The following is a 56122-nucleotide window of genomic DNA, read 5'->3' on the forward strand; positions in this document are numbered from 1 at the left end:
GCGAAGGCTCGACGCCGCTCGGCCGAGGACATGGCGGTTATGGTGGAAGACGTCATCAAGGTCCTCGATGACCTCAACAACGGTCTGCAGCACGGGCGCTACCCCGACCGCGACCACGGGAACAAGGTCGCCTCGCTGCTGCGGGCGATCGCCGACGATCTGGAGTCATGATGTCCTCACTGTTCACGACATGGCTCGCCGACCTGCGGGCCCCGGAGCACGCGGACGCGGCGGCGACGGGCGCGGAGGCGACGGTTGCGGCTGAGGCTGTTCCCGCCGAGGTTGCCGAGACGAGTGCGGCCGCTGAGGCTGTTCCCGCCGAGGTTGCCTCCGGCGCGGCGGATGAGGCTGCGGCCCCAGCGCAGAAGCCTGCCCGGACGAGCCCCGAGAAGGTCGTCCTCGACGCCCAGCTGGCCGCTGCGATCGACATCGCCCGATCCGCCATCGCCGAGGTGGCCGGCAGCTCGGTCATCGGCGAGCACCTCGGCGCGGTCGCCGAAGGCACCCGACTCGTCACCCATTACTTCGTGTGCACCGACCCCAGCTACCGTGGCTGGCGCTGGGTGGCTGTGCTCGCCCGCGCCCCGCGCTCGAAGAAGGTCACCGTGTGCGAGACGGCGCTGCTGCCGGGACCCGACGCCCTCGTCGCTCCCGAATGGGTGCCGTGGGATCAGCGCCTCGAACCCGGCGACCTCACCCCGCGCGACACCCTGCCCAAGGTCGACGAGGATCCGAACCTCCAGCCGGGCTACCAGCAGACCGAGGACAACTCGGCGGACAACATCGACCAGATCGCGAACTTCGAGTTCGGCATCGGCCGCGAACGCGTGCTCTCCGCCGAGGGGATCACGGCTGCGGCGACCCGGTGGGCCGAATCCGAGGCCGGAGCTGACGGCGAATTCGCCGCCCGCGCCTCGGCGCACTGCGTGACCTGCGGTTACTTCATGCCGATCGCCGGATCCCTGCGCGAGAGCTTCGGGGTGTGCGCGAATGCGTGGTCGCCCTTCGACGGGCGCGTCGTCCAACTCGACTCCGGGTGCGGGGCGCATTCGGAGACCGACGTCAGACGTCAGGACACCAGCCCCGCCGAGGCGGTCGTCGACGACTACGCGCGCGGCGAACTCGAGCTCCAGGAGGGCTGAAGCACCAGATGGCGCACACGTTCCGGTCGCTGGCGGAGCCGAACTACAGACATTGGTTCGCCGGCGCGCTCATCTCGAACACCGGAACGTGGATGCAGAGGACAGCGCAGGACTGGCTCGTCCTCACCTACCTGACGAACAACAACGCCTCGGCGCTCGGCATCACGATGGCCCTGCAGATGGGTCCCCAGCTCATCATGTTCCCGTTCGCCGGAGCCCTGGCCGACCGGTTCTCCAAGCGCAGGCTGCTCATGGTCACCCAGGCCCTCCTCGGCGCGGTCGGCCTGCTGCTCTTCGTCCTCGTCATCACCGACACCATCGAGCTGTGGCAGGTCTACGTCCTGGCCCTCGTCCTCGGCATCCTCGCCACCCTCGACACCCCCGCCCGGCAGGCGTTCGTCTCCGAACTCGTGGGGGAGAAGCTCCTGCCGAACGCGGTGAGCCTCAACTCCGCGTCGTTCAACGGCGCCCGGATGATCGGCCCCGCCGTCGCCGGTGTCCTCACCGCCCTCGTCGGCGCCGGGCCCGTCTTCCTCATCAGCGGGCTGGGGTTCGCCGCCACCCTCACCGTGCTCATCCGCCTCGACACGGCACGACTGCATCCCTCGAGTCGCCGAGGTGGCGGCGGGGTGCTCGGCGGATTCCGCTACCTGCGCAGACGACCGGACGTCACGGTCGTCCTCCTCGTGCTCTTCATCGTCGCGACCTTCGGGTTCAACTTCAACATCTACACGGCGACGATGGCGCGGATCGAGTTCGGCAAGGACGCGAGCGGGTTCGGACTGCTCAACTCCGTCATGGCGATCGGGTCCGTGGCCGGTGCGCTCGCCTCGGCGAAACGGGAGAAGCCGCGGCTGCGGTTCATCTTCGGGGCTGCCGGCGGCTTCGGTCTGGCTGTCGGACTCGCCTCGCTGATCACGAACTACTATGTCTTCGCCGCCGCTCTCATCCTCGTCGGATTCAGCTCGCTGACGATGATGACCTCGGCGAACGCCTATGTGCAGACGACGACCCCGCCGAACTATCGCGGTCGGGTGATGGCGATCTACGCGGCCGTCGTCATGGGCGGCACTCCGATCGGGGCGCCCCTGGCCGGATGGGTCGCGGACTCCTTCGGACCCCGCATGGCGATGGGGGTGGGCGCTGCCTCGGGTGTGCTGGCGTTCGGCGTCGGACTCGTGTGGATGATCGTCGCGAAGAACCTGCGCCTGAGCTACGATCCGAAGTCGCGGATCCGGCTGCACGTGAGCTACCTCGGGCATCCGTAGCGCGGTCGGCGGTGCGGCTGCTCATCTGACTCTGCGTCCTCACAGACAGGTCCGGTTCTGCGTCCTCACAACCGGGTCCCCTAGGATCGGATCTGCGCTGAGCGCACCTGGTCGGCTGCGAGCGGAGCTGAAGAGAGCCCTGATGAGAGCACTCTTGAACAGACCATCGTCGAAGAGACCCCCGTCGAAGAGATCGGATATGTCGTGAACGTGGACACTGTGACCTCCCTGCTCGTCGGCATCGCCGTGCTCGTGGGGTGCCTCGGCATCATCGTTCCCGTGCTGCCCGGCTCCATCCTCATCGCCGTCGCGGTGCTCATCTGGGCGTTCGTCATCGGCACCCCGGCGGCATGGATCGTCTTCGCGATCGTCGCGGTCCTCGTGGCCGGCGGCATGAGCGCGTCCTTCGTCCTCACCGGGCGCAAGCTCAAGGAGATGGAGGTGCCGAACCGGTCGGTGGCTGTCGCCGGTGTGCTCGCAATCGTCGGCTTCTTCGTCATCCCGGTTCTCGGGCTGCCGCTCGGCTTCGTCCTCGGGCTCTATCTCGCCGAGTACGCGCGGCTCAAGGACCCGACGACCGCGTGGTCCTCGAGCTGGGGATCGATCAAGGCGATCGGACTCGGCACGGTCATCGAGCTCTTCCTCGCCCTGCTCGCCGCAGTCGCCTTCTGCATCGGACTGCTCATCCACTTCCTCTGAGCCGCACGTCGCAGTGCGAACGGCGCGCGCTACTCCGCACCTCGATAGTCGCCGCGTCACTTGGCACCTCGAGAGTCACGGCACACCTGTAACCGTTTCTCGCACCCCAAGCGGCATTTCAGAGGTCTGGCTCCGCTCACCGCACCTTTAGCTCGACACACCACCCGTGCAAAGGTGGTTCATGGCGCTAAGGGTGAGGGTTGCGGTAGAACGCCGGCGCGCGCCGGCTACGCGAGGGCGTCGATGACGAAGTCGAGGCAGTTCAGCAGCGCCTTGACGTCTGCCGGGTCGACCGAGACGAATGTCGCGATGCGCAGCTGATTGCGCCCGAGCTTCCGATACGGTTCGACGTCGACGATGCCGTTGGCCCGCAGTACCGAAGCCACGCGCGCGGCATCGACCGAGTCGTCGAAGTCGACGGTGGCGACGACCGAGGACCGGTCGGCGGGATCGGCGACATAGGGGTGGGCCACCTCGGCGGCATCGGCCCAGTCGTAGACGTAACCGGAGGTCTCACTGGTGCGCTCGGTGGCCCAGTCGAGGCCGCCGTTGCCGTTGATCCACTCGATCTGCTCGGCGAGCAGGAGCAGCGTGGCCACCGCAGGGGTGTTGTACGTCTGGTCCTTGCGCGAGTTCTCGATCGCGGTAACGAGGTCGAGCGACGCCGGGATCCAGCGCCCGGACTCCTTGATCTCCTCCGCCCGGGCAACGGCCTTGGGGGAGAGGATCGCGACCCACAGTCCGCCGTCGGAGCCCATGTTCTTCTGCGGGGCGAAGTAGTAGACGTCGGTCTCGGCGATGTCGACGGGCAGACCGCCGGCGCCGGAGGTCGCATCGATGACGACGAGTGCATCCTCGTCGATGCCCTCGGGGCGGGCGATCGTCGTCGCCACCCCGGTCGAGGTCTCGTTGTGCGGCCACGCGTAGACGTCAGCGCTGACCTCGCTGTCGCCGAGGCCTGCCGCCTCGAGCGCTGCCGGGGACGGGATCGCCGAGGTGCCCGGCTCGGCTGTCAGGATGAGCGATCGTTCGAGGTGGGGTGCGGTGTCGGTGGCCTTGGCGAACTTCTGTCCGAACTCGCCGAAGGTCGCATGCGCAGCGCGCTGCCTCACGAGTCCGAAGGCCGCGACGTCCCAGAACGCCGTCGATCCGCCGTTGCCGAGGACGACCTCGTAGCCCTCGGGCAGGTCGAAGAGCTCGGTCAGTCCGGAGCGGATCCGGGCGACGAGGCTTTTGACCGGCGCCTGTCGGTGGCTCGTGCCGAGCACGGTCGTCGCCGCGGAGTTCAGGGCCTCGATCTGGGCCGCGCGGATGCGGGCGGGACCCGATCCGAATCGTCCGTCGGCGGGCAGGAGTTCGTCTGGGATCGTCAGGTTCGCAGCAGTCACGCTCGCCATTCTAGGGGCACGCGAGTCCCCGCCCGCGGGCCGTCTCACCATGCGCGAACGGACGTCCTCGGCCCCTGCTGTCGACGGTCCGCGCAACCCCGACGGACCGCGGCCCGTAGAGTGGAGCCATGAGTGAGCCTGTCGACCGACTGGCCCAGACCCGGGCCTCCTACATCTCGTCCTCGTTCGATCGTCCCGAGGTCTCCCCGCTCGAGCTGTTCCGCACGTGGTACGACGAAGCCGCCGGCCAGGTCCGCGAACCCAACGCGATGACCGTCTCGACGCTCGACGAGTGGGGCCCGGTCGCCCGCATCGTTCTCCTCAAGGGCGTCGACCCCGCAGGCTTCGTCTTCTTCACCGACTACGACTCGGCCAAGGGGCGTCAGCTGCGCGCGGATCCGCGGGTCGCGGCGAACTTCCCCTGGCAGGACATGCACCGGCAGATCCGCATCCGGGGCCTCGCCGAGGAGGTCGCCCCCGCCGAGTCCGACGCCTACTTCTCCGTCCGCCCCCGCGGGTCGCAGATCGCTGCGAGCGTCTCGAAGCAGTCCCAGCCGGTCGGCGGGCGGGAGCAGATGGAGTCCGAGTACGCCGCCGCCGAGGCGGAGCTCGCCGGCCGCGACGTGCCCCGTCCCGAACACTGGGGCGGCTTCCGCATCCGGCCGTTCGAGATCGAATTCTGGCAGGGTCAGCAGAACCGCTTCCACGACCGCTGGGTCTTCCGCCGTGCCGATGGCAGTCATGACCCCGGCGACCTCGCCCGGTCGCAGGACTGGGACCTTGTCCGCCTCTACCCGTAAGCACCAGGACTCTGCGCCCTTAGCCATCCCCTCCCAGCGCCTCACTCCCTGACCACCCGTTCCCCGAAGTCCGCCCACACCACTAGAGTCCGTGTATACAGTCCCTTATATACAGACCCTGTTTCAGACAGACACTGAACCGCAGTCCTCGAACACCGACACAGACACCAGAAGAACCCCCGCGTCCCCCGGCCGCTCGCAGCGAGGTGAGCCGGCCCCAGGGAACGCCGACCCGCGCTAAGGAGCGTCGATGACCCAGACATCAGCAGCCACCACGACCGGAACCGAGGCCCTGTTCGACAACCTCATCGGCGGACAGCGCCGCGGATCCGAGGACCGCAGCCTCAACCGCAATCCGTCGGACCCGTCCGACGTCATCGGCAGCTTCGCCCGCGCCGATGCGCAGACCGTCGAGGACGCCATCGCCGCCGCCAATGCCGCGGCACCGGCCTGGGCGGACTTCCCCGCTCAGCAGCGGTTCGCGATCCTCGACACGGCCGGCACCCTCATCGCCGAGCGCGCCGACGAACTCGCCGACCTCCTCGCCCGGGAAGAGGGCAAGCAGCTCGGCGAATCCCGCGGTGAGGTGCTGCGCGCCTCCCAGATCTTCAAGTTCTTCGCCGGGGAGACCATCCGCAACACCGGGGAGATCATCGACTCCGTCCGCCCCGGCCTCACCGCCGAGATGACCCACGAACCCATCGGTGTCGTCGGAGTCATCACCCCGTGGAACTTCCCCATCGCCATCCCGGCCTGGAAGATCGCCCCGGCGCTCGCCTACGGCAACACCGTCGTCTTCAAGCCCGCCGAACTCGTACCCGGCTCGGCCTCGGCCCTCGTCGACATCCTCGTCGAGGCGGGACTGCCCGACGGCGTCATCAACCTCGTCATGGGACCCGGACGGATCGTCGGGGAGGTCCTCACCACCTCGGCGGACGTCGATGCGGTGACCTTCACCGGCTCCGTCGCCGTGGGACGCGGCGTCATCGCCGCAGCGAGCGAGCACGGCATCCGCGTCCAGTGCGAGATGGGAGGGAAGAACCCGCTCGTCGTCCTCGGCGATGCCGACCTCGAGGCCGCCGCCGACGCTGCGGTCAACGGGGCCTTCTTCTCCACCGGCCAACGGTGCACGGCCTCGTCCCGACTCATCGTCACCGACGACGTCCACGACGAGTTCGTCGGACTGCTCAAGGAGCGCATGGCGGGCCTGACGGTCGGCGACGCCCGCGCCGAGGGCACCGACATCGGCCCCGTCGTCTCCGAGGACCAGCTGCAGCAGGACCTGCGCTACATCGGCATCGCCCGCGACGAAGGGGGAGAGGTCACCGGCGGCGACCTCGTCGACGCGGCCACCGACGGGTACTTCCTCGCCCCCGCCCTCGTCACCGGGACCTCGGCTGGGGACACGATCAACGTCGAAGAGGTCTTCGGTCCCGTCGCCTCGGTGATCCGGGTCGCGGACTACGACGAAGCCCTCGCCGTGGCCAACGACACGGCCTTCGGGCTCTCGGCGGGCATCTTCACCTCGTCGCTGAAATATTCGACGCACTTCAAGCGTTATGCGCAAGCTGGAATGGTCATGGTCAACGCCCCCACCGCCGGTGTCGACTACCACGTCTCCTTCGGGGGTCGGAAGGGATCGAGCTACGGTCCCCGGGAGCAGGCACGGGCGGCGCGCGAGTTCTACACGGTGCACAAGACGGCGTACGTCAACGCGGGCTGAGAAGCGGCCCAGGCAACCGCCGCGATAGAATCGAGACGGATCGCAGCGGCTGCGAGGCATCGCAGTCGTTGCGGGGTCGCAAGACCTCTGAAGTGTGAGAACGCCTGACATGGTCACATGACCTGAAGACGAAGAGTGGAGTGGCTGGTCTTAAGTGAACGACCTCGTCGATACAACCGAAATGTACCTCAAATCGATCATCGAGCTCGAAGAGCAGTCGATCGTGCCGCTGCGCGCCCGGATCGCGGAGCGACTGGACCACTCCGGTCCGACCGTGTCGCAGACCGTGGCCCGCATGGAGCGCGACGGACTGCTCCACGTGAGCAATGACCGGCACCTCGAGCTCACCCCCGAAGGACGCCGCATCGCCACCGAGGTGATGCGCAAGCACCGTCTGGCCGAACGCCTGCTCGCCGACGTCGTCGGCCTCGAGTGGGAGCTCGTCCACGACGAGGCCTGCCGGTGGGAGCACGTGATGAGCGAGCAGGTCGAGCGCAAGCTCGTCGCGCTCCTGCCCGACACGAGCTCCGGCCCGTACGGCAACCCGATCCCCGGACTCGACGTCATCGGCGCGGAGGCGAACACCGGCGCCGAGGTGGTCGACCTCGCCACCGCCGTCGCCCGTGACGGTGCGACGCAGCTGAGGATCGCGTGGCTGGCCGAACCCCTGCAGGTCGACATCCATCTGCTCCAGCAGTTCCAGGTGGCCGGGGTCATGCCCGGCACCGACGTCGAGATCACCCGCAACGGGGAGTACATCACCGTGCAGGTTCCCGGCGCCGAGGATGTCCTCGACCTTCCCGTCGAGACCGCCTCGCACGTCTTCGCCCACAAGAAGTGAGGCGAGCGATGTGACGGCGATCACAGAATGATCGCGGACAGGTCTCGGCCTGTAACGAAAGCTTGACCGCAGCCGGCCCGGAGAGTGGACATTCACCCTCCGGGCCGGCTTCTGTAACGGTCAATGTTACGGAGAAATGAATCTCATTCACCGCTCTCACCTGCAGGCTTATGGAAAACCTCGGGGTTTCCCCACCGTGGTTGTGACAGAAACGTGACAATTGATCACTGATTGGTTACAGTTGTTGAGGTCGTCCGCGCAAGCGGCGGCTTCGCACCGGGAACCGCACGCCACGCCTGATGCGATACACACCCAAGGACCGAAGTGGCGGTCGGAGAGATCCGATAGGTGACGAGAGGAAAACGTGGCAACTAAGCACCATGGCCGCCGCGCCGCAGAGACCAAGGTCAAGACTCCGCTGACCGAGCTGACTGAACTCCTGAACGCCAACTCCGCCGTCTTCGGACGTCGCGCGGCCGTCGTCGCCGCCAGCGGTGGACTGCTCACCGCAGCCGTTCTCCCCGCTGCCGGTCAGGCCGGAGACGACAACGTCGCTGTCTCCGCCGACTCGAAGACCCAGGTCGCCGAATTCCAGAACCAGGCCGCCACCGTCGTCCCCGACGGCAGCGCCAAGGACAAGAAGGACGACTCGTCCTTCAGCGTCGACGTCCAGACCGTCACCGCCAAGCCTGCTCCTAAGCCCGAGCCGAAGCCGAAGAGCTCCGCTGCGGCCTCGAGCGATTCCGACTCCTCGAAGGCCTCGTCCAAGTCGAAGAGCGACAAGGGTGCGTCGAAGGACTCCGGTTCCGGCGACGTCAAGATCCCCGACGGTTCGAAGGCCCAGCAGGTCCTCGCCATCGCCAAGCAGTACGTCGGCACCCCCTACGTCTCGGGCGGCACCTCGCCCAGCGGCTGGGACTGCTCCGGCTTCAACTCGTACGTCTACGCCAAGGTCGGCGTCAACCTGCCCCGCACCTCGGGTGCCCAGGGCAGCGCCGGGGCGACCGTCTCGAAGTCCGAAGCCAAGCCGGGCGACCTCATCTGGAAGCCGGGACACATCGGCATCTACGCCGGCAACGGCATGATGTACGACGCCGGCAACCCGCGCGTCGACACCAGCTACCGCAGCATCGACTGGATGATCGCCGGCGGCGCGAAATTCGTCCGCGTCCTCTGATCACGCTCTGACGGGAACTCCCCGTTGCACTCGACGGTCCTCGAGTGCGGCGGGGAGTTTTCGCATCTGTGCACCCGCCTCGGTGCCGTGGTCGCGCGGGATGACGGCGCTCTGGCCTCGCGGGACGGTCGGGTGCAGGTGAACGCGCGGGAAAGATTCCGTGACCGGAGGGGTATGAATTCGGTCACAGGGGCGATCGGCGTTACTCTTGAGAAGATTGAGTTCCGTAAGCGATGGGAAATCCGATGGGACATAGTCGAATATTCCGGACGACCGCTCCAGGTTCTGGTGCGGAGTACATATCTGTGTCTGTGTCCGATTCCAAGGCGTTGTGCTGGTGCACGACGCCTTTTGCGTTCCCTGGCCCGGCTGCGTCTGCGGCGCTGCGCTCAGGGAGCGGACCGGCGTCCGCCATCGGCTCCCCATCGCCCATGAGAAGAGGGGGCGGGATATGAAGACTCTCGTGCTCAATGCCGGATACGAGCCGCTGTCGGTCGTGCCGTTCACCAGAGCCGTCGTTCTGGTGCTCACAGGCAAGGCGACGGTGCTGGCCGCCGATGACGCTCCGGTGAGATCGCAGCACGTGAGTCTCGACCAGCCCTCGGTCATCCTCCTCACCCGCTACGTCAGACCCCCGCGCGATCGCAGGGTCTCACTGTCGCGTCGCGGAGTCCTGCGCCGGGACAACCATCGCTGCGCGTACTGCACGCGACCGGCGAGCACCGTCGACCACGTCGTCCCCCGGTCCCGCGGAGGCGGCAACACGTGGGAGAACCTCGTCGCGTGCTGCCGAGACTGCAACAACCGCAAAGGCGACCGCACGCTGTCCGAGATCGGCTGGAAGCTCGGCTTCTGCCCGAAGGAGCCGCGCGTGGGACAGTTCTGGATGCGCGGGATCGATAAGCCCGTCGAACAGTGGCGGCCCTTCCTCGAGATGAACCACGCGGCCTGAGTCCGCGTTGCCTCAGGGGTGGTGCGCCGAGCGCCGGCGCACCCTACCGGCAGGCGTCTGACCGGTGAGGATGCCGTCCGCAGTGTGACCAGAAACGGATAACGATGTGACATCGTCAGCCGTGCTGACATCTTTGTGATCTAGGGTGGACTCAGAGAAATTCGCTGCGACTTGAGGAGCGTGCGATGTCAGAGCAGGACCGCAGTCACGATGCCACGTCGTCGCCTGCCGGTGAGCCCGAAGCGGTGGTCGTCGGCATCGACGGCTCGCCCCCGTCGAGGAACGCGCTCAACTGGGCGATCCAGGAGGCCCGTTCCCTGGGCAAGCCGATCCGGCTCGTCGGCGCCTACACCATTCCCAGCGTCGCTGCCGCGGCCATCGACGTCTCCTACGTCCCCATCGACGACTCCGCGATCCGCGCGTCGGTGACGAACACCCTCAAGGAGGCCGCCGCCGAGGTCAAGGCCGCCGGCGTGCCCGTCGAAGCCGTCATCGAAGTCGGGGATGCCGCCGGGGTCCTCATCGACGAATCGAAGTCCGCGTGCCTGACCGTCGTCGGCTCCCGTGGTCGGGGCGGGTTCGCCGGTCGCCTCCTCGGCACGGTCTCGAGTGCGCTGCCGGCCCACTCCGCGTGCCCGACCGTCGTCGTCCCCGCATCATGGCAGGCCGACACCGAGAAGCCGGCCCATCCGACATCGTCGCGTCCGATCCGTCAGGACGGCTTCGAGGTCGAGGAGTCCGATCCCGACGCCGAGGCGGTCGAGGGTCTGCGCTTCGACGGCAAGGTCGTCGTCGGGGTCGACTCCCTCGGCGCCGAGTCGCCCGCCCTGTGGAAGGCAGCTCGCCTGGCCGTGCGCCGCGGTTCGCCCCTGCACATCGTCGCCGTCATCACGACGACCGTGATCGGTCCCGAATGGCTGCCGAGCACCGCCGACCTCGAGCGCCTCATCAACGAAGGCGCCGACAAACTCGTCGTCGCCAAGCAGCGCGTGAAGGCGGAGTTCCCCGACCTCGACGTCACGTGGACCCTCTTCGACGGTCAGCCCGCCGAGGTGCTCGTTCGGGCCTCCGACACCGCCGAGGTGCTCGTCATCGGTTCACGCGGACGCGGCGGGTTCGCCGGCCTCCTGCTCGGGTCGACCTCGCAGTCGGTGCTGCCGTACTCGCAGTGCCCGACGATGGTCGTCCGGGTCTCTCGCGATGCCAACAAGCGCCGTGAGGACGGAGAGATCCCCGAACCGGGTCTCTGATCGGTGGAATCGACGACGAACGAGTCCGCGGCTGCGGCTGCCCGGACAGCGGCCGTACCTGCGGCCCCGGCGGCTGAGCGTCGCCGGTTGCGCGCCGCGGACTGGGCGGGACTGACGATCCTCGTCATCCTCCTCGGCGTGGGCCTGACCTGGTCGAAATGGCTGCCGTACTGGGACAAAGCCCAGACGATGTCCGAGACCTCGGTCTGGGAGGGTGCCCCGCTCTTCGACGTCGCCGGTCAGGCGATGTCCGTGTCCGGGGCGTGGGACTTCACGCTCGCGTATTTCCTGGCCGTGTGGAAGGCGCTCGTCGTCGCCCTCCTCGTCGCCGCGGCCATCGACGCGCTCGTGCCCCGGGACTGGCTGCTGCGGGTGATGAACCGGCGGCATGCCGCAACCCAGTCGCTCGTCGGGGCGACTCTGTCCCTGCCGTCGATGATGTGCACGTGCTGTGCGGCTCCCGTGGCAGCGGGCCTGCGCCGGACCGGGGTGACGCGCAGCGCTGCGCTGGCGTACTGGGTGGGCAATCCGCTGCTCAACCCTGCGGTCCTCGTCTTCCTCGCCCTCGTCCTGCCGTGGCAGTACCTGGGCGTGCGCCTCGTCGTCGGGCTGCTCATCGCTGTCGGGGCGAGTGCCCTCATCGGAACCTGGATTGCGGGACGCGGCAGGGACGTCAACGTCCCGCAGCCGGACGAGCCTGCGGAACTCTCGTCGATGCCTCGGCGATACCTGCGGTCGCTGTCGCGGTTCACCCTCATCCTCGTCCCTGAGCATCTCGTGCTCGTCTTCGTCATCGGCCTCATCGCTCCGTGGCTGACCGGACTCTACGGTGTGGAGGCGCAGCTCGGGGCGGTCGCGATCATCGTCGCCGCCGTCGTCGGCACGCTGCTCGTCATCCCGACCGGGGGAGAGATCCCGATCATCCTCACGCTGCTGGCCGCCGGTGCCGGCGCGGGAACGACGGGTGCGCTGCTCATCGCGCTGCCTGCGCTGAGCCTTCCCTCGATGGTCATGGTCGGCAGGACGATGGGCTGGAAGGCGACGTTGGCCATGGGAATCGCTGTGATGATCGGGTCGGTGCTCGCCGGACTGCTCGTGCTCGCGCTGACGTGAGGTGGTGTGGCGGGAAGAGCTGCGGCGAGAACAGCGCCGATGCGGTGCTGGAGGCTGCTCCGTCGAAGCGATTGCTGCCGCGTTCGCTGCGATGATGAAATGCGTGGCGCCCCCGGCGCGATTCGAACGCGCGACACCCGCTTTAGGAGAGCGGTGCTCTATCCCCTGAGCTACGGGGGCGATGTGGCTGTCGTCAACCACGATCACCCAGTGTAGCGTAGAAGAAACCTCGATGTTCCACGGTGTGCCAGCACCTGTTATGCGTAGTTTCTCGTTAGGGTCGAACTGTGCCAGATACCGTTGTTGACGATCAGTACCCAGAGCTCGGGGGCGCGTTCGCCGAGTGGAAAGAGCAGGCCGCCCACCTCGGCGGTCGCGACACCATGCTCCATTTCCGGGACTCTCGCGACGGCAGCATCGACCTCTCCGGAGCACATCCGTCGGGCCTCGCCCAGCTGCTCGCCGGTCGCCCCACCCGACTCTCGAGCCTGATCCGCGACCACGAGATCCTCGCCGACGCCCGCCGTCGAGCCCGGTCGATCCGGTCGAAGGCAGAACAGCTCGACAACGAACGCGGCATCCGCGCCGCGCATCTGGCCATCGGCTTCGCGTCGTGGACGGAGAAGGACTCCAAGTTCAAGTTCAACGCCCCCGTCGTGCTGCGCCACATCACGCTGGTGCCGCGCGGTTCGCGCGTCGAGGACTACGAGATCGTCCTCGGCAACGAGATCACCATCAACCCGGCCCTCGTCCGCCACCTCGCCGAGGTGTACGACCTCGACGTGCCCGTCGACGAATGGGTCGACGCCACCGGGGGACCCCACGGCTTCGACCCGGGCCCGGCCCTCGACCGCCTCCGCGACCTCGCCCAGGCCGTGCCGGGCCTGCGCATCAACCACCGGTTCATCGTCTCGACGTTCGCGAACATCGCAAGCGCCTTCACCGGCGACTACCTGCCCACGCAGCATCCCATCCTCCGGGCGCTGGCCGGCGACGACGAGGTCCGCGGACAGTTCGGCGGCGGTTCGACCGTGCCCTGCCGCACCCCACGCTCAACGGGTGACACGGCGAAGAAGGCCTCGGAAAGGGGTGCCGGGCCGGCGGAGTCAGCCGAGTCGGTTGAGTCGACGTCGCCGGCGAAGACATCCGGTGACTCGTCGACGTCCGACGAGCGGAGCGCCGAGTCGACCGGTGTGACACCGACGGCGAAATCCGGTGAGACTGCATCGGCAGCGACACCGGCATCGACCGGGGTCTCTTCGAGGTCGACTGATTCTTCGACCGCCGGCGACGGTTCGACGGCAGGCGGGGACTCGACGGTAGGCAGCGACTCGACCGCTGGCGACGACCCGAAGGCGGGTGACGACGCGACCACCGCTGGCGGCGACTCGAAGACAGGTGACGACTCGACCACGGCTGGCGACGCGAAGTCGGGCAGTGCTCAGGCACCTGCTGGGACAGAAGTCGGGAAGAGCGATGCCGCTGCGGACGCAGGGAGCTCGGAAGATGACCCCAAAGCGCCGGCCCGTGAGAAGGACTCCGGCGGTGGCGCATCCGAAGCCAACACCGGCACCAAGAACGACGTCGGCGCGAAGACCGACACCAAGAACGACACCGACGCCAAGACGGACGCCGACTCCACAGCCGATGCCAAGCCGAAGGCTGACACCGAAGCCGGCATCGCTGACGCGAAAGCCGACATCACGGCCGATGCCGGCACCAAAATCACGGCCGACGCCGGCACCGAAGACGATGTCGACGCGAAGACTGACACCGGTGGGAAGCCGTCCTCCGGTCCCGCGTCGAGGACTGCCGCTGCACCGGCAACCGATGACGAGGACGAACTCGGCGAACCGACGGTGCCGATCACCTCGGCGAGCTCTGGCTCAGCCACGACTTCGCACCGAACGGCACAGGAACCCTCGGCTGTGCGCACCGAGGACCCCTCGGCCACCGACGCTCGGCAGGCTGCGGCCGATGAGGACTTCGTGCCCGCCGCCCTCAAGGAACCCGTCACCCCGCTGCCCGACCGGAAGCCGCAGGAGGAGTTCCTCGTCATCGACGTCGACGGCGACCAGCAGGCCGTCGTCGATGCGGCGGTCTCGGGTCGCTCCGTCGTCGTCGACACCCCTCCGGGAACCGGCGCCACCCAGGTCGCCGTCGCCGTCGCGACGACGCTGGCGCACACGGGCAAGAGCGTGCTCTTCCTCGCCCAGACCGCCGATGCCCTCGACGACTTCTCGGCCCGCCTCGGCGAGGTCGGGCTGGGCGACTTCGCCGTCGACACCCGCGAAGGCGCCGAGCACATCAAACGTCAGCTCATCGACCTCATCGGCTCCGCGGAACGAGCCGAACGCCCCGACCTCGGCGGCCTGCTCTCCGAACTCAACGAGCAGCGGGCTACCCTGACCGACCACGTCACCTCTCTGCACCGGCGGCGCCAGCCGTGGGACGTCTCCGTCTACGAGACTATGCAGCACCTCGCCGAACTCACCTCCGGCGACGACTCGCCGCAGACCGGTGTGCGCTTCGGTGAGGACATCCTCGAAGCCAGCGACGACCGCCGGCACGCACTGCGCGGGAAACTCGGTGAGCTCGCCGGACTCGGCGCCTTCACCCTCGACGTCGAGGACACCGTCTGGTTCGGCGCCGACCTCAAATCCGTCGACGAGGCCGAAGCCGCCCGCACCGTGGCCGAACGCCTCGGCCGCACGCTGCCCGACCTCGTCACCGCCGTCGAACCCGTGCTCGCCAAGGCCAAGCTCAACCCCCGCCGCAACCTCGACGACTGGTCGCGGGCGATCAAGGTCCTCCTCCGGGTGCGCACGACCCTCGACAGCTTCGCCCCCGACGTCTACGACCACCGCCTCGACGACCTCATCGCCGCGACCGGGACCGCGGACTACCGGGCCGAACTCGGCGTCGAGATGGGCATGCTCCAGCGCAAGCGGCTGAAGAAGTCCGCGCAGGAGTTCCTCCGCCCCGGCGCCGACGTCGCCGACCTCCACTCGGCGCTCATCGACGTCCGCGCTCAACGGGTCATCCTCCGCGACCTCGCCGGTCACGACGGCCGTCCGCAGATCCCGCGCGGTGTGCTCGAAGCCGACGAGATCCTCCAGGGGGTCGAAGCCGACGTCGCGAAACTCGCCCCTGTGCTCGAGACGACCCCCGACGGCGGCGACCTCGGCGCGATGCTCATCGAAGAGCTCACCGCGCGCGCCGAGGCGATGGGCGGGGACTCGGAGAACCTCGCGGACCTGCCCGAACGCTCACGCCTGCAGCGGGAGCTCACCGATGAGGGCCTCTCCGAACTCATGACCGACCTGCGCCGGCGCAAGGTCGAGAACCACCTCGTCGGACCCGAATTCGATCTCGCCTATTGGGCGTCGGTCCTCCAGTCGATGGCCGGCGAGGATCCGAAGATCGGCCGCCACGACGGTGCTGCCCTCCACGAGGTCGCCGAAGGATTCCGGGAGAACGACCGGGCCTTCGTCGCCGCCGGCGCCGGGCGCCTGCGCTACAACCATTCGCAGGCGTGGAAGCGCGGCATCGACGCCGACCCGATCGCTGCCGGGGTCATCAAGCAGGAGCTGCTCTCCCCGCACACCTCCGTCCAGCGGATGTCGACGAAGGCGCCCGAACTGCTCACCACGCTCGCGCCGGTGTGGATGGCCAGCCCGTACACGGTGCCCGAGCTCTTCGCGGCACTCCCGCTCTTCGACGCCGTCGTCATCGCCGACGGCGGGCGGCTCTCGATCGCCGACGTCGTCCCCGGCATCACGCGTGCCCGCCAGGTCGTCTCGCTCGGCGACTCGCGGCTGCTGGGACCGCGCCCGTTCTCGATCGCCGTCGACCGGTGGGGACCCGACGAAGCCGAGCATCCGGACTCGGTGCAGGACCGCCTCGGCGAATTCCTGCCGCGGATGCGGCTGGCGAACTCCTACCGCCTCTCACCGGTGGGTCTCATCGACCTCGCGAACAGGCACTTCTACGATTCGACGATCTCGACCCTGCCGACCGCGCACACCGGCGAGGGAACCGGGCTCGAGTTCTCCTACGTCGCCGATGGGCGCGGGCCCACCGACATCGGCACGGGCCGGGTCGAAAGCCCGGACGCCGAGGTCAAACGCGTCGTCGAACTCGTGCTCAAACATGCGCGGACCCGGTCCAGGGAGTCCCTGGCCGTGGTCGCCCTCACCCCGCACCATGCGCAGCGGATCGCCACAGCGATCTCGCGGGCGATGAAGGATCTGCCGTACGTGGCAGCCTTCTTCAACGACCCCGCGAAGGAGCCGTTCGTCGTCACCGACGCCGAACGCGTCCAGGGGATGTCACGGGATGCCGTGATCTTCTCGCTCGGCTACGGGCGCACCGTCCACGGCCGGGTCATCAACGACTTCGGTCCGCTCTCCGGCCCCGACGGCGACCGCATCCTCGCCGCCGTCGTCACCCGCGCACGCAAACGACTCACCGTGGTCTCGAGCATCGAGGCCGAGGACTTCGACGCGGCGAAGCTCAGCGGAGGAGCACAGCTGCTGCCGCGCCTGTTCGAGGAGATCGCCGGCGGCGGCGTCCGCCAGCCCGGCCCCCACGGGGAGATCTACGACCCGCTGTTCAACGACATCGCCGACCGTCTCCTCCAGCTCGGCGTCGTCGCCCACGAGCACTACAACGGCATCGACCTGGCCGTGGCGAACTCCGCCGAGGACGAGCACGGGATGATCATCGCCGTCTCCGGAGACGGCCCCGACTACGCCTCGATCCGCAGTCTGCGCCAGCGCGACCGGGTTGTTCCCGAGCAGCTCGAACGCCGCGGATGGAAGTTCATGCGCGTGTGGTCGACCGATGCGTTCGTCGACCCGCAGGCCGAGACCGAGAAGATCTTCGACGCCTGGAAGTCCACGGTGGAGACGATGAGCCCGCAGGCGATCCTCAACGCCGCCCGCGCTGCCTCCGTCGTCGTCGGACGCACCGGCAGCCGCCCGAAGCTCGTCCCCGGCCTGCCGATGCACAAGTACTCCGACCAGGGTCTTGACGAGATGATCGACTGGATCCAGTCCGATGCCGTCGTCCGCGGCGACGGAGAGATCAAGGAGCTCCTGCGCACGGCGCTCGCCCAGAAGAGCAACACACCCCGCGGGGAGACCCAGCTGCAGGCAGCCGTCGACCGCTATCGTCAGCGCCATGCGCAGGCGAAGAAGGTCACCGGCGCCGAGGTGTTCATCCCCTCCGCCGATGCGCGCGGTCCCGTCGAGGGCGAGGTCATCCCCACCTTCGACACCGACCAGATCCGTGCCGAATCGCTGCGCGACGCGGGGCTCATCGAGGCCGACGACGTCGATTCCGAGTCGGGTTCGGGATCGGCGGACGGCCGGGACTCCTCGGCGAGCACCGATGACCGACCCTGAGCCCGGGGCAGAGTCCGAGCCCGGGCGTGATCCCGAGCGCGAGCCTGAGCCCGAGTCCGAGCCTGGGCGTGATCCCGGGTCCGAGAGTGAGCCCGAATCCGATTCGCCTGACGGCGAGACCGGCACCTCGGGCTCGTCCGACGAGGGCGACGATGAGCGTGAGAAGAAGGCGCGCCTCGAGCGTGCGCTGCGCGCGTATCGAGCGACGCTGCGCAACGAAGCCGAATCGGGCACGACAGGATTCAGTGCCGAACACTACCGGTCGCAGAAACCCCCGCACTGGTGACGCGGTACGGCTGATGCCGGCTCGGCCGGCCGACATACCGGGGTGACGAGGACCCCGGACAGCGACGAGGGCCCGCTTCCCAGTGTGGGAAGCGGGCCCTCGTGCATGTGCAGCCTCAGGGGCTGCACCGATCACGGTCGGATCAGTGGCGCGGCGGTTCGTTCGGGTCGGTGTATCCACCCTGACCCGGGGTGCCGCCTGCAGGACCGGCGTTGGCGGCGGCCTGGTTGCGGAGGAGATCGCGGATGTCGCCGAGGAGGTCCTCAGCGGTCGGGGGCACCTCGGACTCGGGCACGCCGCGCTTGCGCATCTCGTTGAGCTTGTTCATCGGAACGATGATGATGAAGTAGACGATGGCGGCGACGATGAGGAAGTTGATCGCGGCGGTGATGACCGCACCGATGTCGATCGTCGTCTCAGGCACGCCGGGCTTGAGCGTGAAGCTCAATGCGGGGCCTTCTGCGCCGCCGACGGCAGCGATGAGGGGGTTGATGATCTTGTCGGAGAACGCCGTGACGATGGCGGTGAACGCGCTGCCGATGATGACAGCGGTCGCCAGTTCGACGACATTCCCCTGGAGAATGAAGTCCCTGAAACCCTTAAGCATTAGCGGCACCCTTTCGGTGGTGTGAGCAATAATGCGACTCTAATCTTGCAATGAAGGTTACATAGTACAGACCAACTCCACATCCCAACACTGTTGACATGCGAATAGCCAATGACTAATCGGGGTCACCAGGGCCCGCCAGGATGCCGCCGCTGCCGGTTTCGGCAATTCGAGAACGGGCTCATTGCGGCAGGATTGCAAAGCTGATCGGCAACCCCGCGAATTCCGCAATCCGACCCGCATCGTCGGGGGAGAGGATTACCGAGACAAGCTGTCCTGATTCTGCTGTGACGCCGTTCTCCTTCTCGATGATCCGGGCGATCGTGACCTCGTCGACGACGACCTCGGAACCGCCCTCGGGAAGGGAGCTGAACAGACGGATCCGCTGACCGGGGGCGAGGAGTCCGGCGGACTCGTCGTCGGCGAGCCGCACCGGCATGATGAGGTCGGTGGTGCCGTCGGGCAGCGCCTGCTGGTCGAGGACAGCCGCCCGGGTCAGAGGCGATCCCTTCGACACACCCGCGGAGGTGCGCTTGTCCAGAGCGTCGTCGACGGCGGTGAACGATTTGCTCGGCACGAAGTCACGGGGATAGTCGACGAGCGCGAGGTCGGCGGCGGTGAGCTGAGTGCCGGGGGCGAGGTCAGCGGCGGCGACGACCACCGGAGTGTCGCCCTGGCTCGGGGTGAGCTGCCACGCGAGCAGGGCGCAGGCGAGGGCGATGCACACTGCGGCGAGGAGCCTGCGCGGTCGCACCCGCAGGGACAGCGGACCGCCTGCCGCTCGAGCCGTGAGCCGATCGAGGAGCTTCATGCTCTGAGCGTGCGCAACCCAGACGGTCGATGGCAAGGGATGAGAAATCCCCTGTGGACAGTCATCTGTCGTCCACAGGGGATCTGAGCATGAGTGGCCGGGCCGTCCCCAGCCGTGCGCACATGAGTCGCAGGAGAGCCGGACGGCTCAGTTCGTCGCGGACGTGCCCGCCTTCGCCGGGGCTGCCGACGACTCTGACTTCGACGCAGAGTCGGAGGAGGTGGAGCTCGAGTCCTTCGACGAGGAGCTTGCCGGGGCGACCGAGCTCGAGGTGCTCTTGCGGGAGTCGGTGGCATAGAAGCCCGAGCCCTTGAAGCTGATGCCCACGGTGCCGAAGACCTTCTTCAGCTGGCCCTGGCATTCCGGGCAGATCGTCAGCGAGTCGTCGCTGAAGTCCTGGTGGACATCGAATTTGTGGCCGCAGCTCTTGCATGCGTACGAATAGACGGGCATAGAGAACCTTTCCTCAACGTGAAGAGTATAGTGCACCGGCCCGTTCCGCCGTCTCTCGCTCTCACCGACCCAGTGCGCTTCTCCACAGTCCAACGCGCACGAGTGGGGGTTTATTTCGCGGGTGATCGTGGCCAGATGGTGAGTCTGAGCTGCTGTCGACGACGCCGTTCAGAGCACGCGCAGACCGTCCTCGGTGATCGCCTCCGGGACTCGGAGATCCCACGGTTCGACGACGAGGCCGGGCAGATCGGCCTCCTCGGCGAAGCACACACCGACCACGCGCGGACCCGCAGAATCGGGGGGCTGTGCGTGCGAGCGCGACGGCCCGGGCGGCGCATCCCCGATAGATGCGTCCAGGGGCGGCACGTCGCCCAGCGGCACCTCTCCCAGCGGCCCGAACGTCCTGTCGTAGAACCCTCCGCCGTTGCCCAACCGTGCCCCGCCGGCACCGAAGCCGAGGGCAGGGACGAGGAGGAGGTCGGGCGCCGCCTCGGCGAAGAGGCTCGACGCACTGTGCTCGGCCCGCGGTTCGCGGATGCCCCACCGGCCCTGCGGGGTGAGTTCGGCCATCGGCGTTCTCACCTCGCCGAATTCGAGAGCCTCACCGATGCGGGTGACGACGGGGAGGAAGACCCTGGCCCCCCGCTCCCGGAGGCCATCGACGACGGCGTCGACATCGGGCTCACCGGGAAGGGCGGCGTAGGCGATGACGATGTGACCGGAGAGGTCGGGGCTCGGCCACCACCGGTCGAGCGCCGACAGTACGGCGTCGGCGACGGATGAGACGGGGACGGCCCGGTGAGGGGTCGTGGGAGACGAACGACGGGCGGCGACCGATGGGCAATGGGCAGACGATGGAGGCGCGGGGAGCGGCGATCGCAGGTCGGCGACCGATGAGACGGAGGCGGCCGCCTCGGCGGGAGAGGCACCGGAATCGTCACTGTGCGCGCCCCACTGACGCGCACGAGCTGACCGGCGGGCCCGGATCAGGGCCCGCAGCTCTGCCTTCGAGGAGACGGGATCCACGCCCTTCAGCCTAACCGGTGGGGCGGGCATGGCTAAGATGAAGGGCATGACTGATCAATCTCGCAGCACCGTGCGCAAGGCCGTGATCCCTGTGGCCGGCCTGGGAACCCGATTCCTCCCCGCGACGAAGGCGACGCCGAAGGAGATGCTCCCTGTCGTCGACAAGCCGGCCATCCAGTACGTCGTCGAGGAGGCGGTGTCTGCGGGTCTGCAGGACGTCCTCATGATCACCGGGCGCAACAAGCGCCCCCTCGAGGACCACTTCGACCGCGTCGACGGACTCGAAGCGGCGCTGGCGAAGAAGGGCGACGACAAGAAGCTCGCCGCCGTTCGGCACTCCTCGGAGCTCGGAGACATCCACTACGTCCGGCAGGGCGACCCCAAGGGTCTCGGCCATGCTGTGCTCAAGGGCCGCCAGCACGTCGGCGACGAGCCGTTCGCGGTCCTCCTCGGCGATGACCTCATCGACGAACGCAGCCCGATCCTGCCGACGATGATCGACGTCACGGAGCGGACCGGCGGCAGCGTCGTGGCGCTCATGGAGGTTCCCCCGGAGTCGATCCACCTCTACGGCTGCGCGGCCGTCGAGGAGACCGACGAGGACGGCGTCGTCAGGATCACCGGCCTCGTCGAGAAGCCGGCACAGGAGGAGGCGCCGTCGAACCTCGCGATCATCGGCCGCTACGTCCTCGCTCCGGAGATCTTCGACGTCCTCGAGACGACCGCGCCCGGCCGCGGCAACGAGATCCAGCTCACCGACGCCCTGCAGACGCTCGCCGAGGATGAGTCCAGCCACGGCGTCTACGGCGTCGTCTTCTCCGGCGACCGCTACGACACGGGCGACAAGCTCGACTACCTCAAGGCCGTCGTGCAGATCGCGTGCTCGCGCGACGACCTCGGCGAGGATCTCAAGGGATGGCTCAAAGAGTACGTGGCCGAACTCGACTGAGTGCCCGTGGCTTCGCTGTCTGCCCTCGCGCGGGGACGCTGATGCCGCGCGAGGACGCTGAGCGGGGACGACCGTGATGGGCGGCCCGTTCTGGCCGATCGAGCTGCGCGATGCCACCGCGGGCGTCGTCCTTCGACCCCTGCGCCGCAGCGACGAATCCGAGTGGCGTGAGGTCCGGCGGTTCAACCGGGACTGGCTGCGTCCGTGGGATGCGACCCTGCCGATCCCCGGTCAGGTCACGCCGAACTTCCGCGCGATGGTGCGGATGTACGACAAGCAGGCCAAACGGGCGCAGAGCGTGCCGTTCGCGATCGAGGTCGACGGCCGCTTCCGCGGCCAGCTGACCGTCTCCGGCATCACGTGGGGGTCGATCCTCAGCGGCCAGATCGGCTACTGGGTCGACTCCCGCGTCGCCGGTCGCGGCATCACACCGCTGGCCGTGGCGATGGCCACCGACCACTGCCTGTTCGCGCTCGGCCTCCACCGCATCGAGATCAACATCCGACCGGAGAACACTGCGAGCCTCCGCGTCGTCGAGAAGCTCGGCTTCCGCGACGAGGGACTGCGGAGGAACTACATGCACATCGACGGACAGTGGAGCGACCACCGCACCTTCGCCCTCACCGTCGAGGACATCCCCCACGGCATCCTCTCCGCGTACCGGCACAGTCGAGGTGAGGGGCCGGGCTCGCGCTCCTTGTGAACTTCGTGTCGGAATGACCGACACACCACCGCCGTTCACGCTGTTGTCCAATCGTGACCTCTAGGCTCTGCAGTGTGGACACCAGTATCATCGTCGTCATCGCCATCGCCGTGGTCTTCGTCGTCGTCGTGCCCGCAATGATCCGCCGGTCGGCCACCGAGCTCTCCCGCGTCGACCTCGACCGCCTGCCCGATGATGCCCAGGTCGTGCGCGCCGAATCCCAGAATCCCTGCCGTGACCTCGGCGAGCGGGTCGCCGTCTTCCGCGCCGAGGCGGTCAAGCCCTCCGTGCCGAGTGCCGACCATGCCGCCGCCGGGATCGCCCCGAACCTGCGGCTCTCCGCCGGCACCCCCGAACTCTCCGTCATCGACGGTGACGCCCAGACCGCCGAGGCAGTGCCTGAGTCCCAGCCGGAACCCGAATCCCAGCCCGCTGTCCTTCCGGTCGCCGTGGGCGAGACCCGCTCGGCGTTCCTCGCAGGCGGACACGACCGGGCGTCCGGGGCCGACAATGTGCGCCCCCTTCACCCGGCCGTCCATGCCGTGTTCGCGCAGACCGGCGGAACCGGTTCCGGCCGACAGAACGAGGGGCGCGCCGCCGAGTCGGTGAGCCGCCTCGGCGCCGGTCAGCAGCGGGCGGTCCGGGCGCAGGCTGCAGCGACTGCCAACCGGGCGCGCCGGATGCCGCCCGGAGGCGGCCAGGACCGCCTCGGCGGGTCAGACCCCACGACAGAGCCCACTTCCCGACCCGATGAGGATCCCACGATGACCGAGAGCACCGCCCCGCTGCGTGAGTCCCTGCGTTCGATCGGGACGATGGTCCGCGGGTTCGCGCTGACGTTCCTCGCATCGGTGCTCGGGGTGATCGTCACATCGGTGCTCGCGTTCTTCTCCGTCGTCCATCCCGCGCTCATCGGCGTCTTCGCCGGGCTCGCGGTCGTCTCCCTCTTCATCGTCCGCACCCTCAACATGCGCAAGCGCGAGATCAGGAAGCGGCTGCGCCGGATGACTGGGGCCGTGACCGAGGTGGAGGACGATGCGGACGCCGAGGCGGCAACGACTTCGCGTGCGGCTGTGACAGCTGGTTCGACCGCGACGGGCGCTGCGAAGACGGCCGGGTCGACGAGGTCGTCGACCGTCGGGTCCACAGCGGCACGGGCGCAGGCGATGGCGGCGGCCAAGGCTGCGGCGACGCCGCGCTCGACGGCATCCGAGACGAAGGCATCATCTGCGGACGAGAAGGCGACGACGGCGAAGACCGCTCGTGAACGCGCGCTCCAGCAGCGCAGTGCGACGGCCAAGTACGCCCGCGAGGAAGCGGTCACCGGTGAGATCCCGGTTGTGCGCATCCGCAACGAAGCTGCAGAGGGCCACACGACTCGCCAGATCCTGCTCACCGGTCCGATCCCGGTCATCGCGGAGCCTGCGGCAGTGACCAATGCCGCAGAGAAGGCGGACACGACTCCGGCCGAGACCTCCTCACCTGTGGCTGCCGCAGACGAGGCCTCAGAGGTTGTCGCTGCGTCGACGACCTCGGTCGCAGCGGACCTCGCCGACACCGTCGTGCAGAGCGCTCAGCGGAGCGCGGCCGCGAAGAGTGCCGCCGAGGCGGCGGTCAACGACCCGTTCCAGCAGCGGCTCAAGGCCCGCGACGGATGGTCCCCGACGCCTCTGCCGGTGCCGAGCTACGTCGGCGCCCAGGAGGCCGAGCACGCTGTGCCGACGCCCAAGGCCGCCGATGCGAGTTCGTATGAGACGCAGGCGCGCAGCCGAGAGGACATTGCCGCACAGTTCGCCGAGGAGCTCGGATACCGTGCCGAGTTGAGCGACTCGGCACGTGAGGACAGCCCGCTCGAGCACGGCCGCAAAGCGATTCGTGCCGACAGGGCACCGGCACTCGATGCCGTCAACGACGTCCTCGCCCGCCGCCGGGCGTGAGCTGACCGGCGCAGGCATTCACCTGCCCTGACGTCGGCCATCGTGGGACGGCCTCCCGACAGATGAACGCTCAGTCGGTGAAGACGTTCCAGCAGAGGCTGTTGCGACGCGCCTGATCGTCGAGGACGAGCTCACGGACCGCCTCGGGCAGACGCTCACGCTGCCGGTCACGCTCCGCCGCTGCCGCATCCGGATCATTCTGGTGCGCGGCGGCGACAGCCTTGATCGCGTAGGCAGCGGCGCCGAGATCGTGCTCGGCGACATGTCCCACGCATGCCGCTTGTCCGGCCGCGTACGCAGCGAAGCGGGCGGCCCCGGTCAGGGGTCGCGCCGCCCCCATCGCATGACCTCCGGCGGCGCGGGCGGTCATCATCGGCATCTGCCCCTCAGCCCACGCCCGAGCCGCCACGATCGCCTCGCTTGGGCGCGTCCGGGGCGACGGCGGCGAAGAACGGCAGGACATGCTCGGCGCAGTCGGCGGCCCACAGGGCGAGAAGCTGGTGGTGGTCGTCGGTGAGGGTGCCGCCTCGGCGGATCGTGATCAGCCGGGGATCCCGGTCGGGGGAGAGGATCATCGGTCGACCTCCTCGGCGTGGGCAATCCAGGGGCGGTGCGGAAGGGACTTCTTCGTCACTGTGCTCACACTCCCTGAGTGTAGGCCGGTCCGGGCATGGGTCAAAGGGCCCGAAGTGGTCAACGGAACGGCCGGCGGCTGTGCTCGGCGCCGCGGACCCCCAGGAACGCGAAAGGCGGCCGACACCTCAGGTGTCGACCGCCTCGGCGATCTCAGTCCGTGCGGGCCGGCTCAACCGGCGGCCGCACGGGACCAGGAGAGGGGATCAGGAGCGCGGCGTGGCCACGTACTTGATCTCGAGGTACTCGTCGATGCCGACGCGTCCGCCCTCACGGCCGAGACCCGACATCTTCACGCCGCCGAACGGGGCGGCCGGGTTCGAGACGAGACCGGTGTTGAGGCCGATCATGCCGACCTCGAGCTTCTCGGCGAGGCTGAGCGCACGGTTGATGTTCTCGCTGAACAGGTAGCCGGCAAGCCCATACTCGGTCTCATTGGCCAGCGCGATCGCCTGCTCGTCGGTGTCGAAGGTGACGATCGGGGCGACGGGGCCGAAGATCTCGGTCGTGCGGATCTCCGAACCGGCCGGGACGTTGGTGATGACGGTCGGGTCGAAGAAGAACCCGTCGCCTTCGATCTTCGAACCGCCCGTGAGCACCGTCGCACCTCCGGCGACGGCGTCGTCGACGAGGGCCGCGACCTTGTCCAGCGACTCCTGGTCGACGAGCGGTCCCACCTCGGTGCCCTCATGGAGGCCGTTGCCGACCTTCATCGAACCGATGCGCTCGGCGAGCTTCTGCGAGAACTCATCGGCGATCGAGGAGTGGACGAAGAGGCGGTTGGCCGCGGTGCAGGCCTCGCCGCCGTTGCGCATCTTCGCGAGCACCGCACCGTCGACGGCCTTGTCGAGATCGGCGTCCTCGCAGACGACGAACGGCGCGTTGCCGCCGAGCTCCATCGAGGACTTCATGACATTGTCGGCAGCCTGCTTGAGCAGGTTGATGCCCACCTCGGTCGACCCGGTGAAGGTGACCTTGCGGGCGATGCCCGACTCCATCCACGGGGTGACGACCCGACGGGCCGACTCCGAGGTGACGACGTTGAGGACGCCGGCCGGCAGCCCTGCCTCGGTGAGGACGTCGACGAGCATGAGCGAGGTCAGCGGGGTGAGCTTCGCGGGCTTGAAGACCATCGTGCAGCCGGCGGCGATGGCCGGTCCGATCTTGCGGGTGCCCATGGCCAGCGGGAAGTTCCACGGGGTGATGAGCACGCAGGGGCCCACGGGTTCGCGGGAGACCATGAGGCGGTTCTTGCCGTCGGTGGAGAGCATGTAGTCGCCGCTGATGCGCACGGCCTCCTCGGAGAACCAGCGGAAGAACTCGGCGCCGTAGGCGACCTCTCCCTTGGACTCGGCGAAGGGCTTGCCCATCTCAGCGGTCATGACGGCGGCGATGTCGTCGGAGCGCTCGATGAGGAGTTCGAAGGCGCGGCGCAGGATCTCGGCCCGGTCACGGGGTGCGGTGGCGGCCCAGTCGGCCTGCGCGTCACCGGCGGCCTTGATGGCGGCCTCGGCGTCGGCGGCGGAACCGTCGGCGACGGTGGTGATGACGTCACCGGTTGCGGGGTTGATGACGTCGATGGTCTTTCCGCCCTCGGCATCACGCCACTGTCCGTTGATGAACAGTCCGGTGTTGAGCTTGTCGATGATCGGCGTGATGTCCACGACTGATCCTCCCTTGGTTGTTGTGTCGAGGCGGCAGAGCGCAAGATCGCCCGGCGCCTCGTTCAGTGTAAAGGTCCGCAGGGGCGGAATCGATGCGGATTTCGCAGTGTGAGAGCGTCAGTCGCGCGGTTTCCGTGCCTGCGCGGACATCGCAGCGTGGACGAGCGTGCTCATCGAGATGAGGAGCCGATTGTGCAGGGTGATGCCGCGGATGACGGCGAGAGCGATCTCGTCGCGGGTGAGGGAGTCGCTGATGGGCAGCGTGTTCTCCCGGGCGATCTGTGCCAGAGCCGTGGCATGGGTCATCACGATGTCCCGCCCCACGTCGTAGCCGGCGTCGATGAGATCGCGCAGGCAGACGGCGACCGCGGCGCGAGCGGTGGGGGAGACGTCGGGCCAGCCGAGGTCGGAGAGGACGTCACCGACTTCGGCGTCCAGGTCTGTGATCACGTCGGGGTCGTTTCGCCGAGGCGGTGCGGCGGCATCGCCGGTCCCTTCCGTCGGCGGCGTCGCGGTGGGCTGAGGCTCAGGCGCGCTGTCGAGACAGCTGTCGAGACCGAGGGCGAGGCGCTGGCAGACGCCCATCAGTTCGAGATTGTCCAGGGTTTCGTCGTCGATCGCGTGCGTGAGTACGGCGATAGACGACATCGGCAGGGCGAGTTCGCGACGGAGCCACGTGATGAGCGCGAGACGGTGCACATGGGCATCCCCGTAGACCGCCGTCGTGGCGTTGCGCTTCTCACCGGTGCCCAGCACGCCGAGGCGGATGTAGTACTTGATGCTCGCCGTGGACACATCGGTGCGGCGGGCGAGTTCGCTGAGCTTCATCGTCTCCCTTCGAGATCCGCAGTGCCGATCGGAGAACTGCCTTGGATAGTGCTCAGGCGGTCGACTATCCACGTTGCCAGTGCTTGGATAGCATGACTATCTTAATCCCATGATGACACTCATCATCGCCGTCCACGCCATCGCCGCCGCCGGTGTCGTGCTCCTGGCCCCCGTGCAGCTGATCCGCCGACCCAAGGACAACCGGCACAAGACCATCGGCCGCTCGTGGGTCGTGCTCATGTACCTCGTCTGCGTGAGCGGGATGTTCATCTACTCGCTCACCGGGGCATTCACGGTCTTCCATGCCCTGGCGATCTACACCTTCGCGACGACGACGCTGGGGGTCATCGCCATCCGCCGCGGCCGACTGCGCACCCACGTCTTCCTCATGGTCGGATCGTGGATCGGCGCCCTCATCGCCGGGACCTTCGCCGTCGTCATTCCCGGTCGCGAGATCCCTCGGCTCGCCGTCGGCGACCCCGTGCTCTTCTGGACGATCCTCGCATCCGTGATCATCGCGGCCACCGTCTGGGTGGTCTGCGTACTGCGGTTCGTCCCCGTGCGCAGATCCCGCCCCGGCATCGTTCGGTCCGCTGCGCAGTCGGCGACGGCCGCTTGAGGGTGCGGGCCCTTGCGGTGCACTCGCCAGGGGTGTACTCGCAGGGTATCCCTCCCGGGGCGTGAGAGGTCTACGCTCGAATGCATGGACAACAGGGCCGAGGTGAGGGAGTTCCTCATGTCACGCCGGGCGAAGATCACGCCCGCGGCCGCCGGGCTGCCGGCGGACGGCCGACGTCGTGTGCCCGGGCTGCGCCGGAGCGAAGTCGCGACCCTGGCGGGCATGAGCGTCGAGTACTACGCGAAGCTCGAACGGGGAGCCATCGGCGGAGCCTCCGCAGCGGTCCTCGACTCGCTCGCCGATGCGCTGCAGCTCACCGACACCGAACGCGGCCACCTCGTCGACCTCGCCCGTGCCGCTGACGGGGTGCCGACCTCGGGACGGCGTCGTCGTCCGCGCTCGGCGGCCCGGACACCGCACGAGACGCTTCACTGGATGCTCGAGGCGATGACCGAGTCCGTCGCCTTCGTCCGCGACGCCGCGCAGAACATCGTCGCCGTCAACGACCTCGGCCGGGCGTTCTACTCCCCGGTCATCGGCGACGGCGGACGGATACCCAACCTCGCCCGGTTCCAGTTCCTCGACTCCGCCTCCCGGGACTTCTACCCCGACTGGGACCTCTTCGCCCAGATGTGCGTCGCCGTGATCCGGGCCGAAGCCGGCAGGGATCCGCATGACCGCGGGATCCAGGAGCTCGTCGGGGAGCTCTCGACCCGCAGCGAGACCTTCCGGGAGCTCTGGGCGGCCCACGATGTGCGCACCCACGGGGCGGGGATGAAGAGGTTCGTCCACCCGGACATCGGAGAGATCGAGCTCGCCTACGAAGAGCTGAGGATCACCGCCGAGGCGGGACTCGTCCTCCTCGTCTACACTCCCGAACCCGGATCCCGGTCGGAGGAGAAGCTGCGCCTGCTCTCCTCGCTCACCGCAGAGGCGAGACCGGGCGGGGTCCGCGAGACGGGCGAACCTGAGACCGGAGCGCACGAGACCACGGAACACGAGACCACAGTGAGCACCGCCGACGAGCTCTAGGCACCTCCGTATCCCACCCACCGGATTCGGTGTCCACCACCGCACCCGTTCCACCCCCACCGAAGGAGCACAACCATGCGCGGAGTCATCATGCACGCCCCCGGAGACGTTCGCATCGAAGAGCGGGACCACCCGCAGATCATCGACCCGACCGATGCCGTCATCCGCATCGTCGCAGCTTGCGTGTGCGGGTCCGACCTGTGGCCCTACCGCGGCGCCGACACTCCTGATGCGAAGCTCATGGGGCACGAATACGTCGGCGTCGTCGAGGAGATCGGCGAGGAGGTCTCGACGTTGAGCGTCGGGGACTTCGTCGTCGGATCCTTCGTCATCTCCGACAACACGTGCCCCATCTGCACCGCCGGATACCAGTCGCGCTGCGTCAACGGGATCTTCGTCGACGGCGCGATCGGCACCCAAGCCGAATACGCCCGCATCCCGCACGCCGACGGCACCCTCGTCGCCACCCCCGGCCAGCCCGATGACGACCTCATCCCCTCGCTGCTCGCCGCCTCCGACGTCCTCGGCACCGGATGGTTCGCCGCCGACGCCGCCGAGGTGGGTCCCGGCTCGAGCGTCGCCGTCATCGGCGACGGCGCGGTCGGACTCATGGGCGTCCTCGCCGCCCGGCAGATGGGAGCGGAGACGATCATCGCAATGAGCCGGCACGAGGATCGGCAGCGCCTCGCCCGCGAATTCGGCGCCACACACATCGTCGCCGACCGCGGCGACGCCGGGGTGGCCGCGATCAAGGAGCTCACCGACGGATTCGGCGTCGACTCCGCGATCGAAGCCGTCGGCACACAGGAGTCGATGATGCAGGCGATCCGCGCGACGCGGCCCGGCGGTCACATCGGCTACGTCGGCGTCTCCCACGACGTCGCCCTGCCCGGAGACGAACTCTTCTTCGGCCTCGTCCACCTCCACGGCGGCCCGGCACCCGTGCGCCGCTACCTGCCTGAGCTCATCGACCTCATCTGGACGCGGACGATCGACCCCGGCCGGGTCTTCGACATGCGGCTGCCGCTCGATGAGGCCGCCGAGGCCTACGCGGCGATGGACGAACGCCGCGCGATCAAGGTCCTCCTCACCCCGTGAGGCCACTGAGCGGCCCTGACCGGACACCACTGCGCACAACCTCGAGGAGAGACGATGAGTGAGACAGTGACCAGTTCGAACGGTGACTCCGAACCCGGCGGCGGAGACATCGCCGACATCGACGCGCTCATCACGGCGCTCGACGCGGGGGAGACGATCGTCTCAGGCTCCCCGCTGCACCGGGCCATGCACTCAGCGAGCCAGGAGGCGCTGCGGAGCACGGCCGAACTCAACACCGGCTACCGCAGTCCCGAGGAGGTGCGGATGCTGCTGTCGACCCTCACGGCTCGACCGGTTCCCGCCTCGGTGACGGTGTTCCCGCCGTTCTCCGCGGACTTCGGGCGGAACATCCGCCTCGGCGAGCGGGTCTTCATCAACTCCGGTGCACGGTTCCAGGACCAGGGCGGCATCACGATCGGCGACGACGCGCTCATCGGTCACAACGCGGTGCTCGCGACCCTCAACCACGACCTCGATCCGAGCCGGCGGGCGGATATGCGCCCGGCGCCGATCGTCATCGGTCGGGGCGTGTGGATCGGAGCGAACGTCACGGTGCTGCCCGGGGTGACCATCGGCGATGACGCGGTCGTGGCGGCGGCCGCGGTCGTCACCCGTGATGTGCCGGCTGGTGCCGTCGTCGTCGGCGCACCGGCCCGGGTCGTCCGGTCCGTCTACGAGCGCGACGACAGCGACTGAGGCCGCGGCGACTGCTCGTCAGGCGAGGGACGCGTCGAACTCGTGGTTCTTCTCGAGGAACCGCATGACGTACGAACAGGTCGTGCGGAACCGCAGACCCGCCTCGGTGGTGGTCTCCAGGGCGAAGCGCACGAGGTGGGCGGCGATCCCGCGACCACCGAAGGCCGGGGAGACCTCGGTGTGGGTGAACGTCCGCGTGGTCGGGACGTCGCCCGGGCCGTCGGCGGTGTCGATGTAGTCGATGAGGCCGATGACCTGGCCGTCGTGGGAGACCGTGAAGCGGGACTGCGCGGAGTCCTCGGCGAAGGTGAAGGTCTCGCCGTCGATGTCGATGTCCATGGCTGATCCTGTTCTCTCAAGGGGGCTGTTCCCGCTTCCGAGACTACCCACTAATCTTGGTGGGGAGTGTTGAAGATCCCGGCGGGCCGTGACCCGCCGCCGCCCCAAGGAGTCGTCCCGCATGACCTCGCAGCCCCCGGCCACCCTCGTCGACGCCCACGAACTCATCCTCAACGAGTCGGGCTACGTCGTCAGCGTGCTCACCGACGCCGACATCGACGACTATGTCGCCCTCGTCGCCTCCGCCTACCGCGGTGAGGCCTCGAAGCAGGGGTGGACCACGGAGGCGGACCTGCTCAGCGGGCAGCGGCTCGATGAGGCGATGGCTCGGGAGATGCTCGCCGAGGCGGATTCGACGATGATCCTCGTCCGCTCGGTCGACGGCCCCGCCGTGGCCAGCGTGTACCTGCGCGAACCCGTCGACTCCGTCGCCTACCTCGGCGTCCTCGCGGTCTCGCCGCTCGGGCAGGGGCAGGGTGTGGGGTCGGCGCTGATGAACCTCGCCGAGGCGTGGGTGGCCGAACGCTGGGGTGCCCGGGCCCTGCAGATGAGCGTGATCAACAAGCGCTCGGAGCTCATCGCCTACTACGAACGCCGCGGCTATGAGCGCACCGGCGAGACCGAGCCCTTCCCGTACGGCGACGAACGCTTCGGTGTGCCGATGGTCGACGACCTCGAGTTCGTCACCCTCGTCAAGCCGCTCGACTGACGCGGGGCAGGCGGGCACGCGGCGACGGTCGCCTCCCCGGGCACCAGCCGCGCCCCGACGGATCAGAACAGCATTGCGGGGACGACGAGCCCGCCGACGAGGACGATCGGGCCGATGACGACCATCGACATCCCGAACTTCACGAGGATGCGCGTGAGGCGGGGCTTCTCCTCGGCGGGAGCAGTCGCGACGACGGTGGCCCCGAGGGTCGAGAACGGTGAGACGTCGACGACGGCCGAGCAGATCCCGAGCGCGGCGATGAGCGCCCACCCGGGGACCCCGCCGGCGTCGATGAGCGGCAGGGCGAGTGGGACGAGGGCTGCGAGGATGCCCGTCGTCGACGCGAACGCCGAGACCAGACCGCCGACGGCGCAGAGGACGAGGGCCGCGACGAGCGGGGAGCCGATCGCCTTCGCCCCTTCGCCGAGGAGGTCGACCGCGCCCATCTCCTGCAGCACGCTGACGAACGTGATGATCCCGCCGACGAGGAGGACCGTCGACCAGTCGATCTTCGGGATCGCGGCCTTGCCCGTCGCCGGGTCGACGATCGCGAGGATCGCCCCAAAGAGGAAGCAGAGGAGACCGATGTCGGGGTCCTGGCCGAACGCGGCGAGGACGACGACCGAGCCGATGAGGGCGACCATGAGCACGACCGTGAGGATCTGCACCCCGGTGAACGGCGTCGATCCTGAAGACGTCGACTCGGATGCTGCTCCGGCGGTGGAGGAGTCGAAGAGCGCTTCGTCCTCGTCGTCCTCACCGAAGGCCACCGACGTCGTCGAGGCGCTGCCCCGGGAGATCCGGGTCTCGCTCGCCGAGGTGGTGCTCCCCGAACCTGCATCCGCCGAGGCCTGTGCCTCACCGGATGCTCCGGTCGCTGATCCGTTCGCCGCCCCGGGCCCGCCGTTCGCCGCGAGGGCGGCCGCGGACTTCCGGGAGAAGAGCCGGCGTCCGAACATGAGGTAGGCGGCGAGGAGCATGAGGAGGTAGACGGCGACGGCGATGCCGAAGAGGAGGAACGGGGAGAGCCCGATCCCGGCATCGGCGGCGGTGCTGTACGTGACGATGCCGTAGAGGCTCGTGGGGGCGAAGCCGCCCGCACCGATCGCGAAGCAGATCGCCAGACCCATGAGCGCGTAGTCGACCTGGTACTTCCGGGCCACCTGCATGCCCACCGGCATCATGACCAGACCCGCCAGGGGTGCGCCCATCGAGGCGATGCCCGCGGTGATGACGAAGAAGACGACGGGCAGGAGGACGGCCGATGACCCGACCTTCTCGAGCGCCCAGTCGATGATCGTGTCGACCGTCCCGTTCTCCTGCGCGATTGCGAAGAAGTAGGTGACTCCGGCGAGGAGGATCATGATCGAGAGCGGGAACCCGGCGATGATGTCCTCGACCGTCATGTCGGTGAGCAGCAGGCCGGTGCCGGCGGCGCCGACGAGCATGAGCACGCCGATGTGCACCCCGCGGATCGCCCCGAGGGCGAAGAGTGCGATGAAGACGCCTAGTGCGATGAGCTGTGCGAGCATGTCGTTCCCCAGTCGGCTGAGCAGTCTCTGTGCAAGCGGTGATCCGCTGCGAGACTACCAGCCGGTCCCCGCCGGGCCCGGCACCTGCGGGGCCCGGCACGCGGACTTCCCATCAGTCGGCACAGGGTCACGTGATCATCCCGCCGAGGCAGGCCGCAAGTGTCCATCCCGCCGAGGCGGTGCGGGCTCAGGCGAGCAGCAGCGCACCGCCGAGGGCGACGAGGGCGACGACGACGGTGGTGATCGTCGCGAGCGCGATCGGGCCGGCGCCGAGGCTGCGCAGCGCGCGCGACTGCACGCCGCGGCCGAGGGCGAACATCGCCATCGACAGGCACGCGGTCTGCAGCCAGCCGAGACCGGTGACGGCAGTCTCAGGCAGCAGGCCGACAGTCCGCAGGGCGGCCATGAGGAGGAATCCGAGGACGAAGAGGGGAACGATCGGGGGCCGCTTCGCCGAGGCGGCAGTGGCGGTCGCGGCGGGTGCCGGAGAGTCGGCTGCTCCGGGACCGGAACCCCGCGCAGCCTCGGAGGTCAGGGGCGTCTCGGAGGTCGGGGACGAGGCGGACGGCCCGGCCTCCTCGGCGAGGAAGGACCGCCCCCGGTTCTCGGCACGGCGCATCGCGAGTCCGATGATCGCCACGGTCGGGGCGAGCATGATGACGCGGGCGAGTTTGACGAGGACGGCGACCTCGAGGGCGGCCGGGCCGATGATGCCGCCGATCGCGACGACCTGGGCGACCTCGTGCGTCGAGGCGCCGGCCCACATGCCCGCGGTCGCCTCGCTCAGGCCCAGGCCGGAGCTGATGAGCGGGATGGCGGCGATCATCACGGTGCCGAAGAGCACGACGAGGGCGATCGCGGCGGCGACGTCCTCCTTCTTCGCGCGCACCGTCGATTCGATGCCGGCGACGGCGGCGGCGCCGCAGATGCCGAACCCGCAGCCGATGAGGAGGGCGAGGTCGCCGTCGACGCGGGTCACCCGCGCCAGCAGCATGCTCGTGCCGATGCCGACGGCGACGACGACGGCGGCGAGCACGATGACCGGCCAGCCGAGGTCGAGGATGTCGCCGAAGACGACCTGCGCCCCGAGGGCGACTATGCCCAACCGCAGCAGCGGCTTCGCGGCGAAGTCGAGTCCGGGCTTGAGCGCTGCGGGCAGGTTGGGGGCGGCGTTGCCGAGCGCGATGCCGAGGATGATGGCGACGAGCAGCGGGGAGATCACCGGGGCGAGCATGGACAGCGGCCACGCGATCGCAGCGGCGAGCGCGGCGAGTCCGAGGCCGGGGAGCAGGGGAGTGATGCGGTGCATGCTCTCAGTCTTCCCCGTCGGCAGCCTCGGCGGTAGACAGCGAAAACGTCTCGACCCATATCGATCTGATATGCCATGATGGTGGGTATGCGCGACGTCTCGGACATGCAGCGGTGGCCGGAGCTGCGGGCTCTCGGGCTCCTCGTCGCCCTCGCCGGGGGTGCCGGGTCGATCGGTCAGGCCGCCGAGGCGGTCGGACTCGCGCAGCCCAACGCCTCCCGCAGCCTGTCGAACCTCGAGCGGGACCTGAAGGTGCCGCTGCTCAAGCGCTCACCACGGGGTACCGACCTCACCGCCGAAGGCCAGGCCGTGGCCGAATGGGCCGCGCAGGTCATCGACGCCTACAGTGCCCTCAACGCGGGCACCCGCGCGATCCAGGAGGCGCGGGCCGGCACGGTGCGGGTGTGCGCCTCCCTCACCGTCGCCGAGTATCTCCTGCCCGGGTATCTCGCGACCTTCACCTCGGCGCACCCGGGGATCGACGTCGGACTCGGGGTGGAGAACTCCGCCGCGGTCGTCGCCGAGGTCCGCGCGCAGCGCTGCGACTTGGGGCTCGTCGAATCGGTTTCCCTGCCGGCCGGGTTCCCCACGGCCGTGATCGGCCGCGATCGCCTCCTCATCGCCGCCGCCCCGACGTTCCCCGGGCGGTGGACTGCGCCCCTGTCCGCCGAGTCGCTCGCCGCCACGCCGCTCCTCGTCCGGGAGGTCGGGTCGGGGACCAGGGAGGCCATCGACACCGCGCTCGCCGAATTCGGCGGGGCGAGCGTGGCGGGGGAGTACCGGTCGAACTCGGCGCTCAAGGTGGCGGCGGCGACCGGAGTCGCCCCGGTCGTCCTCTCCGAGCTCGCCCTGCGTGATGACGTCCTCTCCAAACGGCTGGTGCCCCTGCCGGTCGACGATGGGCTCGACCTCGACCGGCGGCTGCACGCGCTGTGGTCGCCGAAGCGGCGCCTCTCGGCAGGCGCCCGGGCGCTGCTCGAGCACATGACGAGTGCGCGCGGGTGAGCGGCCGCGGCGAGGCAGCGGACCGACCCCCTATATTGGGCCCATGACGACTCGCGAAACCGCCTACTCACCGGAGACCGTTCTCGTCGAAGCGGCCCGGCCGCCTCGTGTCCCCGGAGCCTCGGTCAATCCGCCCGTCGAGCTCTCCTCGACCTTCATCGGCACGACCGACATGGGTGATGCGCCCTTCGGGTACGGGCGCTTCGCGACCCCTGCATGGACACCGTTCGAGGAGGCGCTCGCCGAACTCGAGCACGCGGAGGTGCCCGCCCTCGTCTTCGGCTCGGGCCTCGCCGCGATCGCCGCCGTGCTCAGTCTCATTCCGCGCGGCGGCACGCTCATCATGCCTCGGCACGCGTACCAGGGTGCGCTCCAGTCGGCGGAGGAGCTCGCCGAGCGTGCCGGGTTCTCCGTGCTCAGCGTCGACATCGCCGACACCGAGGCGGTCGTCGCCGCCCTCGACTCGGCCGCCGGCTCGAGCGGGTCCGCTGGGACGGGTGGGTCCGCCGGGACGGGCACGACCGCCTCGGCGATGCTGTGGATCGAATCCCCGACGAACCCGATGCTCGAGGTCGCCGATGTCCCCGACCTCGTCGAGGCGGCCCGGCAACGCGGGATCCTCGTCGCCGTCGACAACACCTTCGCGACCCCGCTGCTCCAGACTCCGCTCGAACTCGGCGCGGACATCGTCGTCCATTCGGTGACGAAGTACCTCGCCGGGCACTCCGATGTCGTCCTCGGCGCGGTCGTCTCACGCGACCCCGGCCTGCGGGAGAGGCTCCTGGCCGAGCGGGCGATGCGCGGGGCGATCGCCGGCCCCTTCGAGGTGTGGCTCGCACTGCGGGGGATGCGCACGCTCTCCGTCCGACTCGAGCGGGCGCAGGCCAATGCGCAGGTCATCGCCGAACGCCTCGCCGCCCGCCCCGACATCGTCGAGGTCCGCTACCCGGGTCTGCCCGGCGACCCCGGTCATGCTCGGGCGGCCGCGCAGATGGCAGGCTTCGGGGCGATCGTCTCGTTCACCGTTGCCTCGGCCGACACCGCCACCGCCATCGCCGAGGCGGTGCGTCTGTGGACCCCGGCAACCTCGCTGGGCGGGGTCGAATCCCTCATCGAACGCAGGCGCCGCCACTCCTCCGAGCCGACCTCCGTGCCCGAGGGCCTGCTGCGGCTGAGTGTCGGCATCGAACACGTCGACGACCTCTGGGCCGACCTCGACTCGGCGATCAGCGCAGCGATCGCGGCGACAGGCGGGGGCGAGAGTGCGCGCTGATGCCTGAGATCACCACCGATGACTTCGTCCTCGACCGGCCGACTCTGAACGATGTCGATGAGATCTTCGCCATCGAGAGCGACCCGCGCGTGTGGACGCACTTCCCCTCAGGACGCGTGACCCGGCGTGAGGACGCGGCGGCGACACTGGCCCGGCGGATGAGCCGGTGGGAACGCGACGGCCTGGAGATGTGGATGGTCCGCGAGGTCCCGTCGGGTCCGATCATCGGCTTCGCCGGATGCAGCCTGCGCGGGGGCACCGAGGCCGAGCCGAAGGGTCCCGACGCGTTCTGGAACCTCGGATACCGTTTCGCGCCCGAGGCACAGGGGCGGGGGCTGGCGACCGCGGTGTCGCGTCTGGCCATCGACCGCGCCCGTCAGGTCGACCCCACGCTGCCGGTCGTCGCCTACCTGCTCGAGCACAACACGGCATCGGCCAGGGTGGCGCAGAAGCTCGGGTTGCGGCTGCGCTACCGCGGACCCGATGCCGACAATCCCGATTCCACCGCCGTGCGCCTCGTCTTCGCCGACCGGGAGCTCACGCCTCCGCAGCTGCCCGCGACCCTGCGGTAGGTCCAGCTCTGCCGGGCGACGTTTGCGAAACTGTGACCCAGATCAACTTAACGTGCGTTAAGCTTGCGACAGGGAAAACGTCCGCGTCCGAAGGAGCCGCCTTGCCCCAGAGTGTTCTCGTCGATCACAGCGACGGTGTCGCGACCATCGCGATCAACCGTCCCGACACCCTCAACGCGCTCACCGGCGAGGCCTTCCGCGACCTCGGCGACGCGATCACCGAGGCAGCCGAGAGCGCTCGAGCCATCGTCCTCACCGGCAACGACCGGTCCTTCAGCTCCGGTGCCGACCTGCAGGGCTCGGTCAGCGCCGAGGAGACCGGGCAGGGCCGCGACGTCAGCCTCGACCTCGACGAGGCGAACGCGATCATCCGCTCCCTCATCGACGTCCCCGTCCCGACCATCGCCGCGGTCTCCGGACCGGCCGCGGGCATCGGGTGCTCTCTGGCGCTGGCCTGCGACTACGTGGTCATGAGCGAACAGTCCTACCTCATGCTCGCGTTCGCGAAGATCGGCCTCATGCCCGACGGCGGAGCCACGGCGCTCGTGGCCGCCTCGGCGGGACGGCACCGGGCGATGGCGATGGCGCTGACGGCGAAGAAGGTGTGGGCGCCCGAAGCCCTCAACTGGGGGCTCGCGAGCGAAGTCGTGCCCGCCGGTGAGCAGCTCAGCCGCGCCCGAGAGCTCGCAGGCCAGTGGGCGCAGGGCGCGCCGCTCGCGTTCTCCCGCACGAAGTCGGCCATCAACGAGGCGAGCCTGACCTCGCTCGAGGACGCCTTCGCCCGCGAATCCGCCGACCAGACCTATCTGCGCGGCACCCGCGACTTCGCCGAGGGGGTGTCGGCCTTCATCGAGAAACGCACCCCTCGCTTCCGAGGAGAATAGACGCCCGCCGCAGGGCGACCGCCCGACCCGGCCTCCCCGAAGCCACATCCCCGCCACCGCAGACGAGTGAACGAACAAAGGAGTCCCATGCTCACTGGCATCCCGTCGACCCTCGGCGACAGCTACCAGCTCAACACCACCTCGATGATGCGGCACGCCGCCCTGACCTTCGGCGAACAGGAGGTCGTCTACCGCCGCTCCGACGGCTCGTGGGGACGGTCGAACTACGCCGAGGAGTGGCGCCGGATGGCCCAGCTCGCCCACGGGCTGAGCGAACTCGGCGTCGGCGCCGGCTCCATGGTCGGCGTCCTCGACTGGAACTCCCGCCGGCACTTCGAGCTCTACTTCGCCGTGCCCGGCCTCGCGGCCACGATGCTCCAGCTCAACCTCCGCCTCGCGCCCGAGGACCTTGCCTACGTCGTCAGCCACTCGAAGTCCGACTGGATCTTCGTCGACGAGTCGCTTCTGCCGGTGGCCGAGAAGCTCGCCCCGAAGCTCGACGTCAAGGGTTGGGTCGTCATGACCGACAAGCCGTCGTCGGAGATCGAGACGACCCTGGACAACGTCGTCTTCTACGAAGACCTCATCGGTGACAAGCCCGAGACCTACGATTGGCCGGTCGTCGACGAGAAGACGGCCGCCTACGCCGGCTACACGACGGGCACCACGGGTCGGCCCAAAGGCGTGTATTACTCGCACCGGTCGATCTACCTGCACACTATGGGCGGGCTCGCCGCGCTCGGGGCGACGTTCTCCGACACCGTCATGCCGATCACTCCGATGTTCCACGTCCTGTCCTGGGGCTTCCCGCAGAACGCGGTGGCCGCCGGAGCCAAACTCGTCCTGCCCGGCAAGTTCGCCGCCGAGGAGTTCGGGGCGATCGCGCAGGCGTTCATCGCCGAGAAGGTCACCCTGGCCAACGGTGCCCCGGCGATCTTCGCCCCCATGCTCCAGATGATGAAGAACATGCCCGAGCCTCCGGACCTCAGCGGTGTCCGCCTCGTCTCCGGGTCCTCCGAGCCGCCGCTGTCGATGATGCGCGGGTTCAAGGAGATCACCGGCGCCGACGTCATCCATGGCTACGGGGCGACGGAGACGACGCCGCTGGCGACGACGAACTGGCACATCAAGCCGAGCCTCGACATGGACGAGGAGGAGCGCTGGGACTTCAAGCGCTACCAGGGTCTGCCGGTCATCGGCGTCGAGGTCAAGGTCGTCGATCCCACCGGTGAGGAGCTGCCTCGCGACGGCAAGTCGATGGGCGAGGTGCTCATGCGCGGACCGTGGATCACCGAATCCTACTTCCAGCTGCCGGACAACTCCGAGAGGTTCCTCGACGGCTGGTGGCGTTCGGGCGACGTCGGGGTCATCTACCCCAACGGGTACCTCAAGCTCACCGACCGCCTCAAGGACGTCATCAAGTCCGGCGGCGAGTGGATCTCCTCGATCGACATGGAGAATGCGATCCTCGACAGTCCCGACGTCAAGGAGGCAGCCGTCATCGGCGTCCCCGACGAGAAGTGGCAGGAGCGTCCCGTCGCCTACGTCGTGGCCAATGACGGCGCCGAGGTGACCCGGGAGAAGATCGTCGAGGTCCTCGGCGATCGTTTCGCCAAGTGGCAGCTGCCCGACGAGATCATCGTCACCGAGGAGCTGCCGCGCACCTCGGTGGGCAAGCTCGACAAGAAGCTGCTGCGCAAGAACTGGGAGAACGAGGGCTGAAGGTTCTTCGCTGAGAGGTCCTGCGGGTGGGACGAATCCCCGCCGACTGTCGAATCCCTGGGAATCCTGCGCCGCAGTCCCAGGGATTCGGCAGGATGGAAGGTCTTCCGAGCCGGTAGTTGAAGTTTGTACCGTAGTGGCATGACGAACACTCGCCGTCCGCTCCGCTCCCGACCGCTCACCTGGATCATCGCGATCCTCATCATCGTCCTGCTCATCGGCGGTGCCATCATCGGCACCCGGCTCTACGCCTCCTCGCAGAACTCGGCCGCACCGGAATCCTTCACCTCCGAAGACGTCGCGGCCGAGACCGGGACCGGGAGCGCCTCGGCGGGAGCGATCGCCGGGGAATGGACGATCGGTGACGGCTCGGAGGCCGGGTACCGCGTCGACGAGGTGCTCAACGGTGAGAACGTCACCGTCGTCGGACGCACCGATGACGTCACGGGCTCCGTGACCGTGGAGGGCACCGAGCTCACGGCAGGCACCGTCACGGTCGACCTGCGCACCGTGGCCACGGACAACGCGCGCCGCGACGGGTACTTCACCTCGCAGGCCATCGACACGAGCGCCAACCCCGAGGCGACATTCACCGCCACCGGTCCCGTCGACCTCTCTGCCGTCGGGGACTCGGGTTCGGCCGAGGTCGAGATCCCCGGCACCCTCGAGATCAACGGGCAGAGCCAGGAGGCGACCGCGCAGGCGACGACGACGCGGACGAACGACGGACTCAGCGTCGTCGGTGCCATCGACGTCACGTGGCAGGACTTCGGGGTCGCCCCGCCCAATCTCGGCTTCGTCTCCGTCGAGGACTCCGGAGTCGTCGAGTTCTCCCTCGCGCTCACGCAGGGGTGAACAGCGCGCACGGCTGAGTCACTCGTGGGTCGCGCCCGAGCGAGGCTCGAGTCAGGCCTGTAGACCTCAGAGGGCGATGGCCCCGATGCCGGCGGCACCGAGCACGATCGCCCAGGCGGGCACGTTCCACCGTGTGAGGGCGATGAACGCGGCCAGCGCGATCGCGAGCGTGGCCGGGGAGGTGACGCCTTCGACGAACGCGGGGTCGAAGAGGGCCGCGCCGAGGAGGCCGACGACCGCCGCATTCACCCCGAGCAGCGCCCGGCGGGCGTGGACCGAACGGTGCAGACCCTGCCAGAACGGCAGGGCACCGACCGTCAGCAGTCCCGCGGGCAGGAAGATCGCAACGAGGGCGATCGTCGCCCCGAGCACCCCGGTCGGGCCGCTGGTCGTCGAGGCACCGAGGAACGCGGCGAACGTGAACAGCGGACCGGGCACCGCCTGAGCGGCACCGTAGCCGGCGAGGAACGTGTCATGGTCGACCAGCCCGGAGCGCACGGTCTCGGTCTCGAGCAGCGGGAGGACGACGTGCCCGCCGCCGAAGACGAGGGCGCCCGCGCGGGAGAAGATGTCTGCCAACCGCAGAGCCGGATCACCGGTGAGCGCCGAGGCGAGGGGCAGGACGATGAGCAGCGCGGCACACGTGATGAGCGCTGCCGCCCCTGCCCGCTTCGAGACCGGGACCCGGAAGCCCGACGGTGCGGCGGCAGGCGCCTGCGCCTTGGCGGCGCTCGACTCGGAGGCGGCGGCCTCTGTCCGCGCGCTCTCCTCGGTCCGTGCGGCCGCCTCGGCGCGCAGCCAGGTCAGACCGAGCACCGCGCCGACGACGATCGCAAGCACCTGGACGGCGGGGGAGGGGACGAGGAGGACGATGATGGCCGCGATGCCGGCGATCGTCGCGCGTTTGGCATCGGGGGTCAGGGACTTCGCCATGCCGAGGACGGCACCGGCGACGATCGCGACCGCGGCGGCCTTGACCCCGGCCAGCCAGCCGGTGCCCATCGCGTCACCGAAGGCATCGATGCCGAAGGCGAAGGCGACGAGCAGGATCGCCGAGGGCATCGTGAACGCGAACCACGCCGCGAGCAGACCCCCGTACCCGGCCCGCTGCAGGCCGATCGCCATGCCCACCTGCGAGGACGCCGGTCCGGGCAGGAACTGGCAGAGGGCGACGAGGTCGGCGTAGGCATCATCGTTAAGCCACTTCCGCCGGGCCACGAACGTCTCCCGGAAGTATCCGAGATGGGCGACGGGTCCGCCGAAGGAGGTGAGTCCGAGGCGGAGGAAGATCCGGAAGACCTCGCCGACGGTGCCGGGGTGCCGGTTGCTCATCTGTTCCTCTCGACGGACATCCACGCACCGATCCGACCGGCGCTGAGGCACCATTCAACGGGGCGAACATGACGTCGAGGTGAACGAGTCCTCACGGATGGTGGAGGAGGTACGTCCCGCCTTTGAGGCACGTGTCGACGACCCAGCCGTCGGCGATGAGCGCGGTGAGCGAATCGCGCAGGGCCACCCGCCAGCGGGCGGCGAGCTCGGCATCGTGGCGGCGCAGGTTCTCGATGTCGGAGGGGAAGTCGAGGGAGACGACGGCGGCCTCCCGCGGGACTTCGGAGATGAGCGGTTCGCCGGACGCATCGGCGCGCAGGCACGCGAACGCACTGTCCGCGGGCACCGCGGGCACCCGGGCGGGCCGGTCGAGCGGCCACGAGACCATCATCCGGTCACTCGCCTGACCCTCGTTGAGGCCGTCGCGCATCTGCCCGTAGAAGTCCTCGAGGTATTCGACCATGCTCACGCCGAGGCGCTGGAAGTTGAAGTACGCGTTGCGGGCGATGAGCGGATCGAACGTCCACGTCATCTCCGTGATCCCGAGTTCGAGGCACCACAGTCGCTGGTGGAGCTTCATCGCCGACCCGGCCCCGTGCCCGACGTGCCCGTGACGGACCCCGGCGATGTGCGAGTGCATGACGGTGCCGAGCGGCTGCCCGAAGAACCCGACGGTCACGCCGATCATCTCCTCGGGGTCGTCGGCGCTGAACGCGGCGGAGACGTAGTTGCCGGCGTGGGCGAAGGCGACGATGAGTCCGGGTTCGAAGACGTTCGTGCCCGTCTTGTCGACGTTCCACACCTCGTCGAGGAGCAGGGAGGCCTCGGCCGCCTCGGCGGCGGTGTGGATCTCACGGACGATGATGCCAGCACCTTCGGCGGCGGCCTCGAATTCGTCCTCGGCCAGGGCGATGATCTCCGAGTCGACCGTTCTCAGTCCTGCGCGCGTTTCCATGGTGACATTGTGCCACCGAACCTCCCGGTCAGAGGCGTCGGCGGAGGGGAAATTCGCCTCCGGTCCCGGCCGGGGACGAGGTATAGCCTGATCCCATGACATCGACTGCCGCCGTCATCGGCGCCGGAACCATCGGCCGCTCCTTCGCCCGCCTCTTCGCCGCCTCCGGGCATCCGGTGCGGGTGTGGGATCCCCGGGATGACCTCGCCGAGGTGGTCGCCGGCATCCGTGCCGACGTCGCCGCCGATCTCGCGGACAGGCCAGGGCAGACCGGCGGGGAGATCGAGTCCGCGGACACGCTCGAGGAGGCGGTCGCCTCGGCGGGATTCGTCCAGGAGTCGGGACCCGAGGACCCGGTCGAGAAGCCGAGGCTCTTCGCCCGTCTCGCCGAGGCGGCACCGGCCCAGGCCGTGCTCGCCACCTCGTCGTCGACGATCCCGGCCTCGCTCATCGCCTCCGACCTGCCCGATGCGGTCGCCGCCCGGATCATCGTCGGCCATCCCTTCAACCCGCCGCACCTCATGCCGCTCGTCGAGGTCGTCCCCTCACTGCGGACGAGCGCGGACACCGTCGCGGCCGCGGTCGCGTTCTACCGCAGCTGCGGACGCGAACCCGTCGTCCTGCGCCGGGAGGTGCGCGGGTTCGTCGGCAACCGGCTGCAGAACGCGCTGATGAAGGAGGCGGTCGCGCTCGTCGAGAACGGCGTCGTCACCGCCGCCGAACTCGATGCGGTGATGCGGAACTCGCTCGGTCTGCGCTGGGCGGCCGTGGGACAGTTCGCGGGCATGCACCTCGGCGGGGGATCGGCGGGGATCCGCGGATTCATGCACCACATCGGGCCCTCGTTCGCCGCGATCGACCCGTTGCCGCTCGACCTCGGCGATGAGGCGATGGAGCAGGTGTACGCGCAGGTCGAAGACGCCTACGGGACGACGCCGAGCGCTGCAGCCGCCGCTGAGCGCGACCGCATCCAACGGGCAGTGCTGCAGGCCCGGGGGCAGGCTGACTGAGGAAGCGAAGTGCCTGGGTCCGCGCTGCTCAAACGGCGCGGGGCTGGGTGGCGCGGGGGTTGAGGTTGCGCGCAGCTCAGACGGCGGGGGCGTAGAAGTACGTCGTCCGTTCGGCGATGAGACCGTCATCGTCGAAGCGGAAGAAGTCGGAGAACCCGACGCGGGTCTCCGAGCCGTCCTTGAGCCGTCCCGCGAAGATCCCGCGACTGGCCGCATGGCTGCGGTCGACGAGGATCTCGGTGAGCTCGTGCGCCCCGGACTCGATGACCCGGGCGCCCAGGTAGAAGTCGGTGATCTGCTGGCCGACCATCGTCGGATAGCCGGGGCGATCGTAGGAGGCGTCGGCGGCGAAGAGCGCCGAGGTGGCGACCGGGTCACCGGCGTCGACGGTCGTGTAGTAGCGCTTGACGAGATCTGTGACTGAGGTCATAGCGACAACATAGCAGTCCCCGCCTGCGCGACCGAGCACAGGACCCCGCCGGTACATGCTGACACGCCCGCTCTCCGACCCCCGCCGATGAATAGGGCACCCGGAGTCTGCAGGGCACCCTGGGAATTCGGTGGGGGAATTGCCGCGGACGCGGATCGGTCATAGCGTGGGACGAACACGCGGTGACCACCTCGGCGAGGTCTGCGGTCACCGGCGATTCCCGGCATCGAAGCAGAGAAGAGGTCCATCATGTCCACCCTGTATCGCGTGACCGACCCGGCGACCGGCGAGGTCGTCGAAGAGTTCCCGACGGCGACCGACGCGGAGATCCTCGCGGCCCTCGACCGGTCGGCGACGACGTTCACCCAGTGGAGCCGGACACCGGTGGCCGAGCGGGCGAGACTGCTCACCCGGGTCGCCGAGATCTACGCCGAACGGGCCGACGAGCTCGCCGAAGTGATCCGGCTCGAGATGGGCAAGGCCGTGCCCGAAGGCAAGGGCGAGGTCGCCCTGAGCTCGAACATCTACCGGTACTTCGCCGACAACGCCGAGGCGTTCATGGCCGATGAGCCCCTGCGCGGACCCGAGGACGGCACCGCATGGATCCGCCGCAAGCCCGTCGGCTCGCTGCTGGGCATCATGCCGTGGAACTTCCCCTACTATCAGGTCGCCCGGTTCGCCGCGCCCAACCTCGCGCTCGGCAACACGATCCTGCTCAAGCACGCCCCGCAGTGCCCGCGGTCGGCGAAGATCATGGAGGAGATCTTCATTCAGGCGGGACTGCCCGAGGGCGCGTACATCAACGTCTACGCGAGCAACGAGCAGGTCGCCGATCTCATCCTCCCCGACCCCCGCAATCAGGGCGTGTCCCTCACCGGGTCCGAGCGTGCCGGCGCGGCCGTGGCCGCCGAAGCGGGGAAGAACCTCAAGAAGGTCGTCCTCGAACTCGGCGGCTCCGACCCCTACATCCTCCTCGACACCGCTGACGTGGCGAAGAGCGCGAAGACGTTCTTCAACACCCGCATGGGCAACACGGGGCAGGCATGCAATTCGCCCAAGCGGATGATCGTCATGGACGACGTCTACGACGAGTTCCTCACCTCGATCACCGAGGCGGCGAAGAAGGCCACCCCGGAGGTGCCCGGTGAGGAGGGCTCCCGTCTCTCCCCGCTGTCCTCGGTCGCCGCCGCCGACCGCTTCGTCGAGCAGGTCCAGGACACCGTCAGCCAGGGCGCGACCCTGCTTGCCGGCGGGAAGAAGTACGACGGCGGCGGCGCCTACGTCGAACCCGTCGTCCTCACCGATGTCGAGAAGGGCATGCGCGGCTACTACGAGGAGCTCTTCGGCCCGGCCGTCATCGTCTACAGGGTCGGAAGCGAAGAGGAAGCCGTCGAACTCGCCAATGACACGCCGTTCGGCCTCGGCGCCGCTGTCTTCTCCGGCGACGTCGAACGCGCGGAGCGGGTCGGGGCGCAGATCGACTCCGGCATGGTCTTCATCAACGCGCCCGAAGGCTCGCGCGAATACCTGCCCTTCGGCGGGGTCAAGCGCTCGGGCGTCGGCCGCGAGCTCGGACCGCTGGCCATGGACGAATTCGTCAACAAGCAGCTCGTGTTCCAGAAGAACTCCTGAGATCGCACGCGTGAGGTGAGCTGAGGGGTCCGCGCACCCGCGACCGAGGCCCGACCACCTCGGCGAGCGAGGCCCGACCACCTCGGCGAGCATGGGGAAGGCGCCGTCCGATCGGACGGTGCCTTCACTGTATCCTGATGTGATACACAGCACTTTCCCAGCAGGAGGTCCCCATGTCGGCACCGTCGCCGTCACAGCAGAAGAACGCCGCGGTCTCCAAGGGCGTGATGCGCCCGATCAACCGCGTCCTCGAGAGGTGGATCCCCTCGGCGCTGACGTTCGCCATCGTCCTCACCCTCATCGTCGCGATCCTCGCCTTCGTCCTCACCGGGGCGAGCCCGCTCGAGGTCGTCACCAGCTGGGGCGTGGGGCTGTCGGGTCTGCTCGAATTCATGACCCAGATGTGCCTCATCCTCCTCCTCGGCCACATCCTCGCGAACACGGGACCCGTCCAGGCGCTGCTCGCCCGGCTCGCCCGCGTCCCCGGCAGCGCCGCCTTCGCCTACGTCTTCGTCTTCCTCGTCGCCGCGATCGCCAGCCTCATCACGTGGGGCCTCGGCCTCGTCGTCGGCGCCCTGCTCGCCCGCGAGGTCGCCGTCCAGGCCCGGCAGCGCGGGATCAAGGTCCACTTCCCGCTCCTCGTCGCCGCCGGCTACTCCGGCATGGTCGTCTGGCACATGGGGTACTCGGGCTCGGGTCCGCTCACCGCGGCCACCCCGGACTCGTTCCTCGCCGAGTCCCTCGGCGGGCAGATCGTGCCCGTGAGCCAGACGATCTTCTCCACGTGGAACCTGCTCGCCATCCTCGGCGTCCTCATCGTCTGCAGCGTCCTCTTCTACCTCATCGCCCCCAAGGGCGACGCCCCGGTCTACCTGATGCCCGAATCCGTCGATCCCTCGGCGCAGCCCTCCTTCGCCGAGGAGGTCCTCACTCCCGCCGACCGCATCGACGCCTCCCGCATCCTCACCCTCATCGTCGGTCTCGCCCTCGTCGCCTACCTCATCGTCCACTTCGCGCAGGGCGGGGGGCTGACCCTCGACATCGTCAACTGGTCGTTCCTCGCGCTCATCTTCCTGCTCGTGAAGAACCCCTTCGAGCTCATCCACCTGACGAAGAACGCGGCCTCGAACGTCGGCGAGATCCTCCTGCAGTTCCCGCTCTACGCAGGCATCCTCGGCATCATGAGCGGCACCGGACTCATTGCGGTGTTCTCCGACGCCTTCGTCTCGATCGCCAACCCGGTCTCCTTCGGCGTCCTCGCCCTGCTCTCGGCCGGACTCGTCAACTTCTTCGTCCCCTCCGGCGGCGGCCAGTTCGCTGTGCAGGGCCCGATCATGCTCGACGCGGCCAACCAGCTCGGCGTCGATCCGTCGATCGCGATCATGGCCGTGTCCTACGGGGACCAGTGGACGAACATGCTCCAGCCGTTCTGGGCCCTGCCGGTGCTCGCGATCGCGGGGCTGAAGATGCGCGACATCCTCGGCTACACGTTCATCACGTTCCTCGGCTCCGGAGTCGTCATGGCGCTCGCGCTGCTGCTCGTGTCTCTGTGAGGTGTCTCTGTGAGGTCACCGCACCGGCACTGTGAGGCTACCGGGAATTACGATATGGTAGCCTCCATCGTTGGTTGCCCACGAAGTCGCAGGCGGACCTGATCCTCCACCCCTTGACTGGGCGCGGCGCCGGGCCAGAGCACTGAGTCGAGATGTCGGGGCGCTCCAGCGCCGGACGAGGGAGCGAGCAGATGTCACCACAGACACAGCAGTCCACGGACGACGCGAAGGGCGGGAAGAAGCTGCCGCCGGTGAACAAGCGCGTGTTCATCTCCGCGGCGGTCGGCACGGTCGGCATCACCCTGTGGGCGTTCCTCGCCCCGGCCAACGCCCAAGCCGTGCTCGGCGCGGTCGTGGGCTGGACCTCGGACTGGTTCGGCTGGTTCTACGTCCTCCTCGTCGCCATCGTCCTCGTCTTCGTCATCTACCTCGCCGCCTCCCGATACGGGTCGACGAAGCTCGGGCCCGAGCATTCGAAGCCCGAGTTCGGTCTCCTGCCGTGGGCGGCGATGCTGTTCGCCGCCGGCATCAGCACCGACCTCATGTTCTTCGCCGTCGCCGAACCCGTCACCCAGTACCTCACCCCGCCGAGCACCCAGCCCGAAACCGTCGACGCGGCCCGCGAGGCGACCGTGTGGACGCTCTTCCACTACGGGCTCAGCGGCTGGGGTCTCTACGCGCTCATGGGCATCGCGCTGGCCTACTTCGCCTACCGGATGAACATGCCGTTGGCGATCCGGTCGGCGCTCGCCCCGATCTTCGGCAAACGCGTGCAGGGCACGCTCGGCGACACCGTCGACTTCGCGGCCCTGCTCGGCACGATCTTCGGTGTCGCCACCTCGCTGGGCATCGGCGTCGTCATGGTCAACGTCGGCCTGAACGTCGTCTTCGGGCTGCCCGTGAGCACGGCCTCGCAGATCGCGATCGTCGTCGTCGGCGTCGCCGTGGCCACGCTCTCGGCCGTCTCCGGCGTCGACAAGGGCATCAAGTTCCTCTCCCTGCTCAACGTCTTCGCCGCGATCGCGCTCAGCCTCTGGGTGCTCGTGGCCGGGAACACGAAGTTCCTCCTCAACGCGTTCGTCCTCAACGTCGCCGACTTCTTCCGCCTCTTCCCGAACATGGTCGGCCAGACCTTCGCCTTCGAGGACACCGGAACGTGGATGACGGACTGGACCCTGTTCTTCTGGGCGTGGTGGATCGCCTGGGCATCGTTCGTCGGACTCTTCCTCGCCCGCATCTCCCGCGGCCGGACGATCCGCCAGTTCGTCATCGGCACTCTGACGATCCCCTTCATCTACATCTTCATGTGGATCTCGATCTACGGGAACTCCGCCCTCGACATCATCCGCAGCGGCAACAGGGAGTTCGGCGAGCAGACGATGCTCAACCCCGAAGGCGGCTTCTACGAGCTCCTCGCCCAGTACCCGTTCTTCGTCGTCGTCGCGGCCCTCGCCACGCTCACGGCCCTGCTCTTCTACGTCACCTCGGCGGACTCCGCTGCCCTCGTCATGGCCAACTTGTCCTCGTTCCTGCCCACCCCGCAGGACGACGGGCGGGCGTCGCTGCGCATCTTCTGGGCCGTGCTCACCGGTGCGCTCACCGTCGCGATGCTCATCGTCGGCGGGATCGGGGCGCTGCAGAGCGCGACGGTGATCATGGGTCTGCCGTTCGCCTTCGTCATCATCCTCGTCATGATCGGCCTCTACCGAGCCCTGCGGGTCGAAGGCAACCGGGTCGACAGCGTCGAGCAGAGCCTCTCCGGATCCCTGGCCCGACGCTCGACCCGGGGGCATGAGACGTGGAAGAAGCAGCTCTCCCGCGTCCTCGCGTTCCCCAGCGGCAGCAAGGTCCGCGACTACGAGCAGAACGTCCTCCTGCCGACGCTTGCCGAGATCGCCGCGGAGATGCGGGAGCGCGGCATCTCCGCGCGCTGCGGACGCGTCGATTCGGAGGGCCGTTTCGACGAGAACGGCGATCTCGTCGAACTCGAGGTCGACGGAGAGGGACAGTACCCGTTCCGCTACCAGGTGTGGCCGCACAAGGTCAGTGTGCCCTCGTTCGGCGGGCGGGTCCCGCGCGGGACGGAGGACTACTACCGGATGGAGGTCTACCTCGACGGCGGTGCCGGTCAGGGCTACGACATCATGGGCTACACGAAGGACCAGCTCATCGACGACGTCCTCGACAAGTACGAACGCCACGTCGAATTCCTCCAGATGCAGGAAAACATCACCGGCGGAACGGACTGAGGATGGCGGAGAGTTCGACGCCCACGGCGACAGACGGTGACGGCGCGAAGGCCGGCGGCGCGCCGGCGGACGGCAGGGCGGCCGCCGGTGGTCCCGTCGTCGGCGAGGACGGCCTCGCCCGCACTCCGTGGGCGTACGGCGACCCGCTGCTCCTGACGTACTACGACACCGAATGGGGTCTGCCCGTCCGCGACGAGTCCGGGCTCTTCGAGCGCCTCAGCCTCGAAGGCTTCCAGGCGGGACTGTCGTGGCTGACGATCCTGCGCAAGCGCGAACGCTTCCGGGAGGTGTTCGCCGGCTTCGACGCCGAGGCGGTCGCCGGCTTCGGCGACACCGAGATCGAGGCGCTGCTCTCCGACCCCGGCATCATCCGCCACCGCGGCAAGATCGAGGCGTGCATCGGCAATGCGCAGGCGATCCTCGAGATGCGCTCCGACGGCGGCATCGCCGACTTCATCTGGAGCTTCCAGCCTGCCGACACGCCCCGACCCGCGACGGTCGCCGAGGTGCCGACGACCGGACCGGAATCCGTTGCCCTGTCGAAGGCGCTGAAGAAGCGGGGCTTCCGGTTCGTCGGGCCGACGACGATGTACGCGCTCATGGAGGCCATCGGCATGGTCGACACGCACCTCATCGGCTCTCACCGTCGCGGCGCCTCCGGGGTCTGGCCCGCGTGAGCGCCGTGCCGGAGCCAACCTTCCCGCCGGCAAGCGATCGACCCTCCCGTCAGCAAGAGATCCCTTCCGTCAGCAGGAGATAAGGAACCGATGAAGGACATCCGCGTCAGCGCGCTCGTCGTCACCCATCCCGAACGTCCCGAGATCCTCATGGTGCGCAAGACGGGCACGACATCGTTCATGCTCCCCGGAGGCAAGCCGGAGACGGGGGAGAGCGCCGAGGCGACGATCATCAGGGAGATCGCCGAGGAGCTCGGGCTCGAGCTCGACCCGGCGAGGCTCATCCCCGTGGGCACCTTCACTGCGGCGGCCGCGAACGAAGCCGACCACCGGGTCATCGGCGACGTCTTCCGCTACGACGGGCTGCCGGTGGGCCTCGACATCGTCGACATCAGCCATCAGGCGGAGATCGCCGCTGCCGGCTGGTTCCCCTATGATCCGATGCCCGCCGACACCGCCGAGCGGCAGTTCGCCCCGCTCACCCGCGACCGCGTCGTCCCCGCGCTCGCCGAGCAGGGCGTCCTCTGAGCGCACCTCTGACCCCGCGGTGACCCGCACCGCCGGCCGTGTCAGTCCAGTGGTCCCGGTCAGCCCGGCGGCTCCGGTCAGCCCTGCGGCTGACGGGAGTAGGCGATGAGCGCCCGGTAGAGGTCGAGCGGGGCGCAGTTCGCCCCCTTGGCAAGGGACTTCATGAGCTTCCGGTATGCCGTGTAGTCGACCCTGCTCGGGTTGGACGTCTCAAGGAGACCATGGTCGTGGAGGACCCCGACGGCGCGGGAGTCGAGGATCGAGTACTTCTTCGGATCGAAGACGGTGAGCAGGGCGCTGGCGAGCGGATTGCCGACCCCGGGCAGGACCTTGAGGAAGGGCAGGCGCAGATGGTTCGGGGTGTCCTCGTCGAGGGCGACCCCGGTGACGTAGTCGATGTCGTCGCCGGAGAGCTCCTCGGCGGTCGGCAGCACGGCCACGGCCTTCCACTCGACGACCTTGAGGAAGTTCTTGCGCTTGTAGCCCTCGCGGCGCACGACCTTGGGGGCGATGTCGTCGAAGATCTCGGCTTCGAGGTCGGAGAGGTCGTAGAGCGGTTCGAAGCGGAGGACGAAACCTGTGTCGATGAGGCCGGAGGACGTGTTCTCGGGAAGCTGCGACGAGGTCATGCCGCGATTCTACAGAACGTCGAGGGACACCGGATGAACGGCCGCCGGACCCAGAGCGGGGAGCGCGGAAGGGCAGGTGACCATGGGCGATGTGAGACCAGGGACCGCCTCGGCGAGGTGGGGCGGTAAGGTCCGACTATGGCCTCCGGAACCGATGAGACGCGCACGCTGACCCCCGCCCTGCTGGGGTTGGTGTGGTCGGCGATGTTCGGGTTCTCTGGGTTCTTCCTCAGCTATTCGACGATGGTCTCGATCGGCGTCGCCGACGGACTCTCGACCGTCACCGGCGGGGCCGTGCTCACGACGATGATGGTCGGCGTCATCGCCGTCCAGCCGTTCGCGCCGAGGCTGGGGGAGCGGCTCGGGCTGCGGGCGGCGCTCCTCATCGCCCTCGGTCTGCAGCTGCTCGGGCAGGTGCTCGGCCTCGTCGTCGGTCCTCCTCTGCTCAGCCTCGTCCTCGCCGGGATCAGCGGGGGCATGGGCTTCGGGCTCTTCGTCGTCCTCGCCAACGCCGCGGTGCCGGGGACGGTGTCCGCGGGCAGGCTCGGTCGCGCGCTGGGGATCTTCGGCGGGGTGACCTCGCTCGCCGCGGCCGTCGGGGCACCGGTCGGGCTGTGGCTCATCGGCGTCGTCCCCGAGTGGTCGTTCCGGCTCGTCGCGTGCTCGACGCTTCTGCTTGCGGTGCCGACGCTCGTGCGCTTCCTGCCCGGGCGTACTCACCCCTCCTCGCCCGCCGAGGCGGTGCCCGGCGACGAGGTGGGCGGCGGGACGGTGCCGCGGGCCGATCCACCCGGCGGGACAGTGCCTCGCGCCGAGGACAACGAGCCCGCGGAGGCCGTCGAGTCGGCCGTCGAACCTGCGGGGGCGGCCGAGTCCGCGGGGGCGGTCGAGTCGCCATCGCAGCCGCGCGGTCAGGGTGCGCTGCGCCTGCTCATCATGCTCGCCCCGTTCCTCGTCGGCATGATCACATTCGGCCTCATCGTCGGGTTCGGTCCCGGTCGCGAGGTCGCCCATCCGGCGGTCTACATCCTCATCATGCAGGTGTGCTCGGTGATCGGCAGGTTCGCAGCCGGCGCCGTCGCCGATGCGCGCTCGCCTCTGGGCCTCAATCTCCTCGGCGTCGGGATGGCCGCTCTCGGTCTCACCGTCACCGCGGTCAGCGGCGCGGGAGTCGTGCTCGGGATCGCGATGGTGATCGTGGGGCTCGGGCTCGGCACCCTGCAGTCGGCGAGCCTCGTCATGGCCTTCATCACCGCGCGGACACCGGGGCGGGCGAGCGTCGCGTGGAACATGAGCTTCGACATCGGACTCGGCATCGCTGGTGTCATCGGCGGCCTCGGGTTCACCTACCTCGGCGACACGGCGACGTTCCTTCTGTGCACGGGAGTGCTCCTGCTGGCCGGTCTCGTCTCGTGGCTCGCGGCGAACCGTCGTCCGAGCCGCTGACAGTAGGTAGCCGCCCAGCGCGACCGAGCCGCGCAGTCTCAGTCAGCGTGCGGCGCGGTCCCCTCGTCGTCGAGCATCGCGAGCATGTCGACCGCCGCCCGTGCGTAGTCGCCGATCCAGCGATCGTGGATGCGCTTGATCGGCAGCGGTGCGAGCGCGAGCACCCGCGTCTTGCCGACCCTGCGCCCGGTGAGCAGCTCGGCGCGTTCGAGGACGCGGATGTGCTGGAGGACGGTGGTGCGGTCGAGGTCGGGGAACGCCTCGGCGACGGCACCCGTCGTCATCGGCTCCGCTCGGAGGAGGTCGAGGATGCGGCGGCGGGTGGCGTTCGCGAGCGCCTTGAACACGGCATCGTCACGAGCATCGGCGTCCGCCCCTGAATCCTGCTGCGCACCTGTTCCCTTCCCGACCGACATGTGATAAAAATATCACATGAATGATGAGCAGAACGACAAGAGTGCGCAGCTGGAGGAGCTCTCCTTCACCGTCACCGGGTACATCTCGAAGACGCCGCACGAGACCTATGAGGCCGTCGCCGATCCCGAGCAGCTCTCGAAGTACTTCACGACCGGCGGCGCCCGCGGGCGCCTCGAGAAGGGCGCCGAGGTGAGCTGGGACTTTGCGGACTTCCCCGGCCGGTTCCCCGTCGACGTCATCGAGGCCGTGCCCGACGAGCGGATCGTCATCGCGTGGGAGGGCAACGGGCATACGACCGCGCCGAAGACGGAGACGACCTTCGAGTTCACCCCCGTCGACGACGGGACCAGGACCCTGGTGACGATCACCGAGAAGGCGTGGGAGACGACCGTCGGGGGAGCCGAGGGCGCCTTCGGCAACTCGATGGGCTGGACCGGGATGCTCGCCGCGCTCAAGGCCTGGGTCGAGTACGGCATCAACCTCCGCGAGGGCTTCTACAAGTAGACGCGCAGCTCAGTCGACGGGCGAGACGCGGATGAGATTGCCGTCGGGGTCGGCGATGACGAAGGTACGGCCGAAGACGTCGTCGTGGGGTTCCTCGACGACGTCGACGCCCTTGCCCGTCCATTCGGCGAAGACCGCGTCGACCGCCTCAGCGGATCCGGGAACCATGAGTCCGACCTCGGAGGTGCGGGCTCCGGCCCGGGTGATCGCCTCGGCGCCCCCGCTCCACACGGCGAAGAGGACACCCGGGGCGACCTCGAAGGGGACATAGCGGGGTGTGACCATCGCCGGCGACATGTCGAAAAGGTCGGAGTAGAACGCGGTCGCGGCCTCGACGTCGGTGACGTAGACGAGGAAGAGGTTCGGGGTGGGCATGGCTGCCTCCTCTGCTGGTATGCCTGTGCTGACCCGACTACAGTGACAGCAGAAGGTGACAGTCCATGTCATCTTTGGGTGTGGTCGTCGAGAAATTGTGAGGAGCTGCGATGGAGCGCCCGCAGAGACTCCTCGCGATCCTCACCGTGCTCCAGTCAGGCAGGCGGACGACGGCGGCCGATCTCGCCGGGCAGTTCGCCGTCTCCAAGCGCACCATCCTCCGCGACATCGACGCCCTCGCCGAGGCGGACGTCCCCGTCGTCGCCGAACGCGGCCGCTACGGCGGGATCTCGCTCGTCTATGCCGCCGACGTCGACGTCGCCCGACTCTCCGACAGGGAGACGGAGGCGCTCGGTCTCGTCGGCCTCGATGTCGCCCGTGCGCGCGAGCTGGGTCTCGAGGCCCACACCCGCAGCGCCGCACGGAAGCTCTCGACCCGGGCGCCGTGGCCGAGAACTCCGGGGACTGGGGGCACCGCTGCCGACGGTCCGTCGCCGGGGCTGAGCGACCTCGTCGCCATCGACACCGCGGGTTGGTTCGACGCCGAGCGGGCGATCGAGGCCGGATCGCTCCTCGACGCGCTCCGTCGCGGGCACCGTCTCTCCCTCTGGTATCGGACGAGCGGCCGCACGGATGCCGAGCGCCTCATCGTCGATCCTCACGGCCTCTACTCCCGCGGCGGGCGCTGGTACCTCATCGCCGAGGTCGACGCGCGCCCGAGGATGTTCGCTCTCACCCGCCTCGAATCGTGGCGCGAGCTCGATGAGTCGAAGGAGGTCCGGTCGAGCGCTCCCCTCGCCGAGGTGGCTGCCAACCTCGTCTCAGCGCTCGAACAGCGACGCGACGTCGTCGTCACCGCGCTCCTCGACACGGCGACCGAGGACCTCGCCCGGCGGATCCTCGGGAGCCGACTGCTCAGCGTCGAACCATTCGACGCCTATGGCCGGGGCGCGGACGATTCGGGTCGGCAGGGGCTGAAGATCACCGTCGGCTACGACGAGGTCGACGGGGTGCGCCAGCTCATCCAGTTCGCTGACCACATCGAGATCCTCGACCCGCCCGAGGCACGAGCGCTCGTGCGC

52 protein-coding genes, 1 tRNA gene and 1 pseudogene (2 of these 54 only partly in view) are annotated in these 56122 nt (G+C 68.7%); 36 read left to right on the forward strand and 18 right to left on the reverse strand.

Going from position 1 to position 56122, the window contains the following annotated elements; all coding sequences use genetic code 11:
- The 4 genes from EZE58_RS04060 to EZE58_RS04075 all read left to right on the forward strand — a co-directional run.
- Positions 1–171, forward strand: the final stretch of a protein-coding gene (locus tag EZE58_RS04060; RefSeq protein ID WP_167559852.1) for a cold shock domain-containing protein. It extends 210 nt beyond the left edge of the window; the window shows 171 of its 381 coding nt (coding positions 211–381); the start codon falls outside the window, past its left edge; its stop codon occupies positions 169–171.
- A complete protein-coding gene (locus EZE58_RS04065) occupies positions 171–1142 on the forward strand; it encodes a DUF3027 domain-containing protein (protein WP_240941126.1) in 972 nt (323 codons plus the stop codon). The genes EZE58_RS04060 and EZE58_RS04065 overlap by 1 nt, the downstream gene beginning before the upstream one ends.
- 8 nt (positions 1143–1150) lie before the next feature.
- Positions 1151–2410: an MFS transporter gene (locus EZE58_RS04070; protein ID WP_167559856.1), complete on the forward strand. Its 1260-nt coding sequence runs from the start codon at positions 1151–1153 to the stop codon at positions 2408–2410.
- A 210-nt stretch (positions 2411–2620) separates the two neighbouring features.
- The gene (locus tag EZE58_RS04075) at positions 2621–3109 is read left to right on the forward strand and encodes a DUF456 domain-containing protein (RefSeq protein ID WP_344771662.1); all 489 of its coding nucleotides are present in this window, start codon (positions 2621–2623) and stop codon (positions 3107–3109) included.
- 227 nt (positions 3110–3336) lie between these two features.
- Here the strand turns inward: EZE58_RS04075 and serC are convergent, their stop codons facing one another.
- On the reverse strand, positions 3337–4497 hold the full coding sequence (gene serC / locus EZE58_RS04080) for a phosphoserine transaminase (RefSeq protein ID WP_167559862.1): 1161 nt from the start codon (positions 4495–4497) through the stop codon (positions 3337–3339).
- Positions 4498–4625: 128 nt separating this feature from the next.
- Between serC and pdxH the strand changes: the two genes are divergently transcribed.
- The 7 genes from pdxH to EZE58_RS04115 all read left to right on the forward strand — a co-directional run bounded on the left by pdxH (position 4626) and on the right by EZE58_RS04115 (position 12353).
- Positions 4626–5297 (forward strand): pyridoxamine 5'-phosphate oxidase, encoded by a 672-nt coding sequence (pdxH, locus tag EZE58_RS04085; protein WP_167559864.1) that lies wholly within the window; start codon positions 4626–4628, stop codon positions 5295–5297.
- A gap of 250 nt (positions 5298–5547) precedes the next feature.
- Positions 5548–7020 (forward strand): aldehyde dehydrogenase family protein, encoded by a 1473-nt coding sequence (locus EZE58_RS04090; protein WP_205772103.1) that lies wholly within the window; start codon positions 5548–5550, stop codon positions 7018–7020.
- Between the two features lie 154 nt (positions 7021–7174).
- Complete coding sequence (locus EZE58_RS04095; RefSeq protein ID WP_167559867.1) at positions 7175–7861, forward strand: metal-dependent transcriptional regulator; 687 nt, start codon at positions 7175–7177, stop codon at positions 7859–7861.
- 364 nt (positions 7862–8225) lie between these two features.
- Positions 8226–9038, forward strand: a complete 813-nt coding sequence (locus EZE58_RS04100; RefSeq protein WP_167559869.1) for a C40 family peptidase — start codon at positions 8226–8228, stop codon at positions 9036–9038.
- Positions 9039–9489: 451 nt separating this feature from the next.
- The gene (locus EZE58_RS04105) at positions 9490–9990 is read left to right on the forward strand and encodes an HNH endonuclease (RefSeq protein WP_167559871.1); all 501 of its coding nucleotides are present in this window, start codon (positions 9490–9492) and stop codon (positions 9988–9990) included.
- A 185-nt stretch (positions 9991–10175) separates the two neighbouring features.
- A complete protein-coding gene (locus EZE58_RS04110; protein WP_167559873.1) occupies positions 10176–11240 on the forward strand; it encodes a universal stress protein in 1065 nt (354 codons plus the stop codon).
- A gap of 3 nt (positions 11241–11243) precedes the next feature.
- Entirely contained in the window at positions 11244–12353 is a 1110-nt protein-coding gene (locus EZE58_RS04115; protein WP_167559875.1) for a permease, read from the forward strand.
- Positions 12354–12457: 104 nt separating this feature from the next.
- Here the strand turns inward: EZE58_RS04115 and EZE58_RS04120 are convergent.
- Positions 12458–12533 (reverse strand) — tRNA-Arg (locus EZE58_RS04120).
- 107 nt (positions 12534–12640) lie between these two features.
- Between EZE58_RS04120 and EZE58_RS04125 the strand changes: the two genes are divergently transcribed.
- On the forward strand, positions 12641–17761 hold the full coding sequence (locus EZE58_RS04125; protein ID WP_167559877.1) for a DUF4011 domain-containing protein: 5121 nt from the start codon (positions 12641–12643) through the stop codon (positions 17759–17761).
- Entirely contained in the window at positions 17748–18047 is a 300-nt protein-coding gene (locus EZE58_RS04130) for a hypothetical protein (RefSeq protein ID WP_167559879.1), read from the forward strand. Before EZE58_RS04125 ends, EZE58_RS04130 begins: the two co-directional genes overlap by 14 nt.
- Before the next feature lie 142 nt (positions 18048–18189).
- Here the strand turns inward: EZE58_RS04130 and mscL are convergent, their stop codons facing one another.
- The 4 genes from mscL to EZE58_RS04150 form a co-directional block, all read right to left on the reverse strand.
- On the reverse strand, positions 18190–18654 hold the full coding sequence (gene mscL / locus EZE58_RS04135; RefSeq protein WP_167559880.1) for a large conductance mechanosensitive channel protein MscL: 465 nt from the start codon (positions 18652–18654) through the stop codon (positions 18190–18192).
- 181 nt (positions 18655–18835) lie between these two features.
- Positions 18836–19465 (reverse strand): SAF domain-containing protein, encoded by a 630-nt coding sequence (locus EZE58_RS04140; protein WP_167559881.1) that lies wholly within the window; start codon positions 19463–19465, stop codon positions 18836–18838.
- 147 nt (positions 19466–19612) lie between these two features.
- The gene (locus EZE58_RS04145) at positions 19613–19918 is read right to left on the reverse strand and encodes an FmdB family zinc ribbon protein (protein WP_167559883.1); all 306 of its coding nucleotides are present in this window, start codon (positions 19916–19918) and stop codon (positions 19613–19615) included.
- 168 nt (positions 19919–20086) lie between these two features.
- Positions 20087–20944, reverse strand: coding sequence for a 5-formyltetrahydrofolate cyclo-ligase (locus EZE58_RS04150; protein ID WP_339393782.1), 858 nt, complete (start codon positions 20942–20944; stop codon positions 20087–20089).
- Positions 20945–20990: 46 nt separating this feature from the next.
- On the opposite strand from EZE58_RS04150, the gene galU reads away from it, so the two are divergent.
- The 3 genes from galU to EZE58_RS04165 all read left to right on the forward strand — a co-directional run bounded on the left by galU (position 20991) and on the right by EZE58_RS04165 (position 24533).
- The gene (gene galU / locus EZE58_RS04155) at positions 20991–21893 is read left to right on the forward strand and encodes a UTP--glucose-1-phosphate uridylyltransferase GalU (protein ID WP_167559885.1); all 903 of its coding nucleotides are present in this window, start codon (positions 20991–20993) and stop codon (positions 21891–21893) included.
- 76 nt (positions 21894–21969) lie between these two features.
- Entirely contained in the window at positions 21970–22596 is a 627-nt protein-coding gene (locus EZE58_RS04160; RefSeq protein ID WP_167559887.1) for a GNAT family protein, read from the forward strand.
- A 74-nt stretch (positions 22597–22670) separates the two neighbouring features.
- The gene (locus tag EZE58_RS04165; RefSeq protein WP_167559889.1) at positions 22671–24533 is read left to right on the forward strand and encodes a hypothetical protein; all 1863 of its coding nucleotides are present in this window, start codon (positions 22671–22673) and stop codon (positions 24531–24533) included.
- A 70-nt stretch (positions 24534–24603) separates the two neighbouring features.
- Here EZE58_RS04165 and EZE58_RS04170 read toward each other — a convergent pair.
- From EZE58_RS04170 to EZE58_RS04180, 3 genes and pseudogenes are all read right to left on the reverse strand, one after another.
- Positions 24604–25108, reverse strand: a pseudogene (locus EZE58_RS04170) (putative immunity protein).
- Between the two features lie 264 nt (positions 25109–25372).
- On the reverse strand, positions 25373–26830 hold the full coding sequence (locus EZE58_RS04175) for an NAD-dependent succinate-semialdehyde dehydrogenase (RefSeq protein WP_167559891.1): 1458 nt from the start codon (positions 26828–26830) through the stop codon (positions 25373–25375).
- 117 nt (positions 26831–26947) lie between these two features.
- A complete protein-coding gene (locus EZE58_RS04180; protein ID WP_167559893.1) occupies positions 26948–27658 on the reverse strand; it encodes a MerR family transcriptional regulator in 711 nt (236 codons plus the stop codon).
- Positions 27659–27767: 109 nt separating this feature from the next.
- Here EZE58_RS04180 and EZE58_RS04185 point away from each other — a divergent pair, with 109 nt between their 5' ends.
- The 4 genes from EZE58_RS04185 (at position 27768) to EZE58_RS04200 (ending at position 31103) form a co-directional block, all read left to right on the forward strand.
- Positions 27768–28277: a DUF2306 domain-containing protein gene (locus EZE58_RS04185; protein ID WP_167559894.1), complete on the forward strand. Its 510-nt coding sequence runs from the start codon at positions 27768–27770 to the stop codon at positions 28275–28277.
- 84 nt (positions 28278–28361) lie between these two features.
- Positions 28362–29309: a helix-turn-helix transcriptional regulator gene (locus EZE58_RS04190; RefSeq protein ID WP_167559895.1), complete on the forward strand. Its 948-nt coding sequence runs from the start codon at positions 28362–28364 to the stop codon at positions 29307–29309.
- A gap of 75 nt (positions 29310–29384) precedes the next feature.
- Entirely contained in the window at positions 29385–30407 is a 1023-nt protein-coding gene (locus EZE58_RS04195) for a zinc-dependent alcohol dehydrogenase family protein (protein WP_167559897.1), read from the forward strand.
- A gap of 54 nt (positions 30408–30461) precedes the next feature.
- Entirely contained in the window at positions 30462–31103 is a 642-nt protein-coding gene (locus tag EZE58_RS04200; RefSeq protein WP_167559899.1) for a DapH/DapD/GlmU-related protein, read from the forward strand.
- 18 nt (positions 31104–31121) lie between these two features.
- On the opposite strand, the gene EZE58_RS04205 is transcribed toward EZE58_RS04200, so the two are convergent.
- Positions 31122–31442, reverse strand: coding sequence for a GNAT family N-acetyltransferase (locus EZE58_RS04205; RefSeq protein WP_167559901.1), 321 nt, complete (start codon positions 31440–31442; stop codon positions 31122–31124).
- Between the two features lie 121 nt (positions 31443–31563).
- Between EZE58_RS04205 and EZE58_RS04210 the strand changes: the two genes are divergently transcribed.
- On the forward strand, positions 31564–32151 hold the full coding sequence (locus EZE58_RS04210) for a GNAT family N-acetyltransferase (RefSeq protein WP_205772105.1): 588 nt from the start codon (positions 31564–31566) through the stop codon (positions 32149–32151).
- A 62-nt stretch (positions 32152–32213) separates the two neighbouring features.
- Here EZE58_RS04210 and EZE58_RS04215 read toward each other — a convergent pair whose 3' ends face one another.
- Positions 32214–33683 carry an SLC13 family permease gene (locus tag EZE58_RS04215; protein ID WP_167559903.1) on the reverse strand — a complete coding sequence of 490 codons (1470 nt, stop codon included), beginning with the start codon at positions 33681–33683 and terminating at the stop codon, positions 32214–32216.
- A 187-nt stretch (positions 33684–33870) separates the two neighbouring features.
- Entirely contained in the window at positions 33871–34992 is a 1122-nt protein-coding gene (locus EZE58_RS04220; protein WP_167559905.1) for a putative sulfate exporter family transporter, read from the reverse strand.
- Between the two features lie 87 nt (positions 34993–35079).
- Between EZE58_RS04220 and EZE58_RS04225 the strand changes: the two genes are divergently transcribed.
- From EZE58_RS04225 to EZE58_RS04250, 6 genes are all read left to right on the forward strand, one after another.
- Positions 35080–35997, forward strand: a complete 918-nt coding sequence (locus EZE58_RS04225) for a LysR substrate-binding domain-containing protein (protein ID WP_167559907.1) — start codon at positions 35080–35082, stop codon at positions 35995–35997.
- 43 nt (positions 35998–36040) lie between these two features.
- Positions 36041–37270, forward strand: coding sequence for a PLP-dependent aspartate aminotransferase family protein (locus EZE58_RS04230; RefSeq protein ID WP_167559909.1), 1230 nt, complete (start codon positions 36041–36043; stop codon positions 37268–37270).
- Positions 37270–37842 carry a GNAT family N-acetyltransferase gene (locus tag EZE58_RS04235; protein WP_167559911.1) on the forward strand — a complete coding sequence of 191 codons (573 nt, stop codon included), beginning with the start codon at positions 37270–37272 and terminating at the stop codon, positions 37840–37842. The genes EZE58_RS04230 and EZE58_RS04235 overlap by 1 nt, the downstream gene beginning before the upstream one ends.
- Before the next feature lie 101 nt (positions 37843–37943).
- Positions 37944–38726 carry an enoyl-CoA hydratase gene (locus EZE58_RS04240; protein ID WP_167559913.1) on the forward strand — a complete coding sequence of 261 codons (783 nt, stop codon included), beginning with the start codon at positions 37944–37946 and terminating at the stop codon, positions 38724–38726.
- Between the two features lie 87 nt (positions 38727–38813).
- Positions 38814–40448, forward strand: coding sequence for a long-chain-fatty-acid--CoA ligase (locus EZE58_RS04245; protein WP_167559915.1), 1635 nt, complete (start codon positions 38814–38816; stop codon positions 40446–40448).
- 141 nt (positions 40449–40589) lie between these two features.
- Positions 40590–41303 carry a YceI family protein gene (locus tag EZE58_RS04250; RefSeq protein WP_167559917.1) on the forward strand — a complete coding sequence of 238 codons (714 nt, stop codon included), beginning with the start codon at positions 40590–40592 and terminating at the stop codon, positions 41301–41303.
- Positions 41304–41369: 66 nt separating this feature from the next.
- On the opposite strand, the gene chrA is transcribed toward EZE58_RS04250, so the two are convergent.
- The gene (gene chrA, locus EZE58_RS04255; protein ID WP_167559919.1) at positions 41370–42635 is read right to left on the reverse strand and encodes a chromate efflux transporter; all 1266 of its coding nucleotides are present in this window, start codon (positions 42633–42635) and stop codon (positions 41370–41372) included.
- A gap of 91 nt (positions 42636–42726) precedes the next feature.
- A complete protein-coding gene (locus EZE58_RS04260; RefSeq protein ID WP_167559921.1) occupies positions 42727–43590 on the reverse strand; it encodes a hypothetical protein in 864 nt (287 codons plus the stop codon).
- A gap of 95 nt (positions 43591–43685) precedes the next feature.
- On the opposite strand from EZE58_RS04260, the gene EZE58_RS04265 reads away from it, so the two are divergent.
- Positions 43686–44600 carry a 3-hydroxyacyl-CoA dehydrogenase NAD-binding domain-containing protein gene (locus EZE58_RS04265; RefSeq protein ID WP_167559923.1) on the forward strand — a complete coding sequence of 305 codons (915 nt, stop codon included), beginning with the start codon at positions 43686–43688 and terminating at the stop codon, positions 44598–44600.
- Between the two features lie 76 nt (positions 44601–44676).
- Here EZE58_RS04265 and EZE58_RS04270 read toward each other — a convergent pair whose 3' ends face one another.
- On the reverse strand, positions 44677–45030 hold the full coding sequence (locus tag EZE58_RS04270) for a nuclear transport factor 2 family protein (RefSeq protein WP_167559925.1): 354 nt from the start codon (positions 45028–45030) through the stop codon (positions 44677–44679).
- 249 nt (positions 45031–45279) lie between these two features.
- Here EZE58_RS04270 and EZE58_RS04275 point away from each other — a divergent pair, with 249 nt between their 5' ends.
- From EZE58_RS04275 to EZE58_RS04295, 5 genes are all read left to right on the forward strand, one after another.
- Positions 45280–46662, forward strand: coding sequence for an NAD-dependent succinate-semialdehyde dehydrogenase (locus EZE58_RS04275; RefSeq protein WP_167559927.1), 1383 nt, complete (start codon positions 45280–45282; stop codon positions 46660–46662).
- A gap of 173 nt (positions 46663–46835) precedes the next feature.
- Complete coding sequence (locus EZE58_RS04280; protein ID WP_167559929.1) at positions 46836–48215, forward strand: TIGR00366 family protein; 1380 nt, start codon at positions 46836–46838, stop codon at positions 48213–48215.
- A 191-nt stretch (positions 48216–48406) separates the two neighbouring features.
- The gene (gene betT, locus EZE58_RS04285; protein WP_167559931.1) at positions 48407–50464 is read left to right on the forward strand and encodes a choline BCCT transporter BetT; all 2058 of its coding nucleotides are present in this window, start codon (positions 48407–48409) and stop codon (positions 50462–50464) included.
- A 2-nt stretch (positions 50465–50466) separates the two neighbouring features.
- Positions 50467–51141 (forward strand): DNA-3-methyladenine glycosylase I, encoded by a 675-nt coding sequence (locus EZE58_RS04290; protein ID WP_227007017.1) that lies wholly within the window; start codon positions 50467–50469, stop codon positions 51139–51141.
- 90 nt (positions 51142–51231) lie between these two features.
- The gene (locus EZE58_RS04295; RefSeq protein ID WP_167559933.1) at positions 51232–51669 is read left to right on the forward strand and encodes an NUDIX domain-containing protein; all 438 of its coding nucleotides are present in this window, start codon (positions 51232–51234) and stop codon (positions 51667–51669) included.
- 77 nt (positions 51670–51746) lie between these two features.
- Here EZE58_RS04295 and EZE58_RS04300 read toward each other — a convergent pair whose 3' ends face one another.
- Positions 51747–52298, reverse strand: a complete 552-nt coding sequence (locus tag EZE58_RS04300) for a hypothetical protein (protein ID WP_063248877.1) — start codon at positions 52296–52298, stop codon at positions 51747–51749.
- 138 nt (positions 52299–52436) lie between these two features.
- On the opposite strand from EZE58_RS04300, the gene EZE58_RS04305 reads away from it, so the two are divergent.
- Positions 52437–53744, forward strand: a complete 1308-nt coding sequence (locus EZE58_RS04305; protein WP_063248878.1) for an MFS transporter — start codon at positions 52437–52439, stop codon at positions 53742–53744.
- A 38-nt stretch (positions 53745–53782) separates the two neighbouring features.
- Here EZE58_RS04305 and EZE58_RS04310 read toward each other — a convergent pair whose 3' ends face one another.
- Positions 53783–54160 carry a metalloregulator ArsR/SmtB family transcription factor gene (locus EZE58_RS04310; protein ID WP_063248879.1) on the reverse strand — a complete coding sequence of 126 codons (378 nt, stop codon included), beginning with the start codon at positions 54158–54160 and terminating at the stop codon, positions 53783–53785.
- Positions 54161–54176: 16 nt separating this feature from the next.
- On the opposite strand from EZE58_RS04310, the gene EZE58_RS04315 reads away from it, so the two are divergent.
- Positions 54177–54665, forward strand: coding sequence for an SRPBCC domain-containing protein (locus tag EZE58_RS04315; RefSeq protein WP_063248880.1), 489 nt, complete (start codon positions 54177–54179; stop codon positions 54663–54665).
- Between the two features lie 9 nt (positions 54666–54674).
- On the opposite strand, the gene EZE58_RS04320 is transcribed toward EZE58_RS04315, so the two are convergent.
- Positions 54675–55040 carry a VOC family protein gene (locus EZE58_RS04320; RefSeq protein WP_063248881.1) on the reverse strand — a complete coding sequence of 122 codons (366 nt, stop codon included), beginning with the start codon at positions 55038–55040 and terminating at the stop codon, positions 54675–54677.
- A 110-nt stretch (positions 55041–55150) separates the two neighbouring features.
- Between EZE58_RS04320 and EZE58_RS04325 the strand changes: the two genes are divergently transcribed.
- Positions 55151–56122: the 5' portion of a WYL domain-containing protein gene (locus EZE58_RS04325; RefSeq protein WP_167559935.1), read on the forward strand. Its footprint extends 48 nt past the window's final position; only the first 972 of its 1020 coding nucleotides appear in the window; it begins with the start codon at positions 55151–55153; the stop codon falls past the right edge of the window.

The sequence above is a fragment of the Brevibacterium sp. LS14 genome, assembly GCF_012027885.1.
In the GTDB taxonomy this organism is placed as follows: Bacteria; Actinomycetota; Actinomycetes; order Actinomycetales; family Brevibacteriaceae; genus Brevibacterium; species Brevibacterium casei.

Coding starts and splice junctions, on each gene's coding strand:
- EZE58_RS04065 (WP_240941126.1), top strand. CDS start 171: ATGTCCTCACTGTTCACGACATGGCTCGCCGACCTGCGGGCCCCGGAG.
- EZE58_RS04070 (WP_167559856.1), top strand. CDS start 1,151: ATGGCGCACACGTTCCGGTCGCTGGCGGAGCCGAACTACAGACATTGG.
- pdxH (WP_167559864.1), top strand. CDS start 4,626: ATGAGTGAGCCTGTCGACCGACTGGCCCAGACCCGGGCCTCCTACATC.
- EZE58_RS04090 (WP_205772103.1), top strand. CDS start 5,548: ATGACCCAGACATCAGCAGCCACCACGACCGGAACCGAGGCCCTGTTC.
- EZE58_RS04105 (WP_167559871.1), top strand. CDS start 9,490: ATGAAGACTCTCGTGCTCAATGCCGGATACGAGCCGCTGTCGGTCGTG.
- EZE58_RS04110 (WP_167559873.1), top strand. CDS start 10,176: ATGTCAGAGCAGGACCGCAGTCACGATGCCACGTCGTCGCCTGCCGGT.
- EZE58_RS04130 (WP_167559879.1), top strand. CDS start 17,748: ATGACCGACCCTGAGCCCGGGGCAGAGTCCGAGCCCGGGCGTGATCCC.
- mscL (WP_167559880.1), bottom strand. CDS start 18,654: ATGCTTAAGGGTTTCAGGGACTTCATTCTCCAGGGGAATGTCGTCGAA.
- EZE58_RS04140 (WP_167559881.1), bottom strand. CDS start 19,465: ATGAAGCTCCTCGATCGGCTCACGGCTCGAGCGGCAGGCGGTCCGCTG.
- EZE58_RS04145 (WP_167559883.1), bottom strand. CDS start 19,918: ATGCCCGTCTATTCGTACGCATGCAAGAGCTGCGGCCACAAATTCGAT.
- galU (WP_167559885.1), top strand. CDS start 20,991: ATGACTGATCAATCTCGCAGCACCGTGCGCAAGGCCGTGATCCCTGTG.
- EZE58_RS04160 (WP_167559887.1), top strand. CDS start 21,970: ATGGGCGGCCCGTTCTGGCCGATCGAGCTGCGCGATGCCACCGCGGGC.
- EZE58_RS04180 (WP_167559893.1), bottom strand. CDS start 27,658: ATGAAGCTCAGCGAACTCGCCCGCCGCACCGATGTGTCCACGGCGAGC.
- EZE58_RS04185 (WP_167559894.1), top strand. CDS start 27,768: ATGATGACACTCATCATCGCCGTCCACGCCATCGCCGCCGCCGGTGTC.
- EZE58_RS04190 (WP_167559895.1), top strand. CDS start 28,362: ATGGACAACAGGGCCGAGGTGAGGGAGTTCCTCATGTCACGCCGGGCG.
- EZE58_RS04195 (WP_167559897.1), top strand. CDS start 29,385: ATGCGCGGAGTCATCATGCACGCCCCCGGAGACGTTCGCATCGAAGAG.
- EZE58_RS04200 (WP_167559899.1), top strand. CDS start 30,462: ATGAGTGAGACAGTGACCAGTTCGAACGGTGACTCCGAACCCGGCGGC.
- EZE58_RS04205 (WP_167559901.1), bottom strand. CDS start 31,442: ATGGACATCGACATCGACGGCGAGACCTTCACCTTCGCCGAGGACTCC.
- EZE58_RS04210 (WP_205772105.1), top strand. CDS start 31,564: ATGACCTCGCAGCCCCCGGCCACCCTCGTCGACGCCCACGAACTCATC.
- EZE58_RS04215 (WP_167559903.1), bottom strand. CDS start 33,683: ATGCTCGCACAGCTCATCGCACTAGGCGTCTTCATCGCACTCTTCGCC.
- EZE58_RS04220 (WP_167559905.1), bottom strand. CDS start 34,992: ATGCACCGCATCACTCCCCTGCTCCCCGGCCTCGGACTCGCCGCGCTC.
- EZE58_RS04225 (WP_167559907.1), top strand. CDS start 35,080: ATGCGCGACGTCTCGGACATGCAGCGGTGGCCGGAGCTGCGGGCTCTC.
- EZE58_RS04230 (WP_167559909.1), top strand. CDS start 36,041: ATGACGACTCGCGAAACCGCCTACTCACCGGAGACCGTTCTCGTCGAA.
- EZE58_RS04235 (WP_167559911.1), top strand. CDS start 37,270: ATGCCTGAGATCACCACCGATGACTTCGTCCTCGACCGGCCGACTCTG.
- EZE58_RS04245 (WP_167559915.1), top strand. CDS start 38,814: ATGCTCACTGGCATCCCGTCGACCCTCGGCGACAGCTACCAGCTCAAC.
- EZE58_RS04250 (WP_167559917.1), top strand. CDS start 40,590: ATGACGAACACTCGCCGTCCGCTCCGCTCCCGACCGCTCACCTGGATC.
- chrA (WP_167559919.1), bottom strand. CDS start 42,635: ATGAGCAACCGGCACCCCGGCACCGTCGGCGAGGTCTTCCGGATCTTC.
- EZE58_RS04260 (WP_167559921.1), bottom strand. CDS start 43,590: ATGGAAACGCGCGCAGGACTGAGAACGGTCGACTCGGAGATCATCGCC.
- EZE58_RS04265 (WP_167559923.1), top strand. CDS start 43,686: ATGACATCGACTGCCGCCGTCATCGGCGCCGGAACCATCGGCCGCTCC.
- EZE58_RS04270 (WP_167559925.1), bottom strand. CDS start 45,030: ATGACCTCAGTCACAGATCTCGTCAAGCGCTACTACACGACCGTCGAC.
- EZE58_RS04275 (WP_167559927.1), top strand. CDS start 45,280: ATGTCCACCCTGTATCGCGTGACCGACCCGGCGACCGGCGAGGTCGTC.
- EZE58_RS04280 (WP_167559929.1), top strand. CDS start 46,836: ATGTCGGCACCGTCGCCGTCACAGCAGAAGAACGCCGCGGTCTCCAAG.
- betT (WP_167559931.1), top strand. CDS start 48,407: ATGTCACCACAGACACAGCAGTCCACGGACGACGCGAAGGGCGGGAAG.
- EZE58_RS04290 (WP_227007017.1), top strand. CDS start 50,467: ATGGCGGAGAGTTCGACGCCCACGGCGACAGACGGTGACGGCGCGAAG.
- EZE58_RS04295 (WP_167559933.1), top strand. CDS start 51,232: ATGAAGGACATCCGCGTCAGCGCGCTCGTCGTCACCCATCCCGAACGT.
- EZE58_RS04300 (WP_063248877.1), bottom strand. CDS start 52,298: ATGACCTCGTCGCAGCTTCCCGAGAACACGTCCTCCGGCCTCATCGAC.
- EZE58_RS04305 (WP_063248878.1), top strand. CDS start 52,437: ATGGCCTCCGGAACCGATGAGACGCGCACGCTGACCCCCGCCCTGCTG.
- EZE58_RS04310 (WP_063248879.1), bottom strand. CDS start 54,160: ATGTCGGTCGGGAAGGGAACAGGTGCGCAGCAGGATTCAGGGGCGGAC.
- EZE58_RS04315 (WP_063248880.1), top strand. CDS start 54,177: ATGAATGATGAGCAGAACGACAAGAGTGCGCAGCTGGAGGAGCTCTCC.
- EZE58_RS04320 (WP_063248881.1), bottom strand. CDS start 55,040: ATGCCCACCCCGAACCTCTTCCTCGTCTACGTCACCGACGTCGAGGCC.